Below are 57,671 nucleotides of genomic sequence, written 5' to 3'. Positions count from 1 at the left end.
GACAAACAAGTTGTAGGACCGGCACTGAAAGGTGTGGTAGAAAGGCTAAAGTCTGAGCAGGGACTGGATACAGAATGGCTTCATAAGTGGATTAAAGACAACAAGTCACTCAGAGCATCTGGTGATAAGTACGCCAATGAAGTTTTTGAAAAGTACAACAAGACTGAAATGCAGGTCTTTCCTAATCTTGCAGATAAGGACATTGACGATATTTTAGCGTACACAACTAATCCTCCCGCACCGGAGCCAGTGGCAGATCCGGCTGTACCCGCAGCAGATGCAACTGCAGCAGCACCCGCTGACAAAACAACTACGAATATCGTAATCATTTCGCTTTTAGCAATTGCAGGTTTATTGGTCTGGATTCTGGTAAAACTGAGACAATTGGTAAAACTAGGTCAGTCTGAAGATTTAGCAGGGCTTAATGAAAGCAGAGTAAAATCTTTCAGTGAAATCTATGAAAAATATCATTACATTGGCAAGGGTCTATTGGCGGTTTTAGCTATTTTAGCAACTTATGGTGTATGGAACTGGATCATGTGGATCGGTGTTTACAAAGGATATAAGCCTGAACAACCTATCTATTTCTCTCACAAAATTCACGCTGGAGAAAATAAAATCGACTGTCAATTGTGTCACTCTAGTGCTAAATATGGTAAGGTTTCTGAAATTCCTTCTATGAATGTTTGTATGAATTGTCACAGAACAATTTCTGAGTACAACGGTAAATATATTGAGCCAGGAAAAGACAAAGCATTCTATGACGGAGAGATTCAAAAAATCTATGCCGCTACAGGATGGGATCCTGCAAAACAGCAGTATACAGGTAAAACAACACCTGTTGAATGGACAAGAATCCACAATATGCCGGATTTCGTTTACTTTAACCACTCTCAACACGTAGTAGCAGGTGAACAGGCGATCATCAATTCTTTCAACAAAAAGAATCCTGACAACAAGATTGATGTTGTTTGTAAAGCTTGTCACGGTAAAATTGATACCATGAATGTAGTACAAATGGCAAACGACTTCACGATGGGATGGTGTATAGAGTGTCACAGAACTACTGAAGTTGATATGAACAACGGTTATAATAAAGAATACTTCAAAAATCTACACGAAAAGCTTAAAAAGCAATACCCTCAGGACGGCGGTAAGATTACTGTAGATGCGATTGGAGGTCTTGAGTGTGGTAAATGTCATTATTAATAACTAAAAAATCAGAAGTATAAATGGCTTCAAACAAAATACAATTTAGAAGTATTCACGAACTTAAAGACCCTTCCCTAAATGGTAAGTTGGCTCTTAAAGAGTTCCAAGAAGAAATTCCGGTAGAAGATTTCTTAAGTGACGCTGAAAAAAGTGATGCTAGTACGACAAGAAGAGATTTCTTGAAGTTATTAGGTTTCTCTACCGCAGCAGTTACTTTAGCAGCTTGTGAGGCTCCGGTAATCAAAACAATTCCTTATGTCGTAAAGCCGCATGATATAATTCCGGGAGTTCCCAACTATTATGCATCAACATATTTTGACGGTTTCGATTTCGCAAGTGTTTTAGTGAAAACCAGAGAAGGGAGACCTATTAAAATTGAACCGAATCCGGCAGCTGGAGATCTAGGTAAAACTAACGCAAGAGCTCAGGCAAGTGTACTTTCTCTTTATGATAATGATAAAGTAAAGCAGCCTAAACTTGACGGTAAAGATGAAACTTTCGATAAAGTAGATGATTTTGTAATCAAAGGTTTAGAAGAAGCTAAAGCTTCAGGTAAAAGAATTGTTTTATTATCTCACTCTTTTGCTTCACCTACATTCAAAAAATTATTTGCTGAATTTAAAGCTAAATATCCTACCGCTGAACTGGTAACTTATGATGCAATTCCTTATGCTGCTTCTTTGGATGCTGCACAGGAAGTATTCGGACAGAGAGCTTTGCCTGTTTACGACCTTAAAGGTTCTGAATTGGTGGTTTCTTTCCAGGCAGATTTCTTAGGAGATTACAATGCATCTAGCTTAGAAACTTCTTACGCTGCTGCAAGAAAGCCAGGAGCAAGCATGTTGAGACACATTCAAGTGGAATCAAACATGTCGCTGACTGGTGCTAATGCAGATTCAAGATACAGATTAAAGCCAAGCGCAGTAAACAAAACTTTGGTTGAAGTTTACAACGCGATCGTTGGAGGTGGCTCTTCAGATAAATTAGCTTCTCAGATTGCTAAAGAGCTCTCTGCAAAAGGTAGCAAAGCTGTTGTTTTCGCTGACGGTTCTAAAGGTGCTCAGGTTTTAGCTCACTTAATCAACCAAAAATTAGGTTCAGTAGCTTTCACAGGTAAAGCAAACTTCCTTAAAGAATTCGACAAAGCAAGATTCCAGGAATTTTTAGGATGGGTAAACGGCGGACAAGTTGGCGTATTGATTACCAACAATGTCGACCCTATTTATTCTCATCATAAAGGTCAGGATTTTAAAAAATCTTTGGCTAAAGTTCCTTATGTAATTGCGGTTGCTGATAAGAAAAACGAAATGTATAAGGCAGCGAAAGCTGTAATTCCGGTAGCTAACTGGCTAGAATCTTGGGGTGATATTGAGCCTCAGTCTGGAGTTTATTCATTAATGCAGCCAACAATCCAGAAAATCTACAAATCAAGACAGATTGAAGAATCTCTATTGGTTTGGAAAAATGGAAAGAATAACGCGGCAAACAATTACTACGATTATTTAAAAGCGAGTTCAGCTTCTGTATTGGGAGCAACTTCTTTCAACAAAGCTTTATATAACGGTGTTATCGCTTCTAATAATGCAACAACTCTATCTTATGCTGGCGGAAACGCTGCACAAGCTGTTGCTGAATTAGGAAACTTTAAAGCTTCCGATTTAGAATTAGTTTTATATACAAAGACTTCAATTGGAGACGGAACTCAGGCAAACAACCCTTGGTTGCAGGAATTACCCGATCCTTTGACAAGAATGTCTTGGGATAACTACCTGACAATTTCTCCGAAAGATGCAGAAAGATTAGGGATTGAAAACGATCTTAATGCAAGAATGCAGTTGGATGGTTCTATCGTAAACCTTACTGTAAATGGAGTTACAATAAAAGATGTTCCTGTATTTATTCAGCCGGGACAAGCAGACGGATCAGTAGGTCTTGCGCTTGGTTATGGTAAAAAAGATTCAGGAGCAACGGCAGATACCGGGGTAAATGCTTATCCTCTATTTGATGGTTCTAACCTTGTTATTTCTAATGTTAAAATAGAAAAAACAGGTGAAAGCCACGAATTTGCAGGTATTCAGCTTCAAAACACTCTAATGGGTCGTTATGACATTGCTAAAGAAGTTCCTTTAACGGAATACTTAAATGTAGCATTTGATGACGAACACCACGGATGGAACAAGCCTTTGGAGTATCATACCATCAGCGGTGCACTTCCAGCAGGTAAAATTGACCTTTGGGATGCATTTGATGATACAGACGGTCCTCACTTTAACTTATCAGTTGACTTAAACTCTTGTACTGGTTGTGGAGCATGTATTATTGCTTGTCAGGCAGAAAACAACGTTCCTGTTGTTGGTAAAGAAGAGATCAGAATGTCAAGAGATATGTATTGGTTAAGAATTGACCGTTACTATTCTGCAAAAGAAAAAATCGAAACTAAAGAAGGAGTAGAAAGAGGATTAAACGTTCCTCAGTTGTACGACATCTTGATTGAACCAAATGAAAGTCCCGATGTAATCTTCCAGCCGGTAATGTGTCAGCATTGTAACCACGCTCCATGTGAAACGGTATGTCCGGTAGCGGCTACTTCACACGGTAAGCAAGGTCAGAACCATATGGCTTACAACAGATGTATCGGTACAAGATATTGTGCAAACAACTGTCCGTACAAAGTAAGACGTTTCAACTGGTTTACCTATAATATGAACGATCGTTTTGATTTCAATCAAAATAACGATTTAGGAAGAATGGTACTTAACCCGGATGTTGTTGTAAGAACAAGAGGGGTAATGGAAAAATGTTCATTGTGTATCCAACAGACTCAGGCAACCATCTTAAATGCTAAGAAGGAAAACAGAAAAGTGACCGATAATGAATTTAAAAATTCAGTAGCTTGTGCTTCTGCTTGTTCAACAGGATCACTGACCTTCGGGGATATGAATGACAAAGAATCTGAAGTGAGAAAATTATACTCAAGCAACAGAAGATATCATTTACTTGAAGAGATTGGAACAAAACCAAATGTGTTCTATCACACTAAAGTAAGAAACAGAGTAGAAAATTAAAGTTTAAATAATAAATAGGTAAAAAATGTCAGGACATTACGAAGCTCCGATAAGGGAACCTCTGATTATTGGTCACAAAACTTATCACGATATCACAGAAGATATTGCACGACCTATCGAAGAAAGAGCAGGAAAATTATGGTGGGTATCACTATATGCGGCCTTAGTTCTATTCATCTACGGATTCGGCTGTATCGCCTACACTATCGGGACAGGTATTGGAGCATGGGGGCTTAACAGAACTATTAACTGGGGTTGGGATATTACCAACTTCGTATGGTGGGTAGGTATCGGTCACGCCGGAACTCTTATCTCCGCAGTATTATTATTATTTAGACAGCGATGGAGAATGTCTGTAAACCGTTCTGCGGAAGCGATGACGATCTTCGCAGTTGTACAGGCAGCAATCTTCCCGGTTATCCACATGGGTAGAGTTTGGGTAGGATATTGGGTTTTCCCTCTTCCTAACCAGTTTGGTTCTCTTTGGGGGAACTTCAACTCTCCTCTACTTTGGGACGTATTTGCAATCTCAACGTATTTCTCAGTATCTACAGTATTCTGGTTTATGGGATTAATCCCTGACTTTGCAATGATCAGAGACAGAGCAAAAACTCCTTGGACTAAGAAAATTTATACATTCCTGGCTTTCGGTTGGGGTGGTAAAGCAAAACACTGGCAGAGATTCGAAGAATTATCTTTGGTTCTTGCAGGTTTGGCAACTCCGCTTGTATTCTCGGTACACACCACGGTATCTTTTGACTTCGCAACTTCGGTTATTAAAGGATGGCACTCTACGATCTATCCTCCTTACTTCGTTGCGGGAGCAATCTTCTCAGGATTTGCAATGGTACAGACTCTATTGTTGATCGCAAGAAAAGTTTGCCACTTAGAAGATTACATCACCATGTATCATATCGAAATCATGAACATAGTAATCATCTTAACAGGTGGTATGGTAACAGTAGCTTATGCCACTGAATATTTCATCGGATGGTACTCTGGTTCTCGATATGAAGATTTTACTTATCTTTCTCCGGGTGCAGCAACAGGTCCTTACTGGTGGGCTTTCTGGTCACTGATTATCTGTAACCTTGTTATCCCTGCATTTTTCTGGTTCAAAAGAGTAAGAACTAATATCATAGCAACATTTATTATTGCATTGATCATCAACATCGGGATGTGGTTTGAGCGTTTTGACATCATCGTTATTAACCTTTCAAGAGATTACTTGCCAGGATCTTGGACGATGTTTAAACCAACCATCATCGATGTAGGTGTATACTTAGGAACTATCGGATTCTTCTCTGTATTATTCTTATTATATGCAAGAACATTCCCTGTAATCGCACAGGCCGAATTAAAATCGATTTTGAAAATCTCAGGTGAAACTTATAAAGCAAAAGAAGGAGATGAGCACCACTAAAATTGTATACGGACTTTATGCTGACGACGACGATCTTATGAACGGAGTTAAAGCATTCAATGATAAAGGAATCGCAATCAACGAAGTTTATACTCCATTTCCGGTTCACGGATTAGATAAAGCTTTGGGATTAAAGAAAACAAGAATTTCTGATGCTGCATTTATCTATGCTCTTTACGGAGTAAGTATTGGAGCAACAGTTACATGGTATGTAATGAATCATGACTGGCCTCAGAATATTGGTGGTAAACCAGCTTTTGACTGGGCGCACAATATGCCGGCATTTGTAGTTCCAATGTTTGAATTAATGGTATTCTGTGCTGCACACATGATGTCTTTGACTTTCTTGGTCAGAAACAAAATGTATCCTGGTGCTCCTGCCCAGAACCCAGATCCGAGAACTACAGATGATAAATTCATGATGGAATTTATTACTGAAGATGTAGAATCTGTTAAGCAGCTGCTTGTTGATACGGGAGTTGAAGAAATAACTGTTAAAGATGCTTAAAATGAAAAAGAATGTACTAAAAATTACAGCAGTTTTAGGTTTAGCAGCAGTTTTACTTAATTCTTGCGGACCAAAAGAAAACACACCATTGGTATATTTTCCGGATATGTATTTTCCGGTAGCTTATGATCCATTGATGAAAGCTCAGGATGCATATTCAGATCATGAAAATGAGATCCCTGCATTTGTCAGAAATAATGGTGCTACAGGTCTTGCTCCGGTAGAAGGGTCTGTTGCACAAAATAAAGACGGTGTTTTTGAAGAAAATAAGCTTCCAAAAAATCCGGATGAGTATAACGCAGGGTATGATGCTTCAAAATCATTAACTTCTTCTCCATTAAATCCGGCTAATGCTGCGAAAGATATCGAAAGAGGTAAAATGTTATTCGATCGCACTTGTTCAGCTTGCCACGGAACTGGTGGTGACGGACAAGGACCAATCGTTCAGAGCGGGGCATATTCAGGTGTACCAAATTATGCAGACAGAGAAATCACTGTAGGTTCTGTTCATTATGTATTAACAAACGGTAGAAATGCGATGGGTTCTTATGCAGGACAATTGAACGCTGGAGACAGATGGAGAGTTGCAATGTATGTGATCAACGCTTTCAAAAAAGGCGCACCGGCAGCAGCTTCAGCTACAGCAGCAAAAACAGATTCTACCGCAACTAAAAAATAAGAAAAGAAATGTATAGTTTTTCACCAAAATTAAAATCAACTTCTATAATACTTCTTGTTGTAGGTTTAGTTCTATTTGGAATCGGTTATTTCCTGAATCATGGGTTAACTGCAGAAAAAATAGAGCATATGATGGAGGCAGTTCATTCTTCAGGTCATGATGCACCTACTCACTCTAGTGAGATGATAGGACCTCAGGATCACGCTTCACATCTTGAGCATGCTACAATGCAGGTTCACAATCAGCCTTTGGCAGCAATACATTTTGTAGCTGTATTTTTCTTCGGAGTAAGTTGTGCAGTATTATTTTTCTACTGTATTCAGCACGCAGCACACGCAGGATGGCCAATTATTATTACGAGAGTAATGGAAGCAATTGCTTCTTATATTCCATACGGTGGAGCAATTTTAGTAATATTAATGTTATTGAATATCTTCCACCAAGGTCACCTATTCCACTGGATGGATCCGGATTTGACAGATCCAAACTCTGCACACTTTGATGTGATCTTATTTGAAAAGAAAAGATTCTTAAATATTCCTTTCTATGCAATCAGAACTTTGATCTACGTAATCGGAGCATCATTCTTCGCATGGAAACTGAAAGCACAATCTAAAAAAGTAGATGATACAAAATCTTTGGTTGAGTATCAGTTCCTTTACAGATGGGCAGTAGGATATATCGCATTCTTCGGGTTTGCTTCTGCAGCTTGGGCTTGGGATTGGTTGATGTCTATTGACCCTCACTGGTATTCTACAATGTACATTTGGTATTCTATGGTTAGCTGTCTTTCTAGTGGTATCGCAGTAATTATTTTACTAAGTGTTTACCTTAAGAAAAACGGATTCTTGCCACAGTTCAATGACAATCACTTACATGATTTAGGAGTTTTCCTTTTTGCTACAAGTATGCTTTGGACGTACACATGGTTTGCTCAGTTTATGTTATATTGGTATGCAAACGTACCGGAAGAGGTTAACTATTTCTTTGGAAGATTCCAACATTACGGGGTTACATTCTTACCAATGCTGATCATCAACTTCTTATTACCATTATTGGTACTGGTAAGTTCAAGCATTAAGAGAAATTACAAAGTAGTAACTGTTATGGCAGTAGTTGTAATCTTAGGTCACCTTTTAGACTATTTCAACATGGTAATGCCGGGAACAGTGGGTCCTTTCTGGAACACTCCGGAAGTACTTCTATTGGTATTGGGTGCTGTATTATTTGTAGTAGGATTATTCATCTTCACAGTAATGTCTGCATTATCTAAATTAAAACTTATTCCTACAGGAAACCCTTTCCTTCACGAATCTGAAATTTATGAGTATCCTTTCTAAGGACTTGTAACAAAATAAAAATTTAAAAGACTGATTTATAATAAATCAGTCTTTTTTTTGTCTTCAAGGCAACCTTTTCACAATTAAGTTGTCTTTAAGGTAGATTAGATATTTTAAACTTAAATTATAACCATGAAAAAAACGCAATTACTCTCGCTTCTCTTTGTTTTGTTATTTAACTTTTTTAATGCACAAACCACAACTTTCGTTTCAGAAAAAACAAATCAGCCGCTTCCAAAAGTTTCAGTGTTTGGGAAAGACGGAAGCATTGTTGCCTATTCCGACATCGACGGGAAAATAGACAGAAAATTATTAACCCCATCTCAGGAAAAATTTCAATTGGTTTATGATAACATTTCACTGGGTACTCTTTCTTATTCTGACTTGGATAAAGATGTTGTTAAATTAAATGACAGAGTAAAAGACATTGAAGCCGTTGTCATTAAAAACAGTAAACCTGCAAAGTATGTTTTAGTGAAAGGAAATTTTAATGCCTATGTAACTTTAAATAATAAATTGAACTGCTATGTTGACGGAATTGTAACTTATGTTTTTGACAATAAGACAAAGAAGGCAAAAAGCGCAAACATCGAGCAATACCGTATTTTCAGATTAGAAGGAGCAAAAAATGAAAAAAAAGAAATGGGATCGTGGGATTACAACTCGTTTCTTGATCTTCCAAAATTAAAAAGTGTCGGAAATGTAGAAGAATACAAACAAAAAAACACTAGAGTGAAAGAATTGAAAAGCGCTTCAAAAGATGAAATCGAAATTACAGGAGAAGCACTTCAGGAAAAAGAATTTGCATTTTTTGGCTACCGTTTCTTCGATGTCAGAGGAATCATCAATATCTCTTACGAGAAAGATTCAAAGAAGACTTTGAGAGATTTATTAGAATCAAACGAAATTGCTTTCATTAAATTAAAACATAAAAGCGAACCAGATTATAATCAGGTAATTGTTTATAGAAATTTCTACCCTACCGAATTAGATTTCAGCGACAATAATGATGTTACAAAAGTGAAATACGATAAAGACATTAGTAATTACAAGACAAATTATTGGAAAGAAGCGTCATTTCCGAATATGCAGAGCATCTTCAGTTCGTTTTTCAAAGAAGATTTAAAGGAAAAAGAAAACAAAAAATAATAAATCAGTATTAGTAAAGGTTTTACTAAATTTGCATCAAACCATAAAACAAATGAAAAAGCTAAGTTTTCTACTCATTTTTAGTTTACTTCTTTTTACAGCCTGTAAGAAAGATCATGTGGATGCTACCAGTACTCAGACTTTGCAGACGAGCATCAATGATATGGCTTCAAGTCTTACAACTATCGAGCAGATCAAATTTAATGAAGCCTTATATATTTTAAAAACTTTCGGTGTAGAAGCCGAAGGTGATGTCAATGAGCTGAAAGCTCTCGGTCAGTTGATCAACGGAAAAAAAGTTCCGGAAATCTTATCGATGGCCGATCAGGTTGCACAAAAAAATGGTATTGAATGGGCAAGTACGGCTCCCCCATCATTAGGAGAAATGAACATTTTTGGTGATGAAACTGCAAAAGAAAGCGATCCGAACGATGTACGGGCAAACTCTTTAAGTATTATTACACAACTGTCCGGTGATACAGGCAACGGTGCGACTGCTATGCAGATCATTCCGAGATTGGTTGATAATACCGGAAAGCCTATTGCTTTTACAGGTGCTGGTCTAGAAACCACTTTAGAAGTTTTCAGCAACGGAGTGAAACTTTCAACTGCTAAAAATCTGATGCAGGACAATAATTTCAGAGGATTTAACCTTAAATTCTCTTCTTTATTAGCTTCTAAAATTGTAGATAATAAAATCGACATTACAGTTTCTGTAAAAACGACGGCAAAAACTTTCAAAATGTCAAAAATCGGATTGGATGTAAATCCTTCTGCATTAAGAGTTCCGGAAGTTCCAAAAACAGATTCTACAATGATTGTACAAGATCCGAATGCGGTAATCGATCCTAACAATCCCACAGGAACAACTCCGGGAACCGTTACAGATCCGAACGCACCAACAACTCCGGCTCAACCCAAACAGCCAACAGCTGATCCTAAAAGTACAGTGAGCAAATTTTTAAACAATGTAAGCTCACAAAATTTAAAGGCAGCGTTTGATTCATCAAGCAATCCGAGCTGGGGAAGCTATGAGTCTTTCTCAAACCCAACTTCCGGATTTGGCGCTGTAAAGAATGTTAGCGTTAAAAATATTACAACAAACGCATCAAATCCTAATGCTGCAAGTGTAAATGCAACATACGATGTGACCGATAAGAACGGAAGAACAACATCGCTTAAAGCAACTTTCGGACTGAAAAGCGTCAATGGAGAATGGAAAATTTCAAGCTATAAGATAAATCCATAATCTATGCCTTCACAGGAACTGATCAGAAAACTCAACGAAACCATCGAAAACATAGCTGACTTTCCGATTCCGGGAATTCAGTTTAAAGATATTTCGCCGATTTTCTTAGATCCTAAACTGTATGAAGAGGTGATAGAAGATCTCGTAAAATTCAGCAAAGGAAAAGTAGATGCCGTTTGTGGAATTGAAAGCCGTGGCTATCTTTTCGGGATCGCCATTGCTGCTGCTCTAGAAGTTCCATTTATTTTAATCAGGAAAAAAGGAAAGCTTCCGCCCCCAGTCATTTCAGAAAAATATCATCTGGAGTACGGCAGCGCAGAGATTGAAACCCGTGAAGGTCAAATTAAAAAAGGTCAGAGAATTTTAATTCATGATGATCTTTTGGCAACCGGCGGAACTACGGAAGCAGCAGCAAAACTTGTTGAAAAGCAAGGCGCAAAAGTTGTTCAGTTTAGTTTTTTAATTGGTTTAAAAGATTTGAAAGGCGATGAAAAGCTAAAAAAATTCAATGCAGAAATCTATCATACTTTAGAATATTAAAATTTAAAATTAAGTATCATTTAAAGACTTTGTTTTCTTCGCTGGGTGAAACGCTTTTGCGAACATTAAAACATTTAGTAGTTAAAAAAATCATTGTGAACCTGCGTTAAAATTTGGCAATTTGTAGTCAAAAATTAGTGAGAAAGTAAAGAAATTACAATTCATTTAATAATACCTGCAAAGTATTTTGTAAATCACTCAGAAACAATTAAATTTGCAGTTCAATTTTTTAAGAATTTATGGCAAAATTGGGAAAGAATGCTCCAAATGAGCAAGAAGGTAAAGAAACAGTGGAATTTTTTAAAGATCTTGACAGAGAGGCTTTAAATACAGAGAGATTCCTTGAAAAATATCAGAAACCGCTAAGCATCGCTTTTGGAGTTTTAGTTTTGGGAGTTTTAGGCTTTTTCGGATACCAGCAATTTGTGGTAGCCCCAAAGAATGCTGAAGCTGTAAAAACATATTTAGCCGCACAAAAAAACCTTACAGAGGGCAAAGATAAAGAAGCTTTAGGCGGAAAATCTGCTGCCAATCCGGGTTATTTGGGAACGTACAACGAATATTCTTCAACTAAAATTGGTAAACTTTCTGCTTACAATGCAGGTTTATTGAAATTTAAAGAAGGAAAATTCCAGGAAGCTTATGATCTTTTAGATAAATTTTCTTCTGACAACAAGACATTGATGGCAATGAAATACGGTGCAATGGCAGATGCAAAATCTGGGCTTAACAAAAATGATGAGGCTTTATCACTTTTAGACAAAGCAGCTTCAGCTTCAGATGATCCTTACACTTCTTATTTCTTCACAAGAAAGGCAGGAATTGTAGCTTTAGGAATGAAGAAAAATGCAGAAGCTAAAAAATACTTCGCAACTATTGACGAAAAATATCAGGACTACGATAACGGAATGTCTGATTCTTATATTGAAATGACTAAATATTACTAAAACATGGCAACAGTTAATCTTTCAGATTACAAGCCACTTCATATTACCAATGCCGATGATTTTTCTATCGGCATTGTTTTTTCTGAGTGGAATGACTTTGTAACTTATAATCTACGTGATGCAGCTTTAGAAATTCTTGAAAAAGAAGGGGTAAAGTCTGAAAACATCAAATTATTTTCCGTTCCGGGAGCTTTTGAATTGAATTATGCAAGTATGCAGCTTTGCAAAGAGCGTAAGTATGATGCTGTAATCGCTATCGGATGTGTGATAAGAGGCGAAACTCCACATTTCGATTTTGTTTGTGATGCTGTCGCACAGGGAATAAAAGATTGTAATATTCTAACCGATACTCCAACTATTTTCTGTGTTTTGACAGACGATACCAAAGAGCAGTCTATCGCAAGAAGCGGCGGTGATCTTGGGAATAAAGGTGTAGAAGCAGCAGTTACTGCCTTAAGCATGATCAATTTTAAAAGAAATCTTTCCGACAAAAAAGGAAATATCGGTTTTGGAAAATAGAATTAATATTCTCTAAAATAACAAAGGAGCTTTTTACAGCTCCTTTTCTTTTATGTATATTTTGTTTTCGTCGATTAGATGAGGAATAAACCTGCTCTGATTATTGGTAATCAAATGAACGCTTTCTCTGATGCCGATTCCCGCAGATTCCTGACCAATCACCCAACTTCCGATAACAGGATAATTGCCATCAAAATCCGGAAGATCAAATAACTGTTGGTAAATAAAACCTTCTTTTCCGTAATCGCCATCATTTTCTTCTATCGCAACATTATTTTTAAATAAACTCACGTTGGCTCCTTCCCTTGAATAAATGGGCTTTTTAACGTAGTCCTTCAAATGCTTGGGTTCAAAATAACATTCTAATAGATACGGGTGATTAGGGAATATTTCCCAGAGAATCGGCAAAATAGCTTTTGAGGAAAGCAAAATTTTCCAGGCGGGCTCCATCCATTGAGACCGGAAATTATTTTTAATTAATTTTTCGCCAAAGCCATCTTCCAAAATCCATTCGTAAGGGTATAATTTAAAAATATACTCCATGATGGTTCTGTCTCCGGCAATGAATTCTTCAATATCTTCCGCCCATCCGATATCCTGAATGGGGATAAACTCTGTTTCGAAACCCGCCTGTGTAGCACAGTCGCGCAAATATTCAACATTGGTTACATCTTCAATATTCGTTAATGATGCAAAATAAATATAATGCGGATTCATATAGTTTTTAAGATACGTCCAATAATCAACCAGTTTTTCATGAATAGAATTGAACTGATCTTTGTAGGGAAACATTTCCTGTAACCAATACCATTGAATCACAGAAGCTTCATATAGAGAAGTCGGCGTATCTGCATTGAATTCGAGTAATTTTAAATTTTCACCGTCAAAACCAAAATCAAATCTCCCATAGATTGACGGATGGTCTTCTTCCCAGCTTGTAATAATATAATCTCTAAACCATTCAGGAATATTAAATTTGTCCCAAAGATTTTTTTCAATAATATAATCTACAGCCTGAAGACACATTTGCCACAGTTCGGCAGTTGCATTTTCAATTATATCAATTTCACCTGTCGAAAACTCATAATAATGACTCTCGTCCCAATAAAGTCCTTCCAGAGAATGATAGCCAAAACCTAAATTTTCAAGTTTATGTTCCCAGTTTTTCCGGAATTGTGAGGGTATTCTTTTCATAATTTATGATGATGCTGTGAAACCACTCTTGCCCAATCCTCCCCTTATTACATTTCCTTTGTAAGAACTTCTGCCAATATTTGATTTTGCGCTGATTGCGTCACTGTAATATCCTGCTCTTTGATAAGCCCCATTGCTGTAAGCACCGTAAGGACGGAATGCATGATACAATAACAAACCACTTATAAAACCGTGTGATCTTGAGTATGAAGCTGTAGTATCTGATCTCATGTATACTTTTTTTTCGTTGCCCCACTCATTTTTGGGCTTTTCCTGAGAACAGGCAGCAAGAATTCCTGTGACGAAAAGCAATTTTACAGAACTTGATTTTCTCATTACTGAACGGTTATATAAAATTCGTAATCTTTTTTCACTCTGGCATTTTGTTCATTGCCAGATTCATCTTCTACAATCTGCAAGGTATCTCCCAAACTTGGAATAGTATCTTTTTTCACAATTTCTTTAAAAAGCTTGTTGTTTTTCCATATTTTATATTTTGTTACCAAAACATCTGCTGTATCAATATGCTGCACAGAAAGTTCTGTTTCAATAGCAGCTTTTTTATCAACATTTTCTACTTCGTCTTCCTTATTATCACTGTCATTGCAGGATATAACACTCATAAAACCTAAGAATAAAAGAGCAATCTGAATTTTTCTCACTTTAGTTATAATTTTTGACAAAAATATTATTTAATATTTTAAATTTACACATAAAAATAACAAACAATGAAATGGACAGACGACAGAAGCGGTAACGTAGATGACAGAAGAGGTTCCGGTGGTGGCGGAGCCATCGTAGGTGGAGGTTTAGGAACAATCATCATTGCAGCCATAGTATTCTTTCTTGGCGGAGATCCTTCGGCAATACTTTCTTCGGGAGGAGGCTCTGCACCTCAAACAGAGAAAAGACAGTTAACTCCGGATGAATTAAAAATCAGAGAATTTGTACAGATGGTGACTGCAGAAAATGAGCAGACCTGGACCAAAATTTTCGCAGAAAACGGTATGCAATACCAACCTGCAAAAGTTGTTTTGTTTGAAACAGCAACAGACTCCGGTTGTGGAATCGCACAGTCTGCAATGGGACCATTTTATTGTCCGGCTGACCAATCGGTTTATATGGATATGACTTTCTTCAATGAACTTCAGTCAAAATTCGGAGCAAAAGTTACCGAATTTACGATTGCATATGTAATGGCACACGAAATGGGACATCACGTACAGAACCTTTTAGGAACTTTGGATAAAACAGATCAACTGAGAAGAAGCGGAAGATATTCTGAAGAAGAAATGAACAAAGTATCTGTAGCTACTGAACTTCAGGCTGATTTCTATGCCGGACTTTGGTCAAGATATTCCAACGAAAGAGAAAAATTTCTTGAGCCCGGTGATTTAGAATCTGCAGTCGAAGCAGCAGAAGCTGTAGGAGATGATAACATTCAGAAAAGATCACAAGGATATGTGAATCAGGAAAATTTTACACACGGTTCATCAGCACAACGTAAAGAATGGTTTATGAAAGGGTACAACTCCGGAGACATCAAACAGGGAGATACTTTTAATCAACTTTTAAGATAATAAAAAGCCCTGAAGAAGAATCTTCAGGGCTTTTTATTTTTATTTCAGCTCAATAGGATTGCTGTTCTTTTTTACTTCCTCTTTTACTCTTTCTTCCATTCGCTTTCTCATATCTGCGGGATTTTGATTTCCGCCACCACGATTTCCCATTCTTATTCCGCCACCGCTTTGATTCATAAATGACATCGGATCAGTTTTAAATTTTTCCTGCTGCTTAATGTAATCAGTTCTTTTTACTTTGATTATATTACCAAATGTTGTCATTTCGGGAAAATCAGCAATTTTATAATTTTTCATTAAATCAAAAGAGTAGTCTCCATCAGCATCTTCCGCTTTTACAACCAAACCCGGAAGTCCGCTGAATTTATACGGTCCATCCTGATAAGGCAAATCTGTTGTGAACCATGCTGTCCATTTTCTGCCGCCAAAATCTGTTTCTGCTTTCTGAACTTTATATTCACCAATCTTGGTAGTTTCCGGTAAAATTTTCCACTCTAAAGGTCTGTCTTCTTCGTATGAATACTGATCTCTTCCTAAACGATCTTTATAAAGTGTCTTTTGGCTTTTCTTATCTTTTTCGATTGAATAATTAATATTTGATCTCAGACTTTCCATTTGATCTCTGTTAAATCCTCTCGCTCCACCACTTTGAAAATTGGCCCGCATCACAGAATCTCTTTTAATTCTGTTTTCCGAATAAAACATCGATTTTTCTGCTGAAATATCTAAATAAGCATTCTCTGTCTTCACATCTGCTTTATTGGAGGCATCAGGTTTCATTGTTACCTGATAAACAAATCTGTTGGTTTGTGCGAAAGTAACCTGCACAAAAAGTACAACAGCTAAAATGCCTAGTTTTTTCATTTTTATATTGATTTATAGTTTTGATTTTAATTATACCTCAAAGTTAAAGCATCGATGATAAAAATTGATAAAATAAAAACGACGATTTTTATATACTGATTATTGTTCGTATTTTTGCACCATTAAATCATTCTAAATAAATACAATGATAAAAGTTTCAGATCATGCTAAGGAAAAAGCCATTCAACTGATGACAGAAGATGGTTTTAATCCGGCAGAAGATTATATAAGAGTTGGGGTAAAGAGCGGAGGTTGTTCTGGTTTAGAATATGTTTTGGGGTTTGACAACAAAAAAACAGAAACAGATCAGGTTTTCGAAGACAATGATATTAAAATTGTTGTAGAAAAAAAATCCATTCTTTATTTAGCCGGTACCATCCTGGAATACTCAGGTGGATTGAATGGAAAAGGATTTGTTTTTAACAATCCTAATGCAGCCAGAACGTGTGGTTGTGGTGAGAGTTTTTCTTTGTAATTAGACATTGGAAGTATTGATTTAGAGCACTCTAAATCTTAAATCTAATTTCTAAAATCTAATAAAATGAGTAAATATACTGAAGACGACCTACGCGTCGATTTAGAAAATAAAAAATACGAATTCGGCTGGGAAACGATACTCGATTACGAAGATTTCCCAACTGGTTTAAACGAAGACATCGTCCGTGCTATTTCTGCTAAAAAAGAAGAACCGGAATGGATGACAAAATGGCGTTTGGAATCTTTCAAAATCTGGTTGAAAATGACGGAGCCTGAATGGGCGAATATCAAGTACACGAAACCAGATTTTCAGGCAATAAAATATTACGCTGCCCCAAAAGCAAAACCGGAATTGGAAAGTCTGGATGAAGTTGACCCTGAATTACTGGCAACTTTTGCGAAATTGGGAATCAATATCGAAGAACAGAAAAGACTTTCAGGAGTGGCCGTAGATATCGTAATAGATTCTGTTTCTGTGAAAACTACGTTTCAGGATACATTGGCTGAAAAAGGAATTATTTTCTGCTCAATTTCTGAGGCAATTAAAAATCATCCGGATTTAGTAAGAAAATATCTTGGGAAAGTAGTTCCCAGAGGCGATAATTTTTACGCAGCATTGAATTCCGCAGTGTTTTCTGACGGAAGTTTCTGCTATATTCCAAAAGGGGTAAGATGCCCAATGGAACTTTCTACATATTTCCGTATCAATCAGGCAGGAACAGGTCAGTTTGAAAGAACGCTGGTCATCGCTGATGAAGGGAGCTATGTTTCTTATTTGGAAGGATGTACCGCTCCGTCAAGAGACGAAAATCAGCTTCACGCTGCAGTTGTAGAATTGATTGCTTTAGATAACGCCGAAATTAAATATTCAACAGTTCAGAACTGGTATCCGGGAAATGAAGAAGGTAAGGGTGGTGTTTTCAACTTTGTAACCAAAAGAGGACTTTGCGAAACCAAAGCAAAAATATCATGGACTCAGGTGGAAACAGGTTCTGCCATAACCTGGAAATATCCTTCTTGTATTTTGAAAGGTGACGGTTCTATCGGTGAGTTCTACTCTATTGCTGTAACCAACAATCATCAGTATGCCGATACCGGTACAAAGATGATTCACATCGGTAAGAATACGAAATCAACAATCATTTCTAAAGGAATTTCCGCAGGAAAATCTCAAAACTCATACAGAGGATTGGTAAAAGTAATGCCTTCTGCAAAAGGAGCCAGAAACTTCTCGCAATGTGACTCATTATTGATGGGTAACGAATGTGGAGCGCATACTTTCCCATATATTGAAATTAAAGATCCAACGGCTCAGTTAGAGCACGAAGCTACCACTTCAAAAATCGGTGAAGATCAGATTTTCTACTGTAACCAAAGAGGTATTGATACGGAAAGAGCAATTGCTTTGATCGTCAATGGTTTCAGTAAAGAAGTTTTAAATAAATTACCAATGGAATTTGCTATTGAAGCTCAGAAATTACTGGAAATTTCATTAGAAGGTTCTGTAGGATAGAATATAAAATTAAGATTCTGTTTAAATTTTAATTTTACAAACTAATATATTAACAGTCTCTTTGTCATTCCGGAGGAATCTAAACATAGAATTTCAATGCTGCTGAGATTCCTGCGGAATGACAAAGACTATTTGAAAATCTACAAATTATTAGAATAATTTTTAACTAGATTGACAATAAAATTAAACTAGGAATTTATTAGTTCCAAATATTAATAAAATAATAAAACAAAAGCATTAAGTATCACTTAATGATCGATAAATAAAGTTTATGTTAAACATTAAAAACTTACACGCCAGAATTGAAGATGGCGCACAAATATTAAAAGGTATCAATCTTGAAATCAATCCGGGCGAAGTTCATGCGATCATGGGACCCAACGGAGCCGGAAAATCTACTCTTTCTTCTGTGATTGCAGGAAAAGAAGATTACGAAGTAACGGAAGGAGAAATCCTTTTTCAAGGTGAAAACATTATTGAAGACGCTCCTGAAGAAAGAGCTCACAAAGGAATTTTCCTTTCATTTCAATATCCGGTAGAAATTCCGGGAGTTTCTGTGACGAACTTCATTAAAGCTGCTTTAAACGAAAACAGAAAAGCAAACGGATTTGAAGATATGCCTGCAAAAGAAATGCTGGCAATGATTCGTGAGAAATCTGAGAAACTGGGAATTAAAAAAGATTTCCTTTCAAGATCATTGAACGAAGGATTTTCGGGAGGGGAGAAGAAAAGAAACGAGATTTTCCAGATGATGATGCTGAATCCTAAATTGGCGATACTTGACGAAACTGATTCCGGATTGGATATTGATGCATTGAGAATCGTTGCAGATGGTGTAAACCAATTCAAAAACGAAGGAAATGCAGTTCTTTTGATTACGCATTATCAGAGATTGCTGAATTATATTGAGCCTGATTATGTACACGTTTTAGCGAACGGAAAAATCATTAAAACAGGTGATAAATCTTTAGCTTTAGAATTGGAAAGCAAAGGTTACGACTGGCTTTTGAATTAATTTATAATCAAAAGCATTTAAAAATTAAAAAATTAAAACGCAATCTTTGTCATTCAGTAGGATCTAGATTTCCTATCAACGGCAAAAAAACGTTCAAATAATGAGTTTAAACGAACAAATTTTAACGAACCACACCGAGTTTCTCAATACACTTCGCCACCGTTTTTTGGATGAAAACAGGATTGGAGCTTTAGCAAAATTTGCTGAATCAGGTTTCCCTACCAAAAAAGACGAAGAATATAAATATACCAACCTCAAAGAAATTACGGAGAAAGATTATAATTTTTTCCCGAAAGAAAGTCATAATATCACCAAAGAACAGCTTGATGAGCTTCATTTGGGTGAAGAAAATTTTGACTGGATTGTTTTTGTAAACGGTCAGCTTCACAAAGAGCTTTCAAACATCTCTATCGAAAATGCTGAATTTTTGTCTTTCAATTACGCTTTGAATGATGAGAATCACAAAGATGTTTTCGATAAATATTTTAATACAATTGCTTCAAAAGATTTAGCGTTTACTAACCTAAATCAGGCATACTGCAAATACGGCTTTTTCCTTAAAGTGCCAAAAAATGTGATCATCGAAAAGCCGATTCATGTTTTTTATCTTTCTCAAAATCAGGAAGAAAATACTTTCTACAACACGAGAAATTTATTAATCGTAGAAGAAGGAGCAAAGGTAGAAATCATTGAAAGTCATCATAATTTTGATGAAAGCTTTGTATTTACCAATTCGGTAACTGAAATTTTTACATATCAGAATGCAAAAGCAGACTGGCACAAAATTCAGAATGACAGCGATACTTCTTATCTGGTAGATCATACGTTTGCAAAACAGGAAAGAGACAGCTTAACAACGGTGAATACGTTTACATTCGGAGGGAAAATTATCAGAAACAATCTTGATTTTATTCATAACGGAGAAAATATCAACTCTTTCATGAACGGAATCACGATTATCGGGAAAGATCAGTTGGTAGATCACCACACGGCGGTTCACCACAATACTCCAAACTGTCAGAGTTATCAGAATTACAAAGGTATTTACAAGGATAAATCTCACGGAGTTTTTAATGGGAAAGTATTTGTAAACAAGATCGCTCAGAAAACCAACGCTTATCAGCAAAATAACAACGTATTATTAAGTGAAGGAGCAACAATCGACACGAAGCCTCAGTTGGAAATTTTCGCAGATGATGTGAAGTGTTCTCACGGTTGTACTGTCGGTCAGTTGAATAAAGATGCTTTGTTCTATTTAAGAGCAAGAGGAATCTCTAAAAAAGAAGCACAGGCATTATTGCTTTACGCTTTTGCCAATGACGCAATGCAGAATATTGATATTGAACCATTAAAAGTAAAAATTGAGCAACTTTTAGCCGAAAAACTTGAAGTTACAATGGAATTTTAATTTATCATACGAAAGATGCAAAATAGTGCGAACTCATTAAGCAGATTTACAATTTTAATAAGTTCGACCATAGTATTATAAGAAACAGAAGACTTACAGAAATGTAAGTCTTTTTAGTTCAGATATTATCAGTTATTAATCTAAAGCTTGTTTCCTGCACAATATTCATAGGCTTATTTTCGTTACATTTGCACTTTAGCAAAAGCTTTAAGAAAACATTTTAATTTTAATAATAAACAGCACAGTTTTTGTTTAGATAATCGCTTGAAGATACTAATGATGTCAACCAATCAATTTAAATATAGTTTCCTTTATATTTCTCTTTTTATAACAAGTTTTTTTTATGCTCAAAACACAGCAAACGGAAGAATTGTAGATGCCAAAACCAACAGAGAAATCAGTGCTGTTGATATTTTTATCAATGACAGCAATACTCCAGTTCTTACGACAACATCTGGAAGCTTCAATGTAAAGTCAGACAGTATTATCTATAAGCTCAAATTTCAGAAAAAAAACTATGCTTTAGAAAGTGTAGAAATTGCTCCGGATAAAAACAGCAATCTCATCGTTAAATTATCTTCCGAAAAAGTGAGCAGTATCGAAGAGGTTGTGATTCACAACGAAAAAACCAAATTTAAAAACAAAAAGGAAAATCCGGCGTACAGAATCATGCAGGAAGTCTGGAAACGCAAGAGAAACAACGGTCTCGATAAATTTGATACTTATACTTACAAAGAATATGAAAAAATTCAGTTTGACGCCAATAATCTCGACAGCGCATTCATGAATCGGAAGATCTTCAACAAATTAGATTTTATATTTGATTATGCCGATTCTACTGCAAGAGGAAAAATGGCACTTCCTATATTCTTAAATGAATCTATTTATACAAATTTCGGAGAAAATAAGCCCGGTAAGAAAACAAAAAAACTTCTTATTGCTCAGAAAACATCTGGTTTTCAGGATAATCAGGTGATTTCGATTACGGCAAAAAATCTTTACCGCGACATCAATATTTATGACAATACTTTAAACTATTTCGATATTGGATTTCCGAGTCCTGTTGGAACAGATGGTTTCAGCACGTATGATTATAATTTGGTTGACACCATTTCAGTTCGTGGAGAAGACGCATATAAAATACGCTATCAACCGAGGAGGACCGAGGTTTTGGCTTTTCAGGGGTATCTGTATATTGACACAGATTCTTACGCAGTTTTAGGGGCAACTTTAAAATCTACAAATAAAATCAACGTCAATTTCATCAATTCCATTTCAACTGAACTGGAATATGATAATCCTGATGATGCAACTTTTTTACCCAAAAAATTCGTTACAGAAATTGAAATGACCCCTTTTTCAAAAAAGAAGACAGCAAAAGGTATTGTTGCCAAGCGAACTGTTGATTACTCTGAATATGATTTTAACAAACCGCTGGACGACTCTGTTTTCACAAGAAAAGAGGAAGAATATGATGCCAAATTTGTAGATAAAGATGATGCATACTGGGTAAAAGCAAGACCCGATTCTCTTTCAAAATCTGAACAGGGAGTTTATGAGATGCTTGACAAGCTTCAGCAGACACCGAAATTCAACCGTATTGTAAAACTGTACGAAACTCTTGCATCACAACATTACAACATTACAAAAGGCATTGATATTGGTCCTATTTTCTCAGTTTATGGGAAAAATGACGTGGAAGGCGACAGAATCAGATTGGGAGCAAGAACGTATTTTGGGCAAAATGATCCATGGAGAATTCAGTTCTATAACGCTTATGGTTTTAAAGATCATCAATTCAAATATGGTGTTGAAGGACGGTATATGTTCAACAGAGTCAATCGTTTTATGATTGGTGCAGGAACAAAGAGAGACATTACCCAGCTTGGAGTACAATTAACGACAGAAGACGGCATTATGTCTCGTTCATTTGCCTCCTCAACTGTTTTTGCGAGAGGCGAAAACGCTTCTTTAAGCTCGGTCAACCAAACCAGTATTTTCACTTCCATTGAGCCGTGGAAAAACTTTCAGGTAAGAGTAGACGGAACGATGCAGAGTATTAAATCTGCCAATCCATCAGGTTTTAGCTTAATGTATTACAGAAATGGTGAGTTGAGAAAAACCACTAACGATTCTCACGTTACGATCAGTTTGATTGCAAGACCGGGAGCGAAATTTTCCCAAACCGGAGTTGACCGATACGAACACGGAACATTAGCACCGACTATTGTTCTGAAATATACGAGAGGTATTGAAGGTTTATTTAATGCTGATTTTAATTATAACAAGCTGCAGTTTATGTTTTATAAACCCATTCTTTTGGGAAGCTGGGGGAAAACATTACTGAATTTTGAAGCAGGGAAAAACTTTGATACAGTTCCTTTGGCATTACAGAATGTTATTCCCGGAAATCAGTCGTATGGATTGGTTGCGAATACTTTTGCACAGCTGAACTATTACGAATTTGTTGCAGACACTTATTCAACTCTTCATATTGAGCATCATTTTAACGGTAAAATACTTTCATTTATTCCTTTAATTAAGAAACTGAAGCTGAGAGAGGTTGCATTCATCAGAGGTGCTTACGGATCTTTAAGTGATGCTTCAAAAAACATCAATGTTGAAAATTTAAAATATTCTGCACCCAGTGAGCAGGTTTATTACGAATATGGTTTTGGTATTGAAAATATCGGTTTCGGAAACATCAGAATTTTCCGTGTAGACTTCAACTGGAGAGGAAATTATCTTGACCGGCCGGATGTTTCTAAGTTTGGAATCAAGGCTGGTTTTCAATTTAATTTTTAATAGATTAAAATTATTAACTATTTTACCTATAGCCTGATTTAAAATTTCACTGAGAAGTTTATAAATTTATAGAATAATGTTGGTCATTCCTTAGGAATCTCAGCCTCAACTCTAGGAAATATAATAATTTAGATTCCTACAGAATGACAAAGACTATGTTAATTTATTCGAATAATACTTCCGTTTTCTTAATAAAAATGAACTACAAAAATAATTGATTAAATATCACAAAAAATCCTCAACATAAATGCTGAGGATTTTATTTTTATAAAACGCTTTTTAATTATGCGTTTGGTTCAATAGATACGTAAGATCTGTTGTTTGCTTTCTTTCTGAAAACTACTTTACCGTCAACAAGTGCGTGCAAAGTGTGATCTTTACCCATACCCACATTTTCACCTGGGTGATGTTGAGTACCTCTTTGTCTGATAATGATGTTACCAGCAATAGCGTCTTGTCCACCGAAAATCTTCACACCTAATCTTTTAGAATGAGATTCTCTACCGTTTTTGGAACTACCAACTCCTTTCTTGTGTGCCATTTTATTTTAAGGTTTTTTGGTTTAACAATTATTCTGCGCTTTCAGCGTCAGCTTTTTTAGTTGTTTTTTTAGCAGGCTTCTCTGCTTTTTTTCCTTCAAATCCTGTAATACCAGTAATTTTGATTTGAGTTAAAGATTGTCTGTGACCGTTCTTTACTTCGTAACCTTTTCTTCTTTTCTTTTTGAAGACGATTACTTTATCAGCTTTTACATGGTCAAGGATCTCTGCCTCTACAGTGATACCGCTTACAGCTGGGGCGCCTACAGTGATTGCTCCGTTTACAGTAAGAAGAATTTTATCGAAAGATACTTTTCCTCCTTTATCTCCTTTCAAACGGTTCACAAACAACTTCTGGTCTTGCTCAACTTTATATTGAAGCCCTGCTATTTCTACAATTGCAAACATTGTCTATAAATTTTTAGTTAATTCGAGGTGCAAATGTACTGATTATATTTCAATTAAGAAATACTATTTATAAATTTTACAACATTTTAAAAAAACAAAGTTTGCCTCGCTATTATAGAAAATATTATTGTTAATAAATTGTACTTTTGAAAAAAAATACCCTTGAGATACTTATTACTTTTTATCAGTCTTATTTCTATGACTTCATGCACCGTATACGGAGTAACTAATGATTATAAAAAACTCTCTGATGCAGAAAAAACCCAGATTGTACCTCTGAAAGATTTTTCCAGTATTGATAAAACCCGGATTTATAAAATTAACGGGCAACAGCTGAAAAACGAACTTGCAAAACATCCTAAATCCTTAGTTTATATCTTCACGAATGGCTGCACTTCACAGTATTGTCTTCCGATGTCAAATTACGAAAGATTTGCAAAAGAAAATAACTATAAGCTTTTTCTTGTAATGGAAGGTTATGCAAAGCTTGATAAGACAACCGAGCAACGTTCAGAAGTTTTCCAAGAGCCTTTATATTCAATTGACAATGATTCTTATAACTCTTGGTACTCTGTAAGATATCATAGGCTTTTTACAAACGAACTGCGGGGAATTGAGAAAAAAGCAAAACCGGAATGGGAAGGAAATTTATATTTCTTCAACTACGACAAATTAGAAAAAATTACACGAGAATTGCCTCAATAATATGAACAGAGATCTATATATTGATTTTGCGAAAGGTTTAGCCACACTTTCCATTATATTTATTCATACTGCATTTTGGTCGGGGCAGTTTTATATTATTCCTGAAATCCGTGTGTTTTCATTGGTTTTTGATGTTGCTCTCTTTTATGCTTTGAGCGGTATCACCTCCGGATCAAATATTGAAAAAACGTTTTACAGGTTGCTGAAACTGCAGATCACTTATATGATTTTTGTAACGCTTCTTTTCTTTTTAGATTATTTCTTCAAAATTTTCGGGCTTACTTTTTTCTCGCTCGAATGGCTGCAAAGCTTCTACTCTACTTTCGGATCAAAATATGCTGCGACAAGTATCTCAACAATACCGCAATGGCAGAATTTGGGCAATTGGTATCTTCATGAATATTCTAATGCAGATACTTTTCCTGTTGTGATGGGAAGTTTCTGGTATCTGAAAGTTTATTTTATTCTAACCGTTTTTGGAGTTTTAATTTTAAGATTTTTCCCTAAACACGTCAATTGGTTTATAGGAATTTGCATTACTTTAACTTTGCTATTTAATATTTTCCCGCAAATTTATCCAAGCGGACAGGTCGGATATGTTGCTTTCTACATGACGGTTTTCCTTATCGGAAACAGAATGCGTGGCAAAACAATTCCGAAAAAAGTGATCCCCGTTCTTTATGGGTTGGTTGCCGCAGCTTTGATATGGATGTTTTGGTATTTTGGAAATGAAATATTTTTTAAGATCAATAAACAAAAATTTCCGCCACAGACACCTTACATTATCTGGACCTTGTTTTCGCTGACAACACTATTCGTTTTTTACAACCGGTTAAAAATCACAAAAGAAAGTTTCGTCACCCATATCGGGAAAAATGCTATTTTCTTTTATTTCGGGCAGGGAATAAGCTCGTCACTTGTCTATTTTATCGTTGTTCCGATGAAAGAACTGATGCCTTGGTGGGTTTTGATGGTAATAATCTACATCATTAATGTGATTTTAGCTTTCATAATCGCTTCCGGTTTAAAGAAAATCGATGCTTTCGGCTGGAATGTTTTAGAATTTCTACGTAAAAAAACCGCTCAGTAGTTCACTGAGCGGCAATATTTTAACTTATTTTCCTTAATCTCTTGTTCCTCGTCCTCCGCCTCGCACAAGCAGTGCAATAACGACGATCAGAACGACACCTCCGATGATAAGATATGTAGGATTCATATACCATTCTTCGGTCGTTGTGGTTTGGGTGGTAGTACTTACAGGTACGGTGTCTTGTGCAAATGCTGTAATACTTAGAAATAAAGCAAGTATTGAAAATGCAAATTTTTGTAGTTTTTTTGTAATTAATGTAGCATCCATGATTTAAGATTTTAATGTTGGTTTACATTTATCCAACTCTGTGCCACAGATTATTTTGGATGAAGATAATTTGAAATGAAATTATTGAGCATTATCAATTATAATCATTATTTAAACATTTCTTTGTCATTCCATAGGAATCTCAACGCATAATTTGAATGCAAAAGATTCCTCCGGAATGACAAACTCAATGTTTTATTTTGATAAATAAAAACCGCCTTACTCTTGTAAAACGGTTCTATTTTTTAACGATTTATTGTCATCAAAGTTTCCTCCGAAACTTTATATTCACCTTTTTGATAAGTATCTTTACTTGAAAGTAAAACTTCATAAGTATATATACCTTTCGGCAAGTTGTATGTGCACTCTTTTTCGTCTTTTTGAATGACAAATTCCTTTTTTACTTCTTCATCTTCTATTTTCCCGTTGAGCTTTATGGTAATTTTCTCGTCCATCTTGTTTTTGAAACAGAAACTGTCAACGGTTTTGGCATTAGGATCAACAGGCTTTGTTCCGTTTCCCTTTAAAGCCATATAACCTTGTACTAAAATATTACCGATTGCTAAACCTTTGTCTAAACCGGACATTGTGGTTTGAGATTTAAAAGTAGAGGAAAACAAGACAATGAAGAATAAATACTTTAATTTCACCTTCATTATTTAAGAGAATTCAGTTTATTTGTAAGCTCCTCATAGTCCGTAGTACCTGTAAGTTTATAAACAACTTTTTTGTTTTTAATAATGTAGGTAATGGGAACGACTTCGCTTTTAAATAATGAATTTAATTTCCTGTTTTCTAAAAAGTTTCTAATAGATTTTCTGTAATAAGAGTTTTCCAAAGTTATATCATTATCGATATGATGCTTATCAATTGCTTCTTTAAGCTCTTTTTCATCTCTGTCAATTGATAAGGTAGCAAACTTTATCTGCGGATATTTTTTTTTAGCTTTAGCAAAAAGCGGCATTTCTTCCAAACATGGTTTACACCAACTTGCCCATAAATTTAATACTGTAATACTATTGCTTTCTAAATAATCCTTTGAAAAATTACTGTTTTCAATATCAAATTTACTGTTTCTCTCTATATTATCCGATTGTTTACCTATCTTAAAATTTCCAAACTGAAATCCTACATTATAGAAAATAAAAATTGAGATGAAAATTATAGAAATAATTATTAGAACTCTTTTTTTCATAATTTATGTTTATTTATAAAATACAGACCAGATAAAGGGTTTGTGATTTTAAATTGAAGAAAATAGAATAATTAAAGCTTAATTATTTTTTATTTCCGAGCTTAGAAATTCAGAAATGTTATCATAATCAATTAAACCATTATATTCTTTTATTACTTTTTGATTTCGGATAATTAAAGTTCTTGGAACATCAAGAGAATTAATGCTGATAAAACCGGAATTTGAATTTTTATCATAAAAAAAGTTTTCCAACAACTTCTTGTATTCCAGATTCTCAACTGTAATGTCTCCCCACTCGAACTTTTTTGTAGCATTGAATTTTTTAAGCTTCTCAATGTCTTTAATATTATCAATAGAAAATGAAATAAAATTAATTTTGTTGTCTTTATATTGTTCCTTCAATTTATTTAAAGTAGGAATTTCTTCCAAACAAGGTTTGCACCAGGTTGCCCAAATATTTACAACTATTATTTCATTATTTTTATTATAATATTTTTTATAGAATGGCGAGTTTTCAATTTTCACATTTTTGTTACCAATTGTAATCGTGGTATTATCAATTATTTTTGATTTAAAAAATAATATCACTAAACTAAGAATGAAGAAAAATAGTAAAAGGTATAAGATTTTATTTTTCATTGATTATGTTTTTTTATAATTTATTCATTAACCTGAATTGGCAGGGCATAATATTTAATTCCTTCCACTTCTATAATTTCATATTTGATCATTGGGTTCGCTATGTAATTTACACCTTCATAATCCCAGATCCCGCTTTTTAGTATTTTCATATTCTCAAGTTCTTTAGAATCTTTTACATTTAGAGCGTTGATCATTTCTTGTTCCTCTACATATAAATAATCCAATTTTTCGGGATTACTTGGTTGTTGATTTCTACCCAACCACATCATTGGTAAGCCATCAACAGTAACAAGGCAACCTACTATATCTGTTTCTACTGATGCAATTCCAATACTTACTGAAACTGTGAATTTTTTACAGTATTTAACTTTAACCACTGTAGGTTTTTTTCTCTCATCTTGAGAATTTTGAGCAAAAGCAAAAGTTCCAAATAAAATTGTAATGACACATACAAATTTAAATAAATTTTTCATAATTTTTTAATTGTTAAATGTTTTTTGATTAATTTTTTTTACACATTTATGTTTTCGCGAGAACATTTTACAAAAATAGAGTAGTACTTTGCTTTTTCAACAATCAAAACTGACAAAAGATTCATCAGTTTTTAACAATTTTTAGCCATTTTTGAAAATCGTAGTTTTGATGAGTTTAATAAATTTTAAATACCTTTGTTAAAACATATCACCAAGATGAAAATAGGTCAAAAACTAAAAGCAATGAAAATAGAAAAAGGCTTTTCAACTGAAGAAGTCGCCGATAAAATAGGTATTTCTGTATCTACTTATAGACGATTAGAAAATGATAAAGGCTTTCCAGATGTATTTACTTTAGATAAGATTGCAAAAATGTATGATAAAAATTTAACAGATTTACTTCCTGAAGGAATGACGATCATCAATAATAATAATGGTGAACATCATGATAACGTTGGTTATATTTTCAATCAACAATCTGAAAAGCTATTAGAACAATATGAAATAAGATTGAAAGAAAAAGAAGAATTTTACACGACAATATTAAAAGAAAAAGACGAACAAATTGCTTTATTAAAAAGTCTTTTAGATAAAAAATAAAAATCATGTTTAAGTTGAAACTTCCTACCGATCCAAGGTGGGCAAATATTGCAGAGGATAACATTCAGGAAATTTTAACCGATCATGCCTGGTGCGAGCAAAAAGCAGCTACTAATGCGATCGGATTGATCACTATGCTTCCGGAACGTCCGGACATCGTGACGGAACTTTTGGCAATTGCTCAGGAAGAGCTTGAACACTTCGGTCAGGTACTTGAAATTATCAAAAAACGTGGTTATACTTTTGGGCGTACAAGAAAAGACGACTACGTCAACGAATTGGTGAATTTTATTCAAAAAGGCGGACACAGAGATACTTTGATTGTTGACAAAATGCTTTTTGCTGCAATGATTGAAGCAAGAAGTTGTGAACGATTTAAAGTTTTAACAGAAAACATCAAAGACGAAGAATTAAAAACATTCTATAAAGAGCTGATGATTTCCGAAGCCAATCATTATACAACATTCATCGGCTTTGCAAGACAACTTGGTGATCCGGAAAAAGTAAACAAACGATGGGAAGAATGGCTGGAATACGAAGCCAAAATCATCAAATCTTACGGAAACAAAGAAACGATCCACGGATAAAAAATAACATTGAAAAAACTTACATTTGAAAATCTGACCAATTTTTTCCTGAAAAACTTCTTTCAGGGGCTTTTGATTATTGGTCCCATAGGATTGACAATATTTGTAATTTGGTATATTATATCTTCTATCGACAACATCATCCCCTCTGTAGCAAAGGAAATTCCGGGGCTGGTTTTTGTCTCCACACTTTTGGTAACAGCAATACTGGGCTATCTCGGCAACAAATTCGTCGTTGGAAGATTTTTTGTAGATGCCATTGACCGTATTTTAGAAAGAACCCCCGGAATAAAACATATTTACTCTCCCACAAAAGATGTAATGTCTTCATTTGTAGGCGATAAGAAAAAATTCAACGATCCTGTCTGGGTAAAAACCAACGAAAATCCGGAAATCTGGAGAATAGGATTTCTGACTCAAAAAGAAATGGCGGATGTAGACAAACACAATTTTGTGGCAGTCTATCTTCCCCATTCTTACGCAATTTCGGGCTGGGTAATCATCACCGAAGAAAAAAACATCAAACCTGTAATAGGAATGACTGCCGCTACTGCAATGAAATTTGCGGTAAGTGGCGGTGTAGCAGGCTTTCATTCTGACGAAAACATATTCAAAGCTCCGGAATAAAGATTTCATAATAACTCAATGTTGATGTCTCATCAATGCATTTTTAATATTATGTTAAATCAAAATTCCCGACACGATGGATATTACTTTAATGACAATACTGTCTTTTCTTCTTAATTTTTTAAATTCTAATCATTTTAATAATATGAACAACAATCCTCTTCTCAATTGTGACTACGAAAAAGGTGTGTGTGAAATTCTGGAAACACCCGCAAACGAATCTTCTGCTGCTGAATTTGAAGCATTGAAATCTGATAAAATCAGAATTATTTATTACACAGATCCTATCTGCTCATCATGTTGGGGAATTGAAGCTCAGCTTAGAAAATTTAAATTAGAATATGGCTCAACTGTAGATATTGAATATCGAATGGGCGGACTTTTACCTTCCTGGGAAATTTATAACTCAGGCGGAATCAGCAAACCAAGCGATGTTGCAGGACACTGGGAAGAAGTAAGCCCACACTACAAAATGCCTATTGATGGCGGAGTTTGGCTTGAAGATCCTTTAAACTCATCATATCCTCCGTCAATTGCTTTCAAAGCTGCACAAATGCAGGATGAAAAAAAAGCAATTGTATTTTTAAGAATCATCCGCGAAATGGTTTTTCTTGATAAATTAAATATCACCAAAACTGAACATCTTGAAAAAGCCGCAGCAATGGCAAAATTAGATGTTCTACAATGGAAAGAAGATTATGAATCTAAAGCGCAGATTGAGTTTAAAAAAGACCTCGATCTGGGAAGACAATTGGGTGTAAGAGGATTTCCAACATTGATTTTTGTGAAAGATGATGAAATGCTCGATATTCTTTATGGCTTTAAACCTTACGAAGAATTTGAGAGAAGAGTAAAAAAGATCGATCCGAAAGCTAAGAAAAATGAATATTCTGCAGAATGGCAAAAATTGTTTGCAGTTTATCCAACACTTACCACACAGGAATTTGCGGTGCTATCTAATATTTCTTTCGAAAAATCACAGGAGTTTTTATTAAATCTCAGCACAGAAAATAAACTGGAGCGTAAGAAAATCAAAAATGGTGATCTTTGGATATTCAATTCAAATTCTAACTAAAATGAGTAAAGTTGCAATTGTAGGAGCCGGAGTTTCAGGATTGAGCATGGCCAATTATTTAGAAAAAAATAATATCGATTACCATCTTTACGAAAGACGTACAAAAGATGATCTGAAAGGTCACGGATTTATCCTTCCAAAAGAAGGAATTGAATATCTGTCAGAAATCATTGATATTAATGATCTTTACACCAAAGGGAGTTTCCTGAAAAAATATATTCATTACTGTCATAATGGAAATGTTATTTCTGAAAAAGACCTCGATAATGTTTTTGTGATTTCAAGAAGTACTTTGATCGAAGTGTTAAGCCAAAATATTCCGGCAGATAAAATTTCTTACAGAAATACACTTAATCTTACAGGTTTTTCTGATGGAAAAGCCGAATTGGAATTTGAAGATAGCGCAAAATTAAAGGCTGATATCGTGATCGCTTCCGACGGTTCACGAAGCAGAATCAGAAGAGCAATTTTTCAGGATGAAGTGATGAAAGCGGTAAGAGAAAATGAAGTGGTCAACATCATCGAAAACGAAGAAATTGCCAGCCAGATTGAAGGTAACTTTCATAAATTTCACCACGAAGACGGCGGATTGACTTTCGGTGTTTTAAAATTGTCTCCAACCAAGATTCTATGGTATTGCCAGTTTGATATCACCCGTTATTTCATTAATGAAGATTACACGGCAGATTGCATCAAGCAATTTATGTTGGATAATTTCGGAGACTGGACTCCTTTGGTTTCTTCGATTGTGAAAGAATCCAGCTACGAAAATGCACACATCTGGAGAGTGTATGAATTGGAAAAACTAAATCCTTTTTATTACGAAAACATTGCATTTTTAGGTGACGCCGCACACCCTCTGATTCCTTTTACAAGTCAGGGTGTTACTTCAGCGTTGAAAGATTCTTATATTTTGACAAAACTTTTATTGGAAAATAAAGACTTGCAGGAAACGTTTGAAAAATACGAACAGGAAAGAAAACCGGAGATAGAAATACATATCAAAAACGGAAGAATATTGCTTGAGCAATTTCTATTGCCTGTAAACGAACAACCAAAAGACACATTACCAATCTCTTACAAATAATATGTTTAATAATACTGATATAAATTTTGAGGCTCTCAAAAAAAAGGCCTACAACGGAAGATGGGCAACTTTAGAAGACGGAATTATTCCTCTTACTGCTGCTGATCCGGATTTCAGAATGTCTACCGAGATCGAGCAAGGCATTATTGAATATATTAAAGATGGATACCTGAGCTACGGACCGTTCTCCGGTCTGCCTGAATTTAAAAAAAGCGTTGCAGAACATTTCAACTCAGGAAAAAAAGGAAATTTTGTTCCCGATAATGTATTGGCTGTCAACAGTGCAGCGATGGGAATGTTTATGGTTGCCAAATATGTTTTAAATCCCGGCGATGAAGCCATCATCTTTGATCCTGTTGATTTTTTATTTAAAAAAACGGTTGATGCAGTTGGCGGAGTTTTGAAATTATGTCCGGTTGATTCTCAAACAGGAGATATTGATTTTGAGATGTTGGTCTCACTAATCGGTCCGAAAACGAAACTGATCAGCATTTGCAATCCTCACAATCCGGTTGGAAGGGTTTACTCAAAAGAAATTTTGAAGAAAATATCTGAAATTGCCGCCGCTCATGATCTTTGGGTAATGAGTGATGAGATTTGGAGCGATATTGTTTACGATAAAAGAGAATTTAACACATATTCATCCGTTTCTGAAGAAGCTAAAAAGAAGAGTTTCACCGTATTCGGATTTTCAAAATCATTTGGAATTGCAGGATTAAGAATCGGAGCCGTTTTATGCAACGACCAGGAATTACTGGACGATTTTACCGAAAAATCTCACTTCAACTCTACCATCGAGGGTGTTTCTACTTTGTCACAAATCGCAGGAAGTGTTGCAATTGACAGAGCAAAACCTTGGTTTAATGAGTTTCTTACGCATTTGCAGCACAACAGAGATTTAGCTCACAGCATCTTGAGCAATTCAGGAATTTTAACTCCGAATCTTCCGGAAGCTACCTTCGTCATTTTCCCTAAAATTGAAAACGGAATGTCGAGCGACCAATTTGCTCAACACGTTTTACAGCAGGGAAAAGTTGCCATTGTTCCCGGTTCCGAACGCTGGTTTGGAAAAGGAGCAGAAGGTCATATCAGAATATGTTTTTCTACTTCGAGAGAAATTCTGGAAGAGGGTTTAAATAGGATTATTAAAAGTTTTTAGGATTAAATTTAAAGAGGCTGCAAAATTAAGATTTTGCAGCCTCTTTTTTATGATGATATTGTTGATAGGATTGCATCCTATCCTTTATTAAAGCGTCTCTTCGGGTCTGAAACTATTTCTTAGAAACTTTATACAGTTTTCCGCTGTCGGTAATTCCGTAGAGATTTCCGTCGGAACCATTCAAAACATCTCTGAATCTTTCTTTCTGGTCCAAAAGCAATCGTTCTTCGCCAACGACTTTATTATCTTTCAAGACAATTCTGTTGATGTGTTGTCCGCTCAAGCAGGCAATAAACAAGTTGTTTTTCCACTCATCAATATTTCCGGTATAAAAAGTCACACCACTTGGTGAAACTACAGGATCCCAGTAATAAACAGGCTGTTCGGTTCCTTCTTTTTGCGTCGTTCCGTTGTTGATTTTTTCTCCGGAATATTCAATTCCGTAAGTCACATCGCCCCAACCATAGTTTTTTCCGGCCTGAATTAAATTGATCTCATCTCCACCTCTTGGTCCCATTTCAATATCCCAAAGCTGACCTTTTTCGTCTAAAGCTAAACCTTGTGGACTTCTGATTCCAAAGGCATAGATTTCAGGTTTGTAGCCATCTTTTCCAATGAACGGATTTCCCAGAGCAGGTTTCCCATCTTTGGTAATTTTTAAAATTTTCCCTAAATAATTATCCGTTTTCTGAGCGTAAACTCTGGTTTGCTTATCAGATCTTTCACCAGTACTTACAAACAGATTTCCGTCTTTATCAAAAACAAGACGACTTCCGTAATGTTTGTCGCCATCGTAAGAAGGTGTTGCACGGAAAATTACTTTTACATCTTCAATTTTTTTCATATCAGACGAAAGTTTCCCTTTTGCAACCGAAGTAAGATTTCCGTCACCAAAAGGCTCAGAAAAACTAAAATAAATCATCTGATTAACTTTAAAATCAGGATCCAAAGCAACATCGAGCATTCCGCCCTGCCCTTTATCGTCGACTTTCGGAAAGCCTTCGATTTTAGAAATCTGTTTTCCGTCTGCCGAAACCAAATTAATAAAACCGGATTTTTCCGTAATCAGAAATTTTCCGTCAGGCAAATTGATGATTCCCCATGGTTTTCCTAAGTCCTTATTTAAAATTTCAACGTTATAAGGTGTTGATGTTTTTACTGCTGCAATTCTGGTCTGCCCTTCAAAAGCAGGTTTGTAGTCAGTATTTGCCTTTTCCTGTGCGACAGATGGCTTACTGGGTTTTCCTTTTCCCTGACAAGAGACAATCATTGTCGTCGAGACTAATAAAATAGGTAAGAGTAACTTCTTCATAATTAATATTTAAGCGGTTACGAAATGAATGTAAAAATAATGCCATAAAAATTTGTACAGTAATTTTTTTATTCTACATTTGTAGAATGAAATATAAACACGTAGAACATGAAAGAAATAAAACTGACAGATTCTGAAGAAGTGATTATGGAAATGCTTTGGGAAAAACAAAAACTTTTCATGAAAGAAATTCTGGAATCTTATCCTGAACCAAAACCTGCATCTACAACAGTGGCAACTTTGCTCAAAAGAATGCAGAACAAAGATTTGGTAGGCTACACCTTATATGGAAATTCACGAGAATACTTTCCTAAAGTTGCGAAAAGTGAATATTTCAAGGAAGAAATGACTTCTATGATTGACCGTTTTTTTAACAGCTCGGTGACGCAGTTTGCCTCGTTTTTTACCTCAAATACAAAGTTGAGTCAAAAACAGTTGAAAGAACTTCGTGAAATTATCGACAAAGAAATAAAAGAATAGCCATGGAAACCATCATTCTAAAAATAATTCTGTGTTCAGGAATTGTGCTTGGACTCTATTATCTATTTCTGTCAAAAGAGAAGACACTTATCTTTAACCGATTTTATTTGTTGTTAGGTCTTATTTTCTCATACACAATTCCTTTTGTAACTATAGAAACAAAGGAAATCGTAAAGACCAAACCAGTTATGCACTTTGTACAGGAAGGCCCTATACAGGTTTTGCAAGATCCAGCTACGGTACAGGCGGAAACGTTTGATTACACTCAATTATTGCTGGTCATTTACTTTGTGCTTTCCGGAATCATGTTTGCAAAAATGCTGTATTCAATACTAAAAATTAAAACACTGAAAGGCAGGAAAATCATTTATCAGAACCGCAATGTTGTTTTGCTTGAAAAAGAGATTGCGCCGTTTAGTTTTTTGAGTACCATTTATCTTTCAGAAAAGTATTTTAAGGATAGAAAAATTGACGAAAGAATATTTCTTCACGAGGAAATTCATGTAAAACAAAAGCATTCATTCGATATATTACTGATCGAAGTTATAACGGCTTTTTCGTGGTTCAATCCTTTCATTTATTTCTATAAAAATGTGATGATTATCAATCATGAATTTTTGGCAGATGAAGAAGTTATTAGCCAAAAAGAGAACATCAAAAACTATCAGGAACTTATTCTCAATGAAGTTCTTAAACAACAAAACTTTAAACTTACACACCAATTCAATTTCAATAACACCAAAAAAAGATTTATTATGATGACCAAAAGAAATTCAAAATTTGCGGAGGCAAAAAAGTATTTGGCAATCCCTGCATTTGCGGCTTTGGCTGTACTTTTTGCAGAAAGAGCTTATGCAAATAATCCTTCGTCAGAAAGTTTATTTAATAACAGCATATTTTCTGACGATCCTTATGCAGAGTTTAAGCAAATATTAAATAAATACTCAAAATTGTTAGATAATAAAGAATATGCAGAATTTGAAAAAACAATTTCTGAAAAAGATTTAGAAAGACTTTCTGACCTTTATCCTAAATTAAGTAATCAACAACAAGAAGAACAGCCTTTTTTATTTTTAGACTTTTCAAACTACAAAAAAGTTAAACCTACAGAAAAACAGCTAAATGATTTTTCGAACGACCAAAAATATTTCATATCTATTGATGGTAAAGAAACATCTAATTCAGAGTTAAAAAAATATAAAAGCTCAGATTTTTCCTATATTTCAATTAATAATAATAGTTCTGAATCTTTCGTAACCTTAATGACGAATGAATATTTTAAAAAACACGTTGAAGAAAAAAAATCAGTCTTGGGATTTATAAGTAATGAAATTTCTCCACCAATCAGTAGAAAAAAATTAGAAAAGGACACGATTTCACCTAAAAAAAACGTAGATGCAAAATTATTAGAACAGAAAACTCAATTTTCTGATTCGGATATACAAAGTGCAAAGACTGTGAACATTACTTCCGAAATTAATGAGAATCAAGAAGTTTCTACACTTCCAGAATATCCGGGAGGAATAAATGCAATGCGAAATAAAGTTTCTCAAAATTTTAATGGTGCTGCCCTTAAAGGTGATGAAGGCTTATTAAAAGCGAATATTCTTTTTACTATTAATGAAAAAGGTGAGGTTTCAAATATAACATCTACCGGAAATAATGAGACTTTTAATACCGAAGCAATTAAAGCAGTAAAAATTGCTAATGAAAATATAACTTGGAAACCAGCTAGTAAAGACGGAAATAGCGTTGCATACAGATTTAAAATTCCATTAACAATGACTTTCGAGACTTTCAAAAAAACACAATAAATTATAAAATTTCAATATTGATGTGAAATCCTACCGCAGAGTTTGCCGCTTTGCGGTTTTTTGTATTTAACGAAACGTACGAGTTGGTCTTTCGATAGTTTGGGGGCTCTGAACCAAGCAGACGAAAGTTTTAAGTATATTTGAAATTATGTAATAAACTGAAAAATGATACTCATATTAGATAAGCAAAACAAAATTGAATTTAGAAACGATTCAGATGGTGATTGGTTTGGCACTTTGTCAATAAATAAAATAATGCACGAATTTAGTTTTGAAAATCATAAGACTCTTAATTGGGAAGAAGTAAAAACCAGCATACTATATTTTATAAAATATCATGTTCAAATAATTAATCTTACCAATCAAGGTATCGAAAACTATATAAAATTTACTCTTGGTTGGGAATTTAAGATAGAATATGATTTAGAATGTGTGACAATTTTAAATAATGATCCTACCGAAAATATTTTTATACTTCACCCTTCATTCTTTGATGATCCTTACGTTTCCTGGTCGGCTCACATTTATGATCGTGAAGGTCCGAAATTAAGAAAGGTTGCAAGAGAGTAACTCTTCGTTTGTTCTTAAATGATATTATTTTTTGAGTAAAACTTTAAAAACATTTATGATTCCACTCCTCTTTCCGACATTTTTTATTTTCATAAATTTGATGTATGAAATTTAATCTTCAATCAGAATATAAACCAACCGGAGATCAGCCTACAGCCATTGAAAAACTGACTGAAGGTTTGGAAATCGGTGAAAAATATCAGACTTTACTTGGAGTAACCGGTTCAGGTAAAACCTTTACGATTGCCAACGTTATTCACAATACTCAAAAGCCAACTTTAGTTTTAGCCCACAACAAAACTTTAGCAGCTCAGCTTTTCATGGAGTTTAAAGAATTCTTCCCGGAAAATGCCGTTGAGTATTTTGTAAGCTACTACGATTATTATCAGCCAGAAGCCTATATCGCAAGCTCTGGAACCTATATTGAAAAAGATCTGAGCATTAACGAAGAAGTAGAAAAACTGCGTCTTTCAGCAATTGCAAGTCTCCTTTCAGGAAGAAGAGATGTATTGATTGTTGCCTCAGTATCATGCATTTATGGCGTTGGAAATCCCGCAGAATTTCATAAATCATTAATTTCGCTTCAAATTGGTGAAAAAACAACCAGAACATCACTTTTACATTCTTTAGTGAATGCATTATATTCCAGAACATTAGCAGACTTTTCACGCGGTACGTTCAGGGTAAAAGGTGACGTCGTGGATATTTTTCCTGCTTATGCAGATAACGGGGTAAGAATTCAGTTTTTTGGAGATGAAATTGAAAAAATCCAGAGTTTTGATCCTGTTTCCGGAAATACTACAGGAAATTTTGATCAGATTCAGATTTATCCGGCAAACCTTTTTGTGACTTCAAAGGAAACTCTGAACGGAGCCATCAGAAATATTCAGGATGACATGGTAAAACAAGTCGACTTTTTCTCTGAAATCGGTAAACCTTTAGAATCAAAAAGACTTCAGGAAAGAACCGAACTCGATCTTGAAATGATCAAAGAGCTAGGATATTGCTCAGGAATTGAAAACTATTCCCGTTATCTCGACGGCAGACTTCCCGGATCAAGACCTTTCTGTCTTTTAGATTATTTCCCGAAGGATTATCTGATGGTGATTGACGAAAGCCATGTTACCGTCCCACAAGTTCATGCGATGTACGGCGGTGACAGAAGCCGTAAGGAAGCTTTGGTGGAATACGGATTCCGTCTTCCTGCTGCAATGGATAACCGACCTTTGAAGTTTGAAGAGTTTGAAGCCATTCAGAATCAGGTAATTTACGTTTCTGCAACTCCTGCAGATTATGAACTGGAAAAAACCGGTGGAGAATATATCGAACAGATCATTCGTCCGACCGGACTTTTAGATCCGATTATTGAAATAAGACCTTCTCTGAATCAGATCGATGATTTAATGGAAGAGATCCGAAAACGTGCTGAAATAGATGAAAGAGTTTTAGTCACAACTTTAACCAAGAAAATGGCAGAAGAATTGACCAAATATTTCACAAAATTCGGTATTAGAACGAGATATATTCACTCGGATGTTGAAACTTTGGAACGTATTCAGATCATGCAGGATCTTCGTCTCGGAATTTTTGATGTTTTGATTGGTGTCAATTTGTTAAGAGAAGGTTTAGATTTACCTGAAGTTTCGCTTGTAGCAATTCTAGATGCCGATAAAGAAGGAATGCTAAGAAGCAGAAGATCAATGATTCAGACGGTCGGAAGAGCTGCAAGGAACCTGAACGGAAGAGCTATTTTGTATGCTGATAAGATTACAAAATCTATGCAGTCAACTATTGATGAAACCGAATACCGAAGACAAAAACAGATAGCTTACAACTTGGAACACGGTAAAGTTCCGATGGCATTAAATAAAAAAATCTCTGAAAATCTGGTTGGAAGAAGTAAAGACTTCCCTGATGAAAAATACACTCAAAAACAGATTTTACAAAAGGTTGCCGATGTAAAAGCGACCTACGCAACTGAAGACGTAGAAAAACTGATTGCCCAAAAGCAAAAGGAAATGGAAGGCGCCGCAAAAAATTTAGATTTTATAAAAGCTGCTCAGCTGAGAGATGAAATTGCTGCTTTGAAAGGCTAATTCAGATAGATATTAAAAGTTTCGGCGGCACCTTTGGTGCCGCCGAAACTTTTTTCAACAGAAAATTTAAAACTTATAGACCTTCGTTTTGGGTTTCTGATAATCAATTTTTCCCACCACGAAGTGGCGTAAGCAAATCCATCAAACCATTTAATTTTATTTCGTAAACCGTTGACAACTGCATTCCCAGCTTTCCTTTCGGCATTCCCTGCCTGTGAAACCATTCGAGGTAGCTTATTGGCAAATCAGCTAAGATTGTATTTTGATATTTCCCGAATGGCATTTTTACGACACATATTTCCTGCAAGATTTCAGGATTTATTCCCTGCTCCATTTTAAACAATTAAATCAATTTTATTTTCCAGATCATCATTTCTGTCCTTGCTTGAAAGCTCCAGCTCTGGTGTATCATCGTCAGAGAACTCATTTCTGTAGACCTGAATCAAAAGAAGCGTGAAAGATACTAATATAGGACCAAATACCAATCCCATAAACCCGAACAGTTTCATCCCCATTATAATTCCGAATACTGTATTTAAAGGGTGTATATCTTCAAGTTTTTTCAAAAGAGTAAAGCGCAAAACATTATCCGTAAGCCCAACCACAATTACACAATACGCAGCCAACCCAAGTCCGGGACCGGTTTGTCCTTCTGCAATCATGAAAATACAGATAGGAGCATAAATAATTGCCGCTCCGACTATAGGAATCATCGATGCTGCCGCTGTTAATGCAAAGAGAAGAATAGGACTTGGAGCTCCAAAGATAAAGTATCCTATTAGAGCGATTATTCCCTGTCCGATCGCTACAACCGGAATTCCTATTGCATTTGCCATAATCAGCTTTCTCATCTTTTCCCCAATCATAGAAACGTTTGCCCTTTTCAAAGGGGCTGCAGAAGCTAAAATCCTTTCAAAGAGTCTTGGTCTTTCAAACATGAAATAGAGAATAAAATACATCGACATTACAACCGTCAAAGTATTAAAAGTTCCGCTCAAAGCTGTTGTGGAAAAACGACCTGCCGTATCTTTCACTTTGGTCATGTTCTCCTTACTCAGTAAATCAATACTTGTTTTTTTGTAAACAAAATCATGGATCTTATCAACAAACACATTAAATTTTGTCATGTAAGCCTGTGCATTCCCAAGCTTTTCAATCAACAAATCAGCAATAAAATAGATTGGTAAAATGATGATGACCAAACTGGCAAACATCAGAAGCAAAGCTGCAGCCCAGGGTTTCCATTTCCTGTCTTCCTGGAGATAGAAATTATACTTTCTGCACACCACGTAAATCGTGATTGCTCCCAACACCGATGGGATAAAAAGTGCAAGATTAAAACAGATTAATGCTGTTAAAATCAGAATAATAGCAAGCAAAGCAATCTGCTTGATAACAACACTGCTAATTTGTTTTTCGTTGTGTGACATTATTTATATGTTATTTGTCTTGGTTTTCCTAAATATGCGCAATATGTGGAATACATTACTATCATAATAAAGGGTGCACTAAAAATTATACCAATACAGCACAAAACGATTCCGGCAATACTAATAAGTCCTCCTAAAATGGCAGCTCCTAAAAATACACCATAGTTTTCTTTAGCAATATTAAAGGTTTTGCTTAATGCATCTACCGCAGATAAATTTTCAAATAATAAAATAGGGTATCCTATCAAAAATAACGGATAAACAAAGAAAACAGGAATAACACACATTACAAAAGAAATCCACAATATAATATTGGTGATCAAACTGTATAGAAGAATATTCCCCACATTCTGACGATAACCAATAAAAAGATCAGAAAATTCTACAGGAACTTTTGTATTAAATTTATTGGCAATGTAGATTAAACCAACATACAATGGTGAAAGTAAAATTCCAATTATACTTGAAAAAGAATAATAAAGTGACAATCCAGGCTTATTCAAATAACCTCTATAATATTCGGAATAATCGCCGTCAAAATCTCTGTAATCTCCAAATCCGCTCCAGGAATTAAATCCTGTAATAGACTGTAGTAAAAAATCTGCGAGCAGATAGATAATCATAGTAACGATTCCATAAAGAATTACGCCTTTATACATTTCAAAAGCATGCGAAATAATAGATCCTGTATTTCGTTCAGGAGCAGAACCTTGTTGGTCAAATTCGTTAAAGTCAGACATGGTGTTATTTTTTTTAATGTTTCTCAAATTTAATTTTTTTTGAGAAGAAAACTGTCACCATTCTGAATTTTAACTATTTTCATCAAAAATGGTTTTGTAAAGTGAATAAATCATTGCATTCCAGAAAGGTAAGGTCAATAATCCACCGACTAAGAATAATGCAAAACCGATATATTTAAATAAAACTGCGACAATTACACAAACAAGTATTTCTATGAAATACATTTTCAAAGCTTTCCAATTTAAAGCGATTCCTTCAAAAATTGTTTTATTTTGGAAAAACATCAATGGTGCTACAAAAAGTGTAACCATCACCCAAACAACAGGAAGTATGATTGTCTGAGCAATGAATGTATAAAAGAAAAACCAGAAAATAAAATAGCTAATATATCTGAAAAAATTAAGCCCGTTATATCCGGCAAATAAATCTCCGATAACTATCGTCTCTTTTAAATCAATCTTCCTGAAAATTTGAAAAAAACCGAGATTTAGAGGATATAGAAAAATCAGAGCTGCAACAATTCCTAAATAAAAATTCTGAAAACCCTCAGTGGTCATAATAACAGCAATACTATTTTTATATTCGTCCATTCCAGCTGGTCCTGCTTTCATATAATCTGAAGCTGCGCCAAAAAACTGATCCATAATCCCGTACTTATCAGAAAAATAAAAAAATACAGTTAAGAAAATAGCAAAGTATATAATTGAAAACATTAGCTGAAACAATAAAGTTCTGTTCCAATAATAAAAAGCCTGTTTTAAGATAAAGTCGATTCCCGGTTTTTGTGGATATTTCTCCTGCATTGAAAATATTTTGTGCAAAAGTAAACATCAATAACTACTTTTGCGGAATGTTTTCTGCAAATCATCAAAAATTTATTGAAATGGACGAACTTTCACAACAGAAGGTTCCATTTTTCTTTATAACAGATTTTCTTGTGGATCAGATTGAAATCTATACTGAACTACAATTAGAAAAAGAGGGTTTATTAATTGATTTCCAAAACTTTAAAAACATAAAACCAACAGAAGAACTCCATAAAAAAACAGAATGGAAATCTTATCCTGAAACCATAGAAAGTTTTAAAACAGGATTTGATAAAGTTCAGAAAAACATTCGTTTAGGAAATTCTTATCTCGTCAACTACACCCGGAAAACAAAAATAGAAACCAACCTTACTTTAGAAGAAATTTTCTATCATTCTCAGGCAAAATATAAAGTTTTATATAAAGATTTTTTCGTATTTTTTTCTCCTGAAACTTTCGTGAAGATCAGTGACAACAAAATCCTCACTTATCCTATGAAAGGCACGATTGATGCATCTTTGGAGAATGCCGCAGAAGTTTTGAAGAATGATAAAAAAGAAAAAGCAGAACACTATACTGTTGTCGATTTGCTCAGAAATGATCTCAGTATGGTTGCAGATGATGTAAAGGTTGATAAATTTCAATACATTGATTTTCTGAAAACCCACCAAAAAGATCTTTTTGCAATGAGTTCTGAAATTTCGGGAAATTTAAAACCTGAATTTAAAGGTAAAATAGGAAGCATTATGCAAAAACTTTTACCTGCAGGATCAATTTTGGGAGCACCAAAACCAAAGACATTAGAAATCGCCCTCCAAGCAGAAGGTTTTGACAGAGGTTTTTACACCGGTGTTTGTGGGTGGTTTGATGGTGAAAACCTCGATAGTTGTGTCATGATCCGTTTTATTGAAAAAGAAAATGATACACTCTATTTCAAAAGCGGTGGCGGAATTACGCACATGAGTACGTTAGAAGACGAGTATCAGGAAATGAAAAATAAAATTTATGTCCCAATTCATTGAAAGCATTAAAGTAGAAGATCAGGAAATGTTCCTGCTTGAATTTCACCAAAAACGTGTTAACGATACTTTTGCCCATTTCGGGAAAGAAGGTTCTATCGATCTGGCTAAAATCTTTAAAAATCTGAATCATGATGAGGATGGATTATACAAACTAAGATTGACTTACGATCTGGATAAAAAATTCAGAACCATGATGATTCCTTACGCGATTCCTGAGATACAGGATTTTCAGCTTGTTGAGAATAACATTTATGACTATTCTTTTAAATTTGAAGACCGTAAAGAACTGGAAAAAATGAAGATGAAATCTAAAGCTGAAGAGATTATTATCGTTAAAAACAATCATATCACCGACACTTCTTTTTCTAATCTTTTATTCCAAAAAGGAAAAGAATGGTTTACGCCGTCAACTTATCTTTTAAATGGTGTTCAGAGACAGAATCTTTTGAAGAAAAAGAAAATAAAAGAGGCAGAAATTACTTTACAAAACATTAAAGAATTTTCACATTTTCAGTTGATTAATGCACTGAATGACTTTGATGATATGTTTATCTATCCAATTTCTAAAATCACCAATCTTCCTGGAAATGATGATTATTTAGATCTTTAGAATTAAAATATTCTCGCAGATTAAGCGGATTTTGCAGATTTATGAGCTAAATAAATCTGCATTTTTTTGATTTAAAAGTTTTGATTTTTATAGTAAGCTTGATTAAAAAATCTATAGATTTTCTTAACAGAACATAATAATTTAATTTATTTAATGGTTTAAAAATTTTATTATTTTATTTTAAAAAATTAAAATAAGCCTTTAAAACATCTGCATTGTTTTTTCCCTGAGTAAAAACTTCAATAATTTTTGGCTGAACATCAGGTTTATAGAAATTATCCAAAACACGGTCAAGCGTCCCGTCGTCTTCCACTTTTGTATAAGTAAAACCGAAATGTTTCGCTAAAAATTCTGCGTTTTTGTGATGTTTTGTTGCTATAAATTCATCCAGAGTGTTCGGATTGGCATTTCCCGGTCCGGGAATGATTTTAAAGATATTTCCTTCCCCATTATTGAAGATCATAATTCTGGTAAATGGCGGAATATACTGATTCCAAAGTCCGTTGATGTCGTAGAAAAAGCTTAGATCTCCGGTAATCAATAATGTCGGATTTGCATTTTTAATCGCAAAACCCATTGCCGTAGAAGTCGAGCCGTCAATTCCGCTGGTTCCACGGTTACAGTATATTTTTCTTTTACCAAAATCAAACAATTGCGCATATCGAATTGCCGAACTGTTGCTGAAATGGATATTGTAATTCTCAGGAATGCTGTGGGAAGCTTTATTGAAAAAATAAAAATCAGAAAACTCAATCAGATTCAGAAACTCAGAATGTTTTTTATCTTTCTTATCCCTTAAAACATCCCAAAGATTGAAATAGGGTTTTGGTTCTAAATTGATAAAATTTAGCAACTTAGAAAAGAACACTTCAGGTTTTACTTCAACTTTCTGAGTCAGAGCAAAATATGTATCCGGTTGCCAAACCTCATCCAAATGCCAATGCGCTTTCGGATGCGCTTTTCTTAAAAACTGTTTAACTCTTTTGGAAACAACGTTTTGTCCGACAGTAATTAATAAATCCGGAGCGTATGTTTTATAATCTTCCTCCGAGAAATGAGTTACATAACGGTCGATATGTCTGAAAAATTTATCGTGATGCAAATTTGAATTGGCTTCGCTCAAAACTACAACTGAATGGTTTTTTACTAATTGCGTCAGCTGATTTTCAAGTTCCGGGCTGTAATCTTTTGTTCCGACCAAAAGCATGATGCGTTGTGAAGTATTCCAGTCGGCAACTAAGTTGGATGGAATTTCGTATTCTTTCTTTTTAATCGTCTTTTCGACTACAGGAAATTTCGGTAATTCAGAAACTAAATCATACAAAGGCTCTTCCAGAGGAATATTGATATGAACCGGACCTTGTTTTTCAAAACAAAGCTCGATTGCTTTTTTAATGATATCTGAATTGATGTCTTCCGCATTATCCTTGCTGTCTTCCAACAATTCAAAATCACCGTAAGAATGCTGATGAAAAATATTCTTTTGCCGGATCGTTTGTCCATCAAAAAGGTCAACGTAATCCGTTGGTCGGTCGGCCGTTAAGACCAAAAGCGGAATATTCGAATAAAAAGCTTCAGTTACTGCAGGATAATAATTTGCCGCTGCAGAACCGCTTGTGCAAGTGATTGCAACCGGTTTTTTCTCACTTATTGCCATACCAAGAGCTACAAAGGCCGCGCTTCTTTCATCAACGATACTGAAACAGTTGAAATCATCCAATTCCGAAAAATGAATCGCCAAAGGAGCGTTTCGTGATCCCGGAGATATGACAACGTCTAAAATTCCGTATTGCTGAAAAAGATTGGCAAGTACCTGAATACTTCTCTTGGAGGAATATTTTTTCATGAGGCAAATTTAGCTTATAAATAATTAATTCTAAAATCATTTAATTCAAAAAATCTGTAAATTAGCCCCACGTAAAATTTCTATAAAATGGATAAAATACCTAGTGTAGACCTGCGTGATTTCCTTTCGGGTGACCCGGAACGCAAACAGAAATTTGTAAATGAAATCGGAAAAGCTTACGAAGAAATTGGTTTTGTCGCCTTAAAAGGACATTTCCTTGATGACAAACTCGTAGATGATCTTTATGGAGAAGTAAAAAACTTCTTTGAACTTCCCACAGAAACCAAACAAAAGTACGAGATCCCCGGAATTGGTGGACAGCGAGGTTATGTAGGCTTCGGGAAAGAAACGGCAAAAGGATTTAAAAAAGGTGATTTGAAAGAATTCTGGCATTTTGGACAGTACGTTTCGGATGACTCAAAATACAAAAGCCAATATCCTGACAATGTTATCGTAGACGAACTTCCAAAATTCAACGAAGTCGGTAAAGAAACTTACCAAATGCTTGAAAAAACAGGAAAATATGTTTTGAGAGCCTTGGCTTTGTATCTTGGTCTTGATGAATTTTATTTTGATGATAAAATTGCAGAAGGCAACTCTATTTTGAGACCTATTCATTATCCGCCAATCACCCAGGAACCTGATGATGCGGTAAGAGCAGCAGCTCACGGCGACATCAATCTGATCACTCTTTTGATGGGTTCTCAAGGAAAAGGTCTTCAGGTTCAAAATCACAAAGGAGAATGGATTGATGCGATTGCAGAACCGGACGAATTGATGATCAACGTTGGAGATATGCTTTCGAGACATACCAACAATAAACTGAAATCTACGATTCACAGAGTGGTTAATCCGCCAAGAGAATTGTGGGGAACATCAAGGTATTCTATTCCTTTCTTTATGCACCCGGTGAGCGAAATGTCACTGAATGCCCTTGAAAATTGTGTAGATGAAAATCATCCTAAACTCTATGAAGATACAACCGCAGGAGAGTTTCTACATGAAAGATTAATTGAATTGGGATTGATTAAGAAATAATTTTAAACCGGACTTTTTAGTTCGGTTTTTTTACTTAAAAGAATCATCTGTGAAAATCTGTGGGATAAAAATCTCTCGCAGATTAAACAAGATTGACGCAGATTTTTTAAAGTTGACACAAATTTCTTTTTGAATTTACGATTGATAACCCAATAATTTCCTGATTTGATAGAAAAATCTTTCAATCAACCTTAAATCCTGAGTGACAATTTCTGCATTTCCTCTTAGTTCTTTGTCAAACTTTAAAGTTTTGTTATACGATGTTTTTAGACCTTTCGGAAGGACAACATCAACATAATAATTTCCTTTGTCGTCGGGAATCAGAGAGATATTCTGCACTTTTCCTTCGATAATTCCGTATTCCTGAAAACGATAATTGTCTAATTTAATTAAAACTTTTTCTCCGGGAATAATTTTTCCCGAATTTGCTGTTGGTACGGACATTCTTCCCACCAATTGCTCGGTATGATCCGGCAAAATGGAGACAATAGGATCACCTGCTTTTACAAACTGGTTTTCACCGAAAAACTGCTGAAAACTCGCCATTCCGTCTGTAGATGAAATGATCAGGTAATTTTGTTCCCATTGTTTAAGAGATTTTCTGAGCTGTTCAAAAAGTTGCAGAGTCTGAGACGAATAAGTGATTTTATCTTTTTCTGTGTTGATCGCAGTTCCGCTTTTTGTTTTATTCAGATTCGAGATACTTTCCTGCATCTGAGACAGAGAAATACTGATATTTTCTAAATTTTGCTGAGCCTGAAGATATTTCAATTTTTCACCTTCCAACTCTACTGCTGCAATAACTCCCTGATTGAACAATTCTTGTGAGCGCTTGTAATTCTTTAGAGTAAGTTCTGTTTTTGCGGCTTCAAGATTTCTCTGCTGCTTTAAAGTTATAATTCTGCTTCTGGATTCTGACAAACTTTGATTCGCTGCGAGATTTTCCGGAGCGTAAGGCTGCAATCTTATAAATAAATTCTCGTCCTGAAAAGCTTTTGCAAAACTGTTGTAATCTCCCTGAAGCTCACCCAATTTAAAATGAGAAGCCTCACTCACAGGAAATGACAGCAATTGATCTGAAGCAATAGAATCTACTATTTTCTTTAATTTTAAAACATCTTCATAATGCGCCGTGGACTGCAAAACCAGCATCACGTCTCCTTTTTTGACTTTTTGATGATCTTTTATAAATATTTTTTCGATTTTCGAGCTGCTTCTGGCTTCAATTTTTTCAGGCGGATTTTGTGAGGTCACTATAATAGGAGCCGGAACAAATTCCGGATATTTAATGATGTAACTCATCCCGAGAATGAGTAACAAGATGATAAATATAATCGTATTTCCCCATCGGAACATCCAATGTGGTGGATTCGTAAGAATATCCTGAACGCTTTCTGAGCGAAGTTCTATGTTGTCTAAATTATCCAAAACTCACTTTAATTTTATTAGAGGGTAATCTTTTTTGATTACCCTCTTACCCTAAATAATTGTTTTACAGCTCGCATAGCTCGCATGGCTGAAATGGGCATAATACAACAACATTATTTTCACATACTACACAAGCACCATTAAAGAAATTTGTAGCGCCATTTGTAGCACACCCACAACCAAGACACCAAGCTCCCCCTTTAATTGTTCTTAAATTCTCTCTTGATAGTTTTTTTAAATTTTTCATAATGATAATAATTTGTTTTTGGTTTTTCCTACTCATATAGCTTTTCGGATTACGCTTTTTAAAGTTTTTTAAATTTAGAAATTAATTCTGACATAGATGAATTATATTTTCAAATTAATTCCCTAATTCAAGTTGATTTTTAACGAGTCTGTAATATTCACCTTTTAAAGCTACCAATTCTGCATGATTTCCTTCTTCTACAACTTTTCCTTTATCTAAAACGATAATTTTGTCGGCGTGTTTTACGGTTGACAATCTGTGTGCGATTACAATGGCTGTTTTTCCTTTAAAAAACTGTTCCAGATTTTCCATGATTACTTTCTCATTATTCGCATCCAAAGCACTTGTTGCTTCATCGAAGAAAATATATTCCGGAGATTTGTAAACGGCTCTTGCGATGAAAAGTCTTTGCTTTTGTCCGCCACTCACGCCAAGTCCTTCATTTCCGATTTTTGTGTTGTAGCTTAAAGGCAATCCTTCAATGAAATCTTTGATATTGGCAATTTCGACAGCTTTTCTCAATTTTGTTTTATCTACATAGTCTTCACCTACAGCAATATTATTGGCAATCGTATCATTAAAAACATAACCTTCCTGCATCACAACACCACACTGATCTCTCCAGAATCTTGGTGAAATGTTTTTCATCTGAGTATTCCCAATTTTTATTTCACCCTCGTTGGGTTCATAAAATTTCATTAATAATTTTAAAAGCGTCGTTTTACCGCTTCCGCTGGCTCCAACAATTGCGGTTGTCTTTTGATATGGAATATTTAAGCTTAAATTTTCAAAAACCGGAACATCCGAACCGATATACCTGAAAGACATATTGCTAATTTCGATATCTTTTTCAGGAACTTCAGTGGCATATTGTTCATCTTTGTTTTCCTCATCTTCTTTGTCATGGATTTCACCTAATCTTTCCAGAGAAATTTTGGCATCCTGAGTTTGCTTGATAAAATCAATCAATTGTAATAAAGGACTGTTTAATTGGCCGATAATATACTGCACGGAAAGCATCATCCCTAAAGTAAGATTTCCTTCTAAAACCAATTTGGCAGAAAGAAAACTCACCAGAATGTCTTTCATCTGATTAATAAAATTACCGCCAACAGACTGCCATTGCTCAAGAGAGAGAGATTTTATTCTCAGTTTGAACAATTTAACCTGCAGAAACTCCCAATCCCAACGTTTTTGTTTTTCAGCGTTGTGCATTTTGATTTCCTGCATTCCATTGATAAGCTCAATAACTTTGCTTTGCTCTTGGGAAACCTGTGAGAATCTTTTGTAATCGAGCTCTTTTCTTTTTCCAAGAAAAAAAGTAATCCATGCAATGTATAAAATCGCTCCGACTAAATAAACAACAAATAATCTGTAATCATAAAACAGTAAAACAATGCTGAAAATGATCAGATTGACGAGTGAAAACAAGGTATTCAAAGAAGAATTGGTCAGAAGCTGCTCAATTCTGTGATGATCGTTGATTCGCTGCATGATATCTCCCGTCATTCTTGTATCAAAGAAACTGATCGGAAGCTTCATTAATTTAATAAAGAAATCTGAAATAATTGAAATATTGATTCTGGTGGAAAGGTGAAGTAAAATCCAACTTCGGATCACCTCTATTCCCATTCTGCCGAGAAAAAGCATGACTTGAGCCAGTAAGACCAAATAAATAAAATTCAGATCCTGATTCTGAATCCCCACATCCACAATACTTTGGGTAAGGAAAGGCAAAATAAGTGACAGTAAACTTCCTGCGAGCAATCCTACCGCCAACTGTACGATCAATGATTTGTATTTCAGCAGATATTTTGAAAGAAAAGAAAAGCTTGCTTTACTTTCCTGATCGTCAAATTCGGTCTGAAAAAATGCGGGGGTCGTTTCAAGAATCAAGACAATTCCTTCTTCCGTGTTTTCATTGGCATTTTCACCGATCCATCGTTTGATAAATTCTTCTCTTGTGTAAGTTATTAAACCATAGCTCGGATCAGAAACGTAAACCAGATTTTTTTTATCGATTTTGTAAACAACGACAAAATGATTTTTGTTCCAGTGTACAATACACGGAAAAGGAACCTCTTCAGCAAGGGTATTAAAATCGATCTGAACTCCCAAAGAACGGAAGCCCAAATCTTCAGCAGCATCACTTAAGCCAAGCAAACTGCTTCCTTCTCTTGTCGTTTCTGAAAGGTTACGGATTTGTTGTAACGAAATGCTTTTGCCGTAATGTTTGCTGACTATTCTCAGACAAGTGGGACCGCAATCTTTAGAATCCGGCTGCAGGTAAAAGGGGAATTTTTTTGCCAATTAATTGTGATTTAATTTTTCTTAACTAACTCTTGCATCCCATAATACTTTATCGCCTTCTCTTTAAGAGGATTGGTACTCCATTCTTCCCATTCTCCAGTGTAAGGATTATAGCCACACTTTAAAGGCTTTGAAATGTCTAATCCTTCTTTATTTTCATGGGTTCTTTCAGTATAAGCTCTGCAATCTGTACAAATATAACGAAACTCACAATCTTTGCAAACTTCTATTTTGTCTTTAGTAAGATTCCAATATTTTTTGAAATCTTTGTGATCTGATGCTTGTCCTAAAGTTGTGTCTTTTATATTGCCGAAGCTTTGAGGCATAGATGGACAATTGCGAATATTACCTTCAGAATCTATGGATATTTTTTTGTGAAGACAGGAATTGTGATGAAGAGATTCTAAATACAAGTTTTTATTTAGGGTAAAATAATTATAGTCAATAATTCCACAGCTATTCTTTGTAGCTACAAATTGTTTAGAATATATTATATATTTATTCTCCGAAAACTTAACCACATCATTATTAGGACTATTATAAACTTGTATGTGAGATATTCGATTTAATTGTACTAATTTTTCATAATCAGTTTTTTCACAAAGTGGAGTTACGATTCCAATATTTGTAATAAACATTTTATTGTCGTTTAGGTAATTTATTAAATCTATTATAAAAAATTCTTCTGATTTTTCAAAAAATCTGATTTCTATAGTATCACAGTTTAAAAAGTCAATTTGATCTATGATCTTAAAATAATCAAAAGCAGAAATATCATTTATATCTACCACTACATTACTTATTTTACTAGAAATATCAAAATCTAAATTAATGTCAGGAAAATATTTTGGATTTTCGGTAAAAAAAATAAAATCCTCTTTTTTCAAAAAATCAATATAATCTTTTATTATGGGATCATTAATTTGATCAATTTTTTTATTATTAAATTTAATTAACCATTTGTATAAGTCATCTGGTAGATTGATAATATCTCCTCGTTGTATATCATATAGAAGACAATTTTTATAACCTTTCACTAATTTACAGTTAGAAAAAATTTTAAGATACATCGGTTTCAATATTTAATATTCTAGTAATTGGTTTGTAAAAGGATTGGGGAACAACGTCATTGTTCATAAGCTTTTTTACTGCTATACTGCTAATTTCAGTTTTTATAAAATTAGCATTGGGTATGGAGATTGACTTTTTAAGATAAATTGAAAAATACTGATTCTTATTTCCTTTCATTTTCAATATTGATTAGGTGATTTGCAATAAATTTATCAATGTAATAATTACAATTTTCGGATAACCATTCGTATTGACCTTGAGGATTATTTTCTAAAAAATAAAACTCGTCCTTGTTTTTGATTATATCAATTGAGCCTACATTTAATTTTTTTAATTTAAAGAATTTTAGAATTTTCTTTTCAATTGACTTTGGAAACTTAAACGGTACACATCTATTAGGTTTTTCTGTATTGTAATTTCTATAATCAGTTTGTGTTTGTGTATCGTTTTGTGAAAAGATTGCCATTGGGAAAATTTTATTCTCGTAGACAAACGTTCTAATTTCATATTCTTTCGGGATATATTCTTGGAAAATACTTAGAGAAAAATAATTATCTAAATCATCAATGTCTTTTTTTTCTACAAAAAAAGTTCCTTTATCCTGAAAAATAATATCTTCAAACTTTAAACTTACCGGCGTTTTTATGGCTTTTGTAATAACAGAATATTTATCTGCAAAAATCTTTAGATCTTTTTTTGTATTTGTTATTAAAGTTTTTGGGATCTTTAGTCCTACAAAATCAGCTATGTGAAGATCTAGCAATTTATTATGCTGCTCTTCTTCATTAAATTCACCAATGTAGTTTGATGTAGTATTTTCTTTAATAATTTTTTCCCAGGCTTTAAGAAGCATATTAGTTTCTTCACGAACGTAAGTATCTAGTTTATGCAAACCAGTATTCAAAAACGTTTTAAGTCGCGCTCTTCTATGTAAAATATTTCTATTTGATATACCTTCACCAACTAAAAATGAAAACTCTGTAAAGTTCTCAACATTATATCTATTGAATTCTTGTTTATAAAATCTTAACCATTTTACTATATTATCTGTTGACTTATCGCTTTGTTGCGATATGATTTCTATCATGATTTAAGCTTTTATTTTTCGTATTTAGCAATCCTTTTTAGAAGTATTTTCTTTAGTTCAGTTTCAGAAAGTTTATAGGAATCTGATAACGTTCTACCATAAATAATTTTATCATAAAGTAAAGGCGGTAATCCGACAGATTCTCTTAAAGTATCTATGTCTTTTATATTATCAATAGGGTATTGATATAAAGTTCCATAAACTTGTTTGTTGTTCCAAATTGATTCATTTACATCTGTAAAAGATGCTAAATAGCTCTTATGAAGATTTCCTTTTTTTATTTCCTCATTAATAACTGGCTTAAAATATTGCCAAAATTTATCATTTTGATCGTTGAACGTTATACGGTGATGCCATAAAATAAGCCAAGAATAATCTTGAAAACCATACTTTTTTGTTAGAGAGATTAGATTTTCAGCATTATCATTATCTGTTTTTTCTAAAATTTTATTAAAAGCTTCTTTGTTTGTTTTTGATTGAGAAGAATTCAATTCAGTTTCAAAATCGTTGATAATTTGGCGAGCTACTTGATCTTTTTCTACTAATATAGATGTTTCAATAAATGCTGATAATATTATTAAAGAAGAAAAAACTAAAAGTGTAATTCCCGACAAGAATATTCAGGATATAAAACTAAAATTGGAACGATTTGAAAGTAATAAAGATTTTTTGCAAAAGAATATTACGGTTGACGGCTTAGCGAAGGATCTTGGAACGAACCGTGATTATCTCTCAAAATCGGTCAATGAATTGAAAGGAAAAAATTTTTCACAGTATTTAAATGAATTGCGAATCAATCATGTTATAGAAGAATTAAAAAACAATGAAAAATTAAGAAAATATACTATCTCAGCAATCGCAGATGATATTGGATTTAACAATTCAGAATCTTTTTCAAATGCATTTAAAAAAATTACGGGGACACTTCCTTCTTATTACATTAAGTTATTACAAGTGCAAGTTCAAAACTAACTATATGAAAATCAAAATTTTGTAAATTAAATAGCACGATTTTGATAAATTTCGACATTAACTTTTTTGATGGCTTTTTAAAACAACGTTATTTTGCAGCACTAACTTAAAATTTAAATACAATGAAAAAAGAAAACAAATCTGAAAAAAAATTATCTTTGAAAAAATTGCAAATTACACGTTTAAATGTTATTAGAGGTGGTGATGGTGATACTATGACTAATGGTGATACCACAAGTAGTAAGTGTCCTCCAAAAACAGCTAATACTACAAAATTGCCCCCAATTGTAATTCTTGGCGGTGATGATGGAGGAAATGGAGGTGGTGGAGCTGGATATTATTAATATTTGAAAAATGAATAAAAAGTATTTTCTGTGTATTTTATTTTTGTTTTCGTTAACATTTTGCTTTTCTCAAAAGCTATATTTTAAGAAAATAGAATTTGAAAATCCTGAATTTGAAAATAAGCTTCTTACTTTAAGTAAGGAGCTTATAAAATTATATAAAGAAAATGATTCTCTCAAGTTCAATGATAATTATATGAGATTTCAAATGTTAAATAAAAATTATGATGGTGCTTTAAAAACATTAAATAACTTCCGCAACATATACAAAAATTCATATCCTGACTATTCAAGGATGGCAGGAATTCAATTCGAAATTTTTATTTTGGCTAAAAAAGCATCAAAATCAGATGAAGATATTAAACCAATTTATGAAAAGATTCTTGAAAAAAAATATAAAGAACTTCCGCTCTCATCAAAAACTCTTGTTGCAGATGCATTCAAATTTAAAGATGGTTACAATAAAAGGGAAATTAAAAAAATATTAAAAGACAGTATATTACAAGATAGCATTACTTTAAAAAATGCAATATTACTTTGCAGACATTATAACTATAACACTATTATAAAAGAAACTTTTTCAACTGCTATTCCGTTCTTGAAAAAATTAGATAAAGAAGAGTTCATGGTGAAAGATAGTGTTGTCGTGAAAACAAAAAATGGGAATGAAATATATCTCTACTATGTACTTGATAAAAAAATAAAGGAGCCAAAACCTTCGATTTTACATTTTTCTACATATCTCCGTAATAATGAATACTTTATTTCTGGTGCTAAAGTAAATGCAAACAGGGGTTATAATATTATATATGCTTTTAGCAGAGGGATCTATTTAAGTAAAGATCAAATTACGCCATTTGAATTCGAAGTTGAAGATGTAAATGAGATAATTGATTGGATTACTAAACAGTCTTGGAGTAATGGAAAAGTAGGAATGATTGGTGGAAGTTATGATGGTTTCAGTCAGTGGTCAGCCGCAAAAAATTTGCATCCTGCTTTAAAAACTATTATCCCTTCGGCATCTGTAGGTTTTGGAATTGACTTTCCTATGTATAACAATTGTTTCAGTCCTTATATGCTACGATGGCTAAGTTATGTAAAGAAAGAAACTGACCATGACCTTTTTAATGACGAAAAAAAGTGGCTTTCACTATATAATTCTTACTATAAAAACGGAACTGCATTTAATAAATTAGATAGTATACACGGAAAAACAAATCCTGTATTCCAAAAGTGGTTGAAACATCCATCTTTTGACAGTTATTGGCAGTCAAAACTTCCTTATAAAAAAGATTTTGCAAAGATTAACATTCCTGTTCTAACACTTACAGGATATTACGATGCAGATCAAAGAGGTGCGATGTACTATTATAATAATCATATTAAGTATAATAAAAATGCAAACCACTACTTAGTTATTGGTCCTTATAGCCACAACGGAGTAGTTTCAGGAGTTGAGGAACAATATAAAGGATACAAAATCGATTCTGTTGCAAATATTGATTTAGAGGATCTTTCGTACAAATGGTTTGATTATATTTTAAAAGGGCAAAAAAAACCCGAATTCTTAAAGGATAAGGTCAATTACCAAGTAATGGGACACAATCAATGGAAAAGCGCGCCAAGCATTGATAAAATAAGCAATAACACCCTGAAATTATATTTAAACAAAATGAAACTTGATAAAATAAAGTCAAAAAAGGATTTTATTTTACAAAAAATTGACTTTGCAGAAAGAAATGACACATTAAAAAGTTTTGATGATGAAAAAATTTTAGATTCTGTATTAAATCTACAAAACTTAAAAACCAAGCTGGTTTTTGAAAGTGATATTCTTCAAGACCATATTGAGATTAATGGGAGTATTACAGGAGAATTAAAAGCTGCCATTAATAAGAAAGACATGGATATCACAATCAGTATGTATGAAAAACTATCTTCCGGTCAATATTTTAAATTATCTCACGAATATTTTGCTAGAGCGAGCTATTCAAAAGACAATACAAAAAGAAATTTACTAAAGCCAAATAAGGTAGAGACAATTCCTATTAAAAATACATTTTTTACAAGTAGAAAAATAGAAAAAGGCAGCAAATTAATTATATTGTTAGGTGTAAGAAAAAGTCCTGATGGACAAATCAACTACGGTACAGGAAAAGACGTAAGTGAAGAAACAATTGCCGATGCTAAAGAACCCCTGGAAATAAAGTGGTACAACGACAGTTATATTGAAATTCCAATCTCAGAAAAATAAAAATGTCCCAATTCCCTTATCGTTTTTTTGAAGAGTACGTTGTTCGTACTCCTTTATTTTCACGCAGAAACTTTCAGGAAAAAGCATATAAAGAAGCATTTTCACAGAATGAATTAAAAGAAATTTGTGAAGATTCAGTTTTTCAGGAGGCAATTTATCTCGCGTCTCCCAATTTATATAAAGAATTTAAAAACTGGTTAGGTTCAGAAAAAGAATTATCCTCAAGTCAGCACCAAAAACTTAAAAACACCA

General features: G+C 34.3%; 59 protein-coding genes (2 of these 59 cut by a window edge). 36 read left to right on the top strand and 23 right to left on the bottom strand.

The window, feature by feature from the left end; all coding sequences use genetic code 11:
- The 11 genes from AC4FQ5_RS04495 to ribH all read left to right on the top strand — a co-directional run.
- A protein-coding gene (locus AC4FQ5_RS04495) for a c-type cytochrome (protein ID WP_491141297.1) crosses the window boundary here: on the top strand, window positions 1-1,209 show its 3' portion. 147 nt of this gene lie to the left of the window's left edge; the window shows 1,209 of its 1,356 coding nt (coding positions 148-1,356); its start codon lies off the left edge, out of view; its stop codon occupies window positions 1,207-1,209.
- A 23-nt stretch (window positions 1,210-1,232) separates the two neighbouring features.
- Complete coding sequence (locus AC4FQ5_RS04490; protein ID WP_491141296.1) at window positions 1,233-4,277, top strand: TAT-variant-translocated molybdopterin oxidoreductase; 3,045 nt, start codon at window positions 1,233-1,235, stop codon at window positions 4,275-4,277.
- Window positions 4,278-4,302: 25 nt separating this feature from the next.
- Window positions 4,303-5,700, top strand: a complete 1,398-nt coding sequence (gene nrfD / locus AC4FQ5_RS04485) for an NrfD/PsrC family molybdoenzyme membrane anchor subunit (protein WP_491141295.1) — start codon at window positions 4,303-4,305, stop codon at window positions 5,698-5,700.
- A complete protein-coding gene (locus tag AC4FQ5_RS04480; RefSeq protein WP_491141294.1) occupies window positions 5,687-6,208 on the top strand; it encodes a DUF3341 domain-containing protein in 522 nt (173 codons plus the stop codon). Before nrfD ends, AC4FQ5_RS04480 begins: the two co-directional genes overlap by 14 nt.
- A complete protein-coding gene (locus AC4FQ5_RS04475; RefSeq protein ID WP_491141293.1) occupies window positions 6,201-6,887 on the top strand; it encodes a c-type cytochrome in 687 nt (228 codons plus the stop codon). Before AC4FQ5_RS04480 ends, AC4FQ5_RS04475 begins: the two co-directional genes overlap by 8 nt.
- 8 nt (window positions 6,888-6,895) lie before the next feature.
- On the top strand, window positions 6,896-8,227 hold the full coding sequence (locus AC4FQ5_RS04470; RefSeq protein WP_491141292.1) for a quinol:cytochrome C oxidoreductase: 1,332 nt from the start codon (window positions 6,896-6,898) through the stop codon (window positions 8,225-8,227).
- Between the two features lie 132 nt (window positions 8,228-8,359).
- Window positions 8,360-9,376 (top strand): hypothetical protein, encoded by a 1,017-nt coding sequence (locus AC4FQ5_RS04465; protein ID WP_491141291.1) that lies wholly within the window; start codon window positions 8,360-8,362, stop codon window positions 9,374-9,376.
- A 52-nt stretch (window positions 9,377-9,428) separates the two neighbouring features.
- Window positions 9,429-10,625: a hypothetical protein gene (locus AC4FQ5_RS04460; protein WP_491141290.1), complete on the top strand. Its 1,197-nt coding sequence runs from the start codon at window positions 9,429-9,431 to the stop codon at window positions 10,623-10,625.
- Between the two features lie 3 nt (window positions 10,626-10,628).
- Window positions 10,629-11,165, top strand: a complete 537-nt coding sequence (locus AC4FQ5_RS04455) for an adenine phosphoribosyltransferase (RefSeq protein WP_491141289.1) — start codon at window positions 10,629-10,631, stop codon at window positions 11,163-11,165.
- Window positions 11,166-11,404: 239 nt separating this feature from the next.
- Window positions 11,405-12,112 (top strand): YfgM family protein, encoded by a 708-nt coding sequence (locus AC4FQ5_RS04450; RefSeq protein ID WP_491141288.1) that lies wholly within the window; start codon window positions 11,405-11,407, stop codon window positions 12,110-12,112.
- Window positions 12,113-12,115: 3 nt separating this feature from the next.
- Window positions 12,116-12,631 carry a 6,7-dimethyl-8-ribityllumazine synthase gene (gene ribH, locus AC4FQ5_RS04445; protein ID WP_491141287.1) on the top strand — a complete coding sequence of 172 codons (516 nt, stop codon included), beginning with the start codon at window positions 12,116-12,118 and terminating at the stop codon, window positions 12,629-12,631.
- Between the two features lie 33 nt (window positions 12,632-12,664).
- Here ribH and AC4FQ5_RS04440 read toward each other — a convergent pair whose 3' ends face one another.
- The 3 genes from AC4FQ5_RS04440 to AC4FQ5_RS04430 are packed head-to-tail and all read right to left on the bottom strand — an operon-like array spanning window position 12,665 to window position 14,508.
- Window positions 12,665-13,825, bottom strand: coding sequence for a glutathionylspermidine synthase family protein (locus tag AC4FQ5_RS04440; RefSeq protein WP_491141286.1), 1,161 nt, complete (start codon window positions 13,823-13,825; stop codon window positions 12,665-12,667).
- A gap of 3 nt (window positions 13,826-13,828) precedes the next feature.
- The gene (locus AC4FQ5_RS04435) at window positions 13,829-14,161 is read right to left on the bottom strand and encodes a hypothetical protein (RefSeq protein ID WP_491141285.1); all 333 of its coding nucleotides are present in this window, start codon (window positions 14,159-14,161) and stop codon (window positions 13,829-13,831) included.
- Complete coding sequence (locus AC4FQ5_RS04430; protein WP_491141284.1) at window positions 14,161-14,508, bottom strand: hypothetical protein; 348 nt, start codon at window positions 14,506-14,508, stop codon at window positions 14,161-14,163. The genes AC4FQ5_RS04435 and AC4FQ5_RS04430 overlap by 1 nt, the downstream gene beginning before the upstream one ends.
- A 45-nt stretch (window positions 14,509-14,553) precedes the next feature.
- Between AC4FQ5_RS04430 and ypfJ the strand changes: the two genes are divergently transcribed.
- Window positions 14,554-15,405, top strand: coding sequence for a KPN_02809 family neutral zinc metallopeptidase (gene ypfJ / locus AC4FQ5_RS04425; RefSeq protein ID WP_491141283.1), 852 nt, complete (start codon window positions 14,554-14,556; stop codon window positions 15,403-15,405).
- 39 nt (window positions 15,406-15,444) lie between these two features.
- Here ypfJ and AC4FQ5_RS04420 read toward each other — a convergent pair whose 3' ends face one another.
- Window positions 15,445-16,269 carry a GLPGLI family protein gene (locus tag AC4FQ5_RS04420; protein ID WP_491141282.1) on the bottom strand — a complete coding sequence of 275 codons (825 nt, stop codon included), beginning with the start codon at window positions 16,267-16,269 and terminating at the stop codon, window positions 15,445-15,447.
- Window positions 16,270-16,414: 145 nt separating this feature from the next.
- On the opposite strand from AC4FQ5_RS04420, the gene AC4FQ5_RS04415 reads away from it, so the two are divergent.
- The 5 genes from AC4FQ5_RS04415 (at window position 16,415) to AC4FQ5_RS04395 (ending at window position 23,487) form a co-directional block, all read left to right on the top strand.
- On the top strand, window positions 16,415-16,744 hold the full coding sequence (locus tag AC4FQ5_RS04415) for a HesB/IscA family protein (protein WP_491141281.1): 330 nt from the start codon (window positions 16,415-16,417) through the stop codon (window positions 16,742-16,744).
- A gap of 66 nt (window positions 16,745-16,810) precedes the next feature.
- Window positions 16,811-18,259 carry a Fe-S cluster assembly protein SufB gene (gene sufB, locus AC4FQ5_RS04410; RefSeq protein WP_491141280.1) on the top strand — a complete coding sequence of 483 codons (1,449 nt, stop codon included), beginning with the start codon at window positions 16,811-16,813 and terminating at the stop codon, window positions 18,257-18,259.
- Between the two features lie 271 nt (window positions 18,260-18,530).
- Window positions 18,531-19,274 carry a Fe-S cluster assembly ATPase SufC gene (sufC, locus tag AC4FQ5_RS04405; RefSeq protein WP_491141279.1) on the top strand — a complete coding sequence of 248 codons (744 nt, stop codon included), beginning with the start codon at window positions 18,531-18,533 and terminating at the stop codon, window positions 19,272-19,274.
- A gap of 100 nt (window positions 19,275-19,374) precedes the next feature.
- On the top strand, window positions 19,375-20,682 hold the full coding sequence (gene sufD / locus AC4FQ5_RS04400; RefSeq protein ID WP_491141278.1) for a Fe-S cluster assembly protein SufD: 1,308 nt from the start codon (window positions 19,375-19,377) through the stop codon (window positions 20,680-20,682).
- Between the two features lie 279 nt (window positions 20,683-20,961).
- On the top strand, window positions 20,962-23,487 hold the full coding sequence (locus AC4FQ5_RS04395; protein ID WP_491141277.1) for a DUF5686 family protein: 2,526 nt from the start codon (window positions 20,962-20,964) through the stop codon (window positions 23,485-23,487).
- Between the two features lie 283 nt (window positions 23,488-23,770).
- On the opposite strand, the gene rpmA is transcribed toward AC4FQ5_RS04395, so the two are convergent.
- Entirely contained in the window at window positions 23,771-24,028 is a 258-nt protein-coding gene (rpmA, locus tag AC4FQ5_RS04390) for a 50S ribosomal protein L27 (protein WP_034677604.1), read from the bottom strand.
- A 28-nt stretch (window positions 24,029-24,056) separates the two neighbouring features.
- Entirely contained in the window at window positions 24,057-24,434 is a 378-nt protein-coding gene (gene rplU, locus AC4FQ5_RS04385; RefSeq protein WP_047443471.1) for a 50S ribosomal protein L21, read from the bottom strand.
- A gap of 162 nt (window positions 24,435-24,596) precedes the next feature.
- Here rplU and AC4FQ5_RS04380 point away from each other — a divergent pair, with 162 nt between their 5' ends.
- Window positions 24,597-25,139, top strand: coding sequence for a hypothetical protein (locus tag AC4FQ5_RS04380; RefSeq protein WP_491141276.1), 543 nt, complete (start codon window positions 24,597-24,599; stop codon window positions 25,137-25,139).
- A gap of 1 nt (window position 25,140) precedes the next feature.
- Window positions 25,141-26,229 carry an acyltransferase family protein gene (locus AC4FQ5_RS04375; RefSeq protein WP_491141275.1) on the top strand — a complete coding sequence of 363 codons (1,089 nt, stop codon included), beginning with the start codon at window positions 25,141-25,143 and terminating at the stop codon, window positions 26,227-26,229.
- A gap of 33 nt (window positions 26,230-26,262) precedes the next feature.
- Here the strand turns inward: AC4FQ5_RS04375 and AC4FQ5_RS04370 are convergent, their stop codons facing one another.
- From AC4FQ5_RS04370 to AC4FQ5_RS04350, 5 genes are all read right to left on the bottom strand, one after another.
- Window positions 26,263-26,496, bottom strand: a complete 234-nt coding sequence (locus tag AC4FQ5_RS04370) for a hypothetical protein (RefSeq protein ID WP_491141274.1) — start codon at window positions 26,494-26,496, stop codon at window positions 26,263-26,265.
- Between the two features lie 245 nt (window positions 26,497-26,741).
- Entirely contained in the window at window positions 26,742-27,152 is a 411-nt protein-coding gene (locus AC4FQ5_RS04365) for a hypothetical protein (RefSeq protein WP_491141273.1), read from the bottom strand.
- Window positions 27,152-27,691, bottom strand: coding sequence for a TlpA family protein disulfide reductase (locus tag AC4FQ5_RS04360; RefSeq protein ID WP_491141272.1), 540 nt, complete (start codon window positions 27,689-27,691; stop codon window positions 27,152-27,154). The genes AC4FQ5_RS04365 and AC4FQ5_RS04360 overlap by 1 nt, the downstream gene beginning before the upstream one ends.
- 78 nt (window positions 27,692-27,769) lie before the next feature.
- Window positions 27,770-28,330, bottom strand: coding sequence for a TlpA family protein disulfide reductase (locus AC4FQ5_RS04355; RefSeq protein ID WP_491141271.1), 561 nt, complete (start codon window positions 28,328-28,330; stop codon window positions 27,770-27,772).
- Between the two features lie 20 nt (window positions 28,331-28,350).
- Entirely contained in the window at window positions 28,351-28,806 is a 456-nt protein-coding gene (locus AC4FQ5_RS04350; RefSeq protein ID WP_491141270.1) for a hypothetical protein, read from the bottom strand.
- Window positions 28,807-29,022: 216 nt separating this feature from the next.
- On the opposite strand from AC4FQ5_RS04350, the gene AC4FQ5_RS04345 reads away from it, so the two are divergent.
- The 6 genes from AC4FQ5_RS04345 (at window position 29,023) to AC4FQ5_RS04320 (ending at window position 33,941) form a co-directional block, all read left to right on the top strand.
- Window positions 29,023-29,406 (top strand): helix-turn-helix domain-containing protein, encoded by a 384-nt coding sequence (locus AC4FQ5_RS04345; protein WP_491141269.1) that lies wholly within the window; start codon window positions 29,023-29,025, stop codon window positions 29,404-29,406.
- Between the two features lie 5 nt (window positions 29,407-29,411).
- Window positions 29,412-29,993 carry a MiaE family protein gene (locus AC4FQ5_RS04340; RefSeq protein ID WP_491141268.1) on the top strand — a complete coding sequence of 194 codons (582 nt, stop codon included), beginning with the start codon at window positions 29,412-29,414 and terminating at the stop codon, window positions 29,991-29,993.
- Between the two features lie 9 nt (window positions 29,994-30,002).
- The gene (locus AC4FQ5_RS04335; RefSeq protein WP_491141267.1) at window positions 30,003-30,620 is read left to right on the top strand and encodes a DUF502 domain-containing protein; all 618 of its coding nucleotides are present in this window, start codon (window positions 30,003-30,005) and stop codon (window positions 30,618-30,620) included.
- A gap of 76 nt (window positions 30,621-30,696) precedes the next feature.
- The gene (locus AC4FQ5_RS04330; protein ID WP_491141266.1) at window positions 30,697-31,695 is read left to right on the top strand and encodes a DsbA family protein; all 999 of its coding nucleotides are present in this window, start codon (window positions 30,697-30,699) and stop codon (window positions 31,693-31,695) included.
- Window position 31,696: 1 nt separating this feature from the next.
- A complete protein-coding gene (locus tag AC4FQ5_RS04325) occupies window positions 31,697-32,782 on the top strand; it encodes an FAD-dependent oxidoreductase (protein ID WP_491141265.1) in 1,086 nt (361 codons plus the stop codon).
- 1 nt (window position 32,783) lies between these two features.
- Window positions 32,784-33,941, top strand: coding sequence for a pyridoxal phosphate-dependent aminotransferase (locus AC4FQ5_RS04320; RefSeq protein ID WP_491141264.1), 1,158 nt, complete (start codon window positions 32,784-32,786; stop codon window positions 33,939-33,941).
- A gap of 112 nt (window positions 33,942-34,053) precedes the next feature.
- On the opposite strand, the gene AC4FQ5_RS04315 is transcribed toward AC4FQ5_RS04320, so the two are convergent.
- Entirely contained in the window at window positions 34,054-35,253 is a 1,200-nt protein-coding gene (locus tag AC4FQ5_RS04315; protein ID WP_491141263.1) for a PQQ-dependent sugar dehydrogenase, read from the bottom strand.
- A gap of 108 nt (window positions 35,254-35,361) precedes the next feature.
- Here AC4FQ5_RS04315 and AC4FQ5_RS04310 point away from each other — a divergent pair, with 108 nt between their 5' ends.
- From AC4FQ5_RS04310 to uvrB, 4 genes are all read left to right on the top strand, one after another.
- The gene (locus AC4FQ5_RS04310) at window positions 35,362-35,733 is read left to right on the top strand and encodes a BlaI/MecI/CopY family transcriptional regulator (protein WP_047443457.1); all 372 of its coding nucleotides are present in this window, start codon (window positions 35,362-35,364) and stop codon (window positions 35,731-35,733) included.
- A 2-nt stretch (window positions 35,734-35,735) separates the two neighbouring features.
- Window positions 35,736-37,547 (top strand): M56 family metallopeptidase, encoded by a 1,812-nt coding sequence (locus tag AC4FQ5_RS04305; RefSeq protein ID WP_491141262.1) that lies wholly within the window; start codon window positions 35,736-35,738, stop codon window positions 37,545-37,547.
- 165 nt (window positions 37,548-37,712) lie between these two features.
- Complete coding sequence (locus AC4FQ5_RS04300) at window positions 37,713-38,117, top strand: hypothetical protein (protein ID WP_491141261.1); 405 nt, start codon at window positions 37,713-37,715, stop codon at window positions 38,115-38,117.
- Between the two features lie 104 nt (window positions 38,118-38,221).
- Complete coding sequence (gene uvrB / locus AC4FQ5_RS04295; protein WP_491141260.1) at window positions 38,222-40,213, top strand: excinuclease ABC subunit UvrB; 1,992 nt, start codon at window positions 38,222-38,224, stop codon at window positions 40,211-40,213.
- A gap of 103 nt (window positions 40,214-40,316) precedes the next feature.
- Here the strand turns inward: uvrB and AC4FQ5_RS04290 are convergent, their stop codons facing one another.
- From AC4FQ5_RS04290 to AC4FQ5_RS04275, 4 genes are all read right to left on the bottom strand, one after another.
- Window positions 40,317-40,535, bottom strand: a complete 219-nt coding sequence (locus AC4FQ5_RS04290; RefSeq protein WP_491141364.1) for a DUF3820 family protein — start codon at window positions 40,533-40,535, stop codon at window positions 40,317-40,319.
- 13 nt (window positions 40,536-40,548) lie between these two features.
- Window positions 40,549-41,643 (bottom strand): AI-2E family transporter, encoded by a 1,095-nt coding sequence (locus AC4FQ5_RS04285; protein WP_491141259.1) that lies wholly within the window; start codon window positions 41,641-41,643, stop codon window positions 40,549-40,551.
- Entirely contained in the window at window positions 41,643-42,383 is a 741-nt protein-coding gene (locus AC4FQ5_RS04280) for a beta-carotene 15,15'-monooxygenase (RefSeq protein ID WP_491141258.1), read from the bottom strand. The genes AC4FQ5_RS04285 and AC4FQ5_RS04280 overlap by 1 nt, the downstream gene beginning before the upstream one ends.
- Window positions 42,384-42,452: 69 nt before the next feature.
- Window positions 42,453-43,187: a hypothetical protein gene (locus AC4FQ5_RS04275; RefSeq protein WP_491141257.1), complete on the bottom strand. Its 735-nt coding sequence runs from the start codon at window positions 43,185-43,187 to the stop codon at window positions 42,453-42,455.
- Window positions 43,188-43,234: 47 nt separating this feature from the next.
- Between AC4FQ5_RS04275 and AC4FQ5_RS04270 the strand changes: the two genes are divergently transcribed.
- Together AC4FQ5_RS04270 and AC4FQ5_RS04265 are read left to right on the top strand one after the other, a co-directional pair.
- Complete coding sequence (locus AC4FQ5_RS04270) at window positions 43,235-44,212, top strand: aminodeoxychorismate synthase component I (protein ID WP_491141363.1); 978 nt, start codon at window positions 43,235-43,237, stop codon at window positions 44,210-44,212.
- Window positions 44,196-44,822, top strand: a complete 627-nt coding sequence (locus AC4FQ5_RS04265; RefSeq protein ID WP_491141256.1) for an aminotransferase class IV — start codon at window positions 44,196-44,198, stop codon at window positions 44,820-44,822. Before AC4FQ5_RS04270 ends, AC4FQ5_RS04265 begins: the two co-directional genes overlap by 17 nt.
- Window positions 44,823-44,997: 175 nt before the next feature.
- On the opposite strand, the gene menD is transcribed toward AC4FQ5_RS04265, so the two are convergent.
- A complete protein-coding gene (gene menD, locus AC4FQ5_RS04260; RefSeq protein WP_491141255.1) occupies window positions 44,998-46,668 on the bottom strand; it encodes a 2-succinyl-5-enolpyruvyl-6-hydroxy-3-cyclohexene-1-carboxylic-acid synthase in 1,671 nt (556 codons plus the stop codon).
- Window positions 46,669-46,755: 87 nt separating this feature from the next.
- Here menD and AC4FQ5_RS04255 point away from each other — a divergent pair, with 87 nt between their 5' ends.
- On the top strand, window positions 46,756-47,706 hold the full coding sequence (locus tag AC4FQ5_RS04255; RefSeq protein WP_491141254.1) for an isopenicillin N synthase family dioxygenase: 951 nt from the start codon (window positions 46,756-46,758) through the stop codon (window positions 47,704-47,706).
- 135 nt (window positions 47,707-47,841) lie between these two features.
- Here AC4FQ5_RS04255 and AC4FQ5_RS04250 read toward each other — a convergent pair whose 3' ends face one another.
- The 6 genes from AC4FQ5_RS04250 to AC4FQ5_RS04225 form a co-directional block, all read right to left on the bottom strand.
- Entirely contained in the window at window positions 47,842-49,134 is a 1,293-nt protein-coding gene (locus tag AC4FQ5_RS04250; RefSeq protein WP_491141253.1) for an HlyD family secretion protein, read from the bottom strand.
- A gap of 64 nt (window positions 49,135-49,198) precedes the next feature.
- The gene (locus tag AC4FQ5_RS04245) at window positions 49,199-49,417 is read right to left on the bottom strand and encodes a bacteriocin-like protein (RefSeq protein ID WP_491141252.1); all 219 of its coding nucleotides are present in this window, start codon (window positions 49,415-49,417) and stop codon (window positions 49,199-49,201) included.
- A gap of 78 nt (window positions 49,418-49,495) precedes the next feature.
- Window positions 49,496-51,691, bottom strand: a complete 2,196-nt coding sequence (locus AC4FQ5_RS04240) for a peptidase domain-containing ABC transporter (protein WP_491141251.1) — start codon at window positions 51,689-51,691, stop codon at window positions 49,496-49,498.
- Between the two features lie 11 nt (window positions 51,692-51,702).
- Complete coding sequence (gene gwsS, locus AC4FQ5_RS04235; RefSeq protein WP_491141250.1) at window positions 51,703-52,761, bottom strand: grasp-with-spasm system SPASM domain peptide maturase; 1,059 nt, start codon at window positions 52,759-52,761, stop codon at window positions 51,703-51,705.
- Between the two features lie 164 nt (window positions 52,762-52,925).
- Entirely contained in the window at window positions 52,926-53,849 is a 924-nt protein-coding gene (locus AC4FQ5_RS04230) for an ATP-grasp domain-containing protein (protein WP_491141249.1), read from the bottom strand.
- 11 nt (window positions 53,850-53,860) lie between these two features.
- Window positions 53,861-54,463 carry a hypothetical protein gene (locus AC4FQ5_RS04225; protein ID WP_491141248.1) on the bottom strand — a complete coding sequence of 201 codons (603 nt, stop codon included), beginning with the start codon at window positions 54,461-54,463 and terminating at the stop codon, window positions 53,861-53,863.
- Window positions 54,464-54,488: 25 nt separating this feature from the next.
- Between AC4FQ5_RS04225 and AC4FQ5_RS04220 the strand changes: the two genes are divergently transcribed.
- From AC4FQ5_RS04220 to AC4FQ5_RS04205, 4 genes are all read left to right on the top strand, one after another.
- Window positions 54,489-54,821 (top strand): helix-turn-helix domain-containing protein, encoded by a 333-nt coding sequence (locus AC4FQ5_RS04220; protein ID WP_491141247.1) that lies wholly within the window; start codon window positions 54,489-54,491, stop codon window positions 54,819-54,821.
- A 122-nt stretch (window positions 54,822-54,943) separates the two neighbouring features.
- Window positions 54,944-55,165: a class I lanthipeptide gene (locus AC4FQ5_RS04215; RefSeq protein ID WP_491141246.1), complete on the top strand. Its 222-nt coding sequence runs from the start codon at window positions 54,944-54,946 to the stop codon at window positions 55,163-55,165.
- Window positions 55,166-55,175: 10 nt separating this feature from the next.
- Window positions 55,176-57,419, top strand: a complete 2,244-nt coding sequence (locus AC4FQ5_RS04210) for a CocE/NonD family hydrolase (RefSeq protein ID WP_491141245.1) — start codon at window positions 55,176-55,178, stop codon at window positions 57,417-57,419.
- A gap of 2 nt (window positions 57,420-57,421) precedes the next feature.
- A protein-coding gene (locus AC4FQ5_RS04205) for a lantibiotic dehydratase family protein (RefSeq protein WP_491141244.1) crosses the window boundary here: on the top strand, window positions 57,422-57,671 show its beginning. 1,973 nt of this gene lie beyond the right edge of the window; the window shows 250 of its 2,223 coding nt (coding positions 1-250); the start codon lies at window positions 57,422-57,424; the stop codon falls past the right edge of the window.

The sequence above is a fragment of the Chryseobacterium sp. DT-167 genome (assembly GCF_058310155.1).
The sequence above is the reverse complement of the archived record's forward strand: the minus strand, read 5'-3'. Positions and strand labels throughout refer to the sequence as shown.

Coding starts and splice junctions, on each gene's coding strand:
- AC4FQ5_RS04345 (WP_491141269.1), top strand. CDS start 29,023: ATGAAAATAGGTCAAAAACTAAAAGCAATGAAAATAGAAAAAGGCTTT.
- AC4FQ5_RS04265 (WP_491141256.1), top strand. CDS start 44,196: ATGTCCCAATTCATTGAAAGCATTAAAGTAGAAGATCAGGAAATGTTC.
- AC4FQ5_RS04480 (WP_491141294.1), top strand. CDS start 5,687: ATGAGCACCACTAAAATTGTATACGGACTTTATGCTGACGACGACGAT.
- AC4FQ5_RS04305 (WP_491141262.1), top strand. CDS start 35,736: ATGGAAACCATCATTCTAAAAATAATTCTGTGTTCAGGAATTGTGCTT.
- sufB (WP_491141280.1), top strand. CDS start 16,811: ATGAGTAAATATACTGAAGACGACCTACGCGTCGATTTAGAAAATAAA.
- menD (WP_491141255.1), bottom strand. CDS start 46,668: ATGAAAAAATATTCCTCCAAGAGAAGTATTCAGGTACTTGCCAATCTT.
- AC4FQ5_RS04275 (WP_491141257.1), bottom strand. CDS start 43,187: ATGCAGGAGAAATATCCACAAAAACCGGGAATCGACTTTATCTTAAAA.
- AC4FQ5_RS04475 (WP_491141293.1), top strand. CDS start 6,201: ATGCTTAAAATGAAAAAGAATGTACTAAAAATTACAGCAGTTTTAGGT.
- AC4FQ5_RS04440 (WP_491141286.1), bottom strand. CDS start 13,825: ATGAAAAGAATACCCTCACAATTCCGGAAAAACTGGGAACATAAACTT.
- AC4FQ5_RS04300 (WP_491141261.1), top strand. CDS start 37,713: ATGATACTCATATTAGATAAGCAAAACAAAATTGAATTTAGAAACGAT.
- AC4FQ5_RS04245 (WP_491141252.1), bottom strand. CDS start 49,417: ATGAGTAGGAAAAACCAAAAACAAATTATTATCATTATGAAAAATTTA.
- AC4FQ5_RS04310 (WP_047443457.1), top strand. CDS start 35,362: ATGAAAGAAATAAAACTGACAGATTCTGAAGAAGTGATTATGGAAATG.
- AC4FQ5_RS04365 (WP_491141273.1), bottom strand. CDS start 27,152: ATGAAGGTGAAATTAAAGTATTTATTCTTCATTGTCTTGTTTTCCTCT.
- AC4FQ5_RS04325 (WP_491141265.1), top strand. CDS start 31,697: ATGAGTAAAGTTGCAATTGTAGGAGCCGGAGTTTCAGGATTGAGCATG.
- rplU (WP_047443471.1), bottom strand. CDS start 24,434: ATGTTTGCAATTGTAGAAATAGCAGGGCTTCAATATAAAGTTGAGCAA.
- ypfJ (WP_491141283.1), top strand. CDS start 14,554: ATGAAATGGACAGACGACAGAAGCGGTAACGTAGATGACAGAAGAGGT.
- AC4FQ5_RS04455 (WP_491141289.1), top strand. CDS start 10,629: ATGCCTTCACAGGAACTGATCAGAAAACTCAACGAAACCATCGAAAAC.
- AC4FQ5_RS04285 (WP_491141259.1), bottom strand. CDS start 41,643: ATGTCACACAACGAAAAACAAATTAGCAGTGTTGTTATCAAGCAGATT.
- AC4FQ5_RS04215 (WP_491141246.1), top strand. CDS start 54,944: ATGAAAAAAGAAAACAAATCTGAAAAAAAATTATCTTTGAAAAAATTG.
- AC4FQ5_RS04395 (WP_491141277.1), top strand. CDS start 20,962: ATGTCAACCAATCAATTTAAATATAGTTTCCTTTATATTTCTCTTTTT.
- rpmA (WP_034677604.1), bottom strand. CDS start 24,028: ATGGCACACAAGAAAGGAGTTGGTAGTTCCAAAAACGGTAGAGAATCT.
- uvrB (WP_491141260.1), top strand. CDS start 38,222: ATGAAATTTAATCTTCAATCAGAATATAAACCAACCGGAGATCAGCCT.
- nrfD (WP_491141295.1), top strand. CDS start 4,303: ATGTCAGGACATTACGAAGCTCCGATAAGGGAACCTCTGATTATTGGT.
- AC4FQ5_RS04415 (WP_491141281.1), top strand. CDS start 16,415: ATGATAAAAGTTTCAGATCATGCTAAGGAAAAAGCCATTCAACTGATG.
- ribH (WP_491141287.1), top strand. CDS start 12,116: ATGGCAACAGTTAATCTTTCAGATTACAAGCCACTTCATATTACCAAT.
- AC4FQ5_RS04320 (WP_491141264.1), top strand. CDS start 32,784: ATGTTTAATAATACTGATATAAATTTTGAGGCTCTCAAAAAAAAGGCC.
- AC4FQ5_RS04350 (WP_491141270.1), bottom strand. CDS start 28,806: ATGAAAAATTTATTTAAATTTGTATGTGTCATTACAATTTTATTTGGA.
- AC4FQ5_RS04355 (WP_491141271.1), bottom strand. CDS start 28,330: ATGAAAAATAAAATCTTATACCTTTTACTATTTTTCTTCATTCTTAGT.
- AC4FQ5_RS04340 (WP_491141268.1), top strand. CDS start 29,412: ATGTTTAAGTTGAAACTTCCTACCGATCCAAGGTGGGCAAATATTGCA.
- AC4FQ5_RS04280 (WP_491141258.1), bottom strand. CDS start 42,383: ATGTCTGACTTTAACGAATTTGACCAACAAGGTTCTGCTCCTGAACGA.
- sufD (WP_491141278.1), top strand. CDS start 19,375: ATGAGTTTAAACGAACAAATTTTAACGAACCACACCGAGTTTCTCAAT.
- sufC (WP_491141279.1), top strand. CDS start 18,531: ATGTTAAACATTAAAAACTTACACGCCAGAATTGAAGATGGCGCACAA.
- AC4FQ5_RS04470 (WP_491141292.1), top strand. CDS start 6,896: ATGTATAGTTTTTCACCAAAATTAAAATCAACTTCTATAATACTTCTT.
- AC4FQ5_RS04315 (WP_491141263.1), bottom strand. CDS start 35,253: ATGAAGAAGTTACTCTTACCTATTTTATTAGTCTCGACGACAATGATT.
- AC4FQ5_RS04450 (WP_491141288.1), top strand. CDS start 11,405: ATGGCAAAATTGGGAAAGAATGCTCCAAATGAGCAAGAAGGTAAAGAA.
- AC4FQ5_RS04435 (WP_491141285.1), bottom strand. CDS start 14,161: ATGAGAAAATCAAGTTCTGTAAAATTGCTTTTCGTCACAGGAATTCTT.
- AC4FQ5_RS04465 (WP_491141291.1), top strand. CDS start 8,360: ATGAAAAAAACGCAATTACTCTCGCTTCTCTTTGTTTTGTTATTTAAC.
- AC4FQ5_RS04230 (WP_491141249.1), bottom strand. CDS start 53,849: ATGATAGAAATCATATCGCAACAAAGCGATAAGTCAACAGATAATATA.
- AC4FQ5_RS04375 (WP_491141275.1), top strand. CDS start 25,141: ATGAACAGAGATCTATATATTGATTTTGCGAAAGGTTTAGCCACACTT.
- AC4FQ5_RS04360 (WP_491141272.1), bottom strand. CDS start 27,691: ATGAAAAAAAGAGTTCTAATAATTATTTCTATAATTTTCATCTCAATT.
- AC4FQ5_RS04490 (WP_491141296.1), top strand. CDS start 1,233: ATGGCTTCAAACAAAATACAATTTAGAAGTATTCACGAACTTAAAGAC.
- AC4FQ5_RS04420 (WP_491141282.1), bottom strand. CDS start 16,269: ATGAAAAAACTAGGCATTTTAGCTGTTGTACTTTTTGTGCAGGTTACT.
- AC4FQ5_RS04210 (WP_491141245.1), top strand. CDS start 55,176: ATGAATAAAAAGTATTTTCTGTGTATTTTATTTTTGTTTTCGTTAACA.
- AC4FQ5_RS04370 (WP_491141274.1), bottom strand. CDS start 26,496: ATGGATGCTACATTAATTACAAAAAAACTACAAAAATTTGCATTTTCA.
- AC4FQ5_RS04255 (WP_491141254.1), top strand. CDS start 46,756: ATGGATAAAATACCTAGTGTAGACCTGCGTGATTTCCTTTCGGGTGAC.
- gwsS (WP_491141250.1), bottom strand. CDS start 52,761: ATGTATCTTAAAATTTTTTCTAACTGTAAATTAGTGAAAGGTTATAAA.
- AC4FQ5_RS04460 (WP_491141290.1), top strand. CDS start 9,429: ATGAAAAAGCTAAGTTTTCTACTCATTTTTAGTTTACTTCTTTTTACA.
- AC4FQ5_RS04330 (WP_491141266.1), top strand. CDS start 30,697: ATGGATATTACTTTAATGACAATACTGTCTTTTCTTCTTAATTTTTTA.
- AC4FQ5_RS04270 (WP_491141363.1), top strand. CDS start 43,235: ATGTTTTCTGCAAATCATCAAAAATTTATTGAAATGGACGAACTTTCA.